Origin of the sequence: Paracoccus sp. M683 (assembly GCF_007096355.1) — a bacterium.
Lineage (GTDB): Bacteria > Pseudomonadota > Alphaproteobacteria > Rhodobacterales > Rhodobacteraceae > Paracoccus.
In genome coordinates, this window is the sequence record NZ_VKDF01000015.1 from 1 (window position 1) to 56,057 (window position 56,057).

The 56,057-nt window shown below is 65.1% G+C and carries 55 protein-coding genes and 1 pseudogene (1 of these 56 running past the window's edge); 14 read left to right on the plus strand and 42 right to left on the minus strand.

The genetic code is table 11. The annotated features are described in order from the left end of the window. Positions 1-117 (plus strand): transposase domain-containing protein (locus tag FNJ84_RS18595; RefSeq protein WP_143794778.1); only part of this gene is annotated, 117 nt, incomplete at its 5' end. A gap of 510 nt (positions 118-627) precedes the next feature. On the opposite strand, the gene FNJ84_RS18600 is transcribed toward FNJ84_RS18595, so the two are convergent. From FNJ84_RS18600 to FNJ84_RS18670, 15 genes are all read right to left on the minus strand, one after another. Continuing rightward, positions 628-2,196, minus strand: a complete 1,569-nt coding sequence (locus FNJ84_RS18600) for an ATP-dependent endonuclease (RefSeq protein WP_185968599.1) — start codon at positions 2,194-2,196, stop codon at positions 628-630. Between the two features lie 279 nt (positions 2,197-2,475). Then, positions 2,476-2,919 (minus strand): CopG family transcriptional regulator, encoded by a 444-nt coding sequence (locus FNJ84_RS18605; RefSeq protein ID WP_058096996.1) that lies wholly within the window; start codon positions 2,917-2,919, stop codon positions 2,476-2,478. 4 nt (positions 2,920-2,923) lie between these two features. Further along, on the minus strand, positions 2,924-4,909 hold the full coding sequence (locus FNJ84_RS18610) for a conjugal transfer protein TraG (protein WP_088233777.1): 1,986 nt from the start codon (positions 4,907-4,909) through the stop codon (positions 2,924-2,926). Between the two features lie 25 nt (positions 4,910-4,934). Then, on the minus strand, positions 4,935-6,689 hold the full coding sequence (locus FNJ84_RS18615) for a VirD2 family relaxase/mobilization nuclease (protein ID WP_088233776.1): 1,755 nt from the start codon (positions 6,687-6,689) through the stop codon (positions 4,935-4,937). 243 nt (positions 6,690-6,932) lie between these two features. Next, on the minus strand, positions 6,933-7,697 hold the full coding sequence (locus tag FNJ84_RS18620) for a lytic transglycosylase domain-containing protein (RefSeq protein ID WP_088233775.1): 765 nt from the start codon (positions 7,695-7,697) through the stop codon (positions 6,933-6,935). Positions 7,698-7,699: 2 nt separating this feature from the next. Then, positions 7,700-8,035 carry a DUF736 domain-containing protein gene (locus FNJ84_RS18625; RefSeq protein WP_143794780.1) on the minus strand — a complete coding sequence of 112 codons (336 nt, stop codon included), beginning with the start codon at positions 8,033-8,035 and terminating at the stop codon, positions 7,700-7,702. A 67-nt stretch (positions 8,036-8,102) separates the two neighbouring features. Continuing rightward, positions 8,103-8,648 carry a S26 family signal peptidase gene (locus FNJ84_RS18630; RefSeq protein WP_058096764.1) on the minus strand — a complete coding sequence of 182 codons (546 nt, stop codon included), beginning with the start codon at positions 8,646-8,648 and terminating at the stop codon, positions 8,103-8,105. Continuing rightward, positions 8,645-9,130 (minus strand): DUF2840 domain-containing protein, encoded by a 486-nt coding sequence (locus FNJ84_RS18635; protein ID WP_058096763.1) that lies wholly within the window; start codon positions 9,128-9,130, stop codon positions 8,645-8,647. The genes FNJ84_RS18630 and FNJ84_RS18635 overlap by 4 nt, the downstream gene beginning before the upstream one ends. Further along, on the minus strand, positions 9,127-9,381 hold the full coding sequence (locus FNJ84_RS18640) for a hypothetical protein (RefSeq protein WP_058096762.1): 255 nt from the start codon (positions 9,379-9,381) through the stop codon (positions 9,127-9,129). The genes FNJ84_RS18635 and FNJ84_RS18640 overlap by 4 nt, the downstream gene beginning before the upstream one ends. Then, positions 9,378-10,121: a site-specific DNA-methyltransferase gene (locus tag FNJ84_RS18645; RefSeq protein ID WP_058096761.1), complete on the minus strand. Its 744-nt coding sequence runs from the start codon at positions 10,119-10,121 to the stop codon at positions 9,378-9,380. Before FNJ84_RS18645 ends, FNJ84_RS18640 begins: the two co-directional genes overlap by 4 nt. Beyond that, positions 10,118-10,771: a ParA family partition ATPase gene (gene parA / locus FNJ84_RS18650; protein WP_058096760.1), complete on the minus strand. Its 654-nt coding sequence runs from the start codon at positions 10,769-10,771 to the stop codon at positions 10,118-10,120. The genes FNJ84_RS18645 and parA overlap by 4 nt, the downstream gene beginning before the upstream one ends. Then, positions 10,768-11,943 (minus strand): replication initiator protein A, encoded by a 1,176-nt coding sequence (locus tag FNJ84_RS18655; protein ID WP_143794781.1) that lies wholly within the window; start codon positions 11,941-11,943, stop codon positions 10,768-10,770. Before FNJ84_RS18655 ends, parA begins: the two co-directional genes overlap by 4 nt. Positions 11,944-11,961: 18 nt before the next feature. Further along, entirely contained in the window at positions 11,962-12,243 is a 282-nt protein-coding gene (locus FNJ84_RS18660; protein ID WP_012092626.1) for an AlpA family transcriptional regulator, read from the minus strand. Between the two features lie 538 nt (positions 12,244-12,781). Further along, positions 12,782-14,059 carry a hypothetical protein gene (locus tag FNJ84_RS18665; protein WP_058099082.1) on the minus strand — a complete coding sequence of 426 codons (1,278 nt, stop codon included), beginning with the start codon at positions 14,057-14,059 and terminating at the stop codon, positions 12,782-12,784. 206 nt (positions 14,060-14,265) lie between these two features. Continuing rightward, complete coding sequence (locus FNJ84_RS18670; protein WP_082658174.1) at positions 14,266-14,727, minus strand: cytochrome c; 462 nt, start codon at positions 14,725-14,727, stop codon at positions 14,266-14,268. Positions 14,728-14,821: 94 nt separating this feature from the next. Here FNJ84_RS18670 and FNJ84_RS18675 point away from each other — a divergent pair, with 94 nt between their 5' ends. The 7 genes and pseudogenes from FNJ84_RS18675 (at position 14,822) to FNJ84_RS18705 (ending at position 23,170) form a co-directional block, all read left to right on the plus strand. After that, positions 14,822-15,202, plus strand: a complete 381-nt coding sequence (locus FNJ84_RS18675) for a hypothetical protein (RefSeq protein WP_233141200.1) — start codon at positions 14,822-14,824, stop codon at positions 15,200-15,202. 73 nt (positions 15,203-15,275) lie between these two features. After that, positions 15,276-16,784 carry a multicopper oxidase family protein gene (locus tag FNJ84_RS18680; RefSeq protein ID WP_058099084.1) on the plus strand — a complete coding sequence of 503 codons (1,509 nt, stop codon included), beginning with the start codon at positions 15,276-15,278 and terminating at the stop codon, positions 16,782-16,784. Positions 16,785-16,841: 57 nt separating this feature from the next. Further along, the gene (locus FNJ84_RS18685; protein WP_088233772.1) at positions 16,842-17,813 is read left to right on the plus strand and encodes a cation diffusion facilitator family transporter; all 972 of its coding nucleotides are present in this window, start codon (positions 16,842-16,844) and stop codon (positions 17,811-17,813) included. A 101-nt stretch (positions 17,814-17,914) separates the two neighbouring features. Then, positions 17,915-20,310 (plus strand): annotated as a pseudogene (locus FNJ84_RS18690) (heavy metal translocating P-type ATPase). A 120-nt stretch (positions 20,311-20,430) separates the two neighbouring features. Then, complete coding sequence (locus FNJ84_RS18695; protein WP_058099086.1) at positions 20,431-20,916, plus strand: DUF411 domain-containing protein; 486 nt, start codon at positions 20,431-20,433, stop codon at positions 20,914-20,916. 164 nt (positions 20,917-21,080) lie between these two features. After that, the gene (locus tag FNJ84_RS18700; protein ID WP_058099087.1) at positions 21,081-21,491 is read left to right on the plus strand and encodes a hypothetical protein; all 411 of its coding nucleotides are present in this window, start codon (positions 21,081-21,083) and stop codon (positions 21,489-21,491) included. A 131-nt stretch (positions 21,492-21,622) separates the two neighbouring features. Then, entirely contained in the window at positions 21,623-23,170 is a 1,548-nt protein-coding gene (locus FNJ84_RS18705; RefSeq protein WP_143794782.1) for a DUF305 domain-containing protein, read from the plus strand. 126 nt (positions 23,171-23,296) lie between these two features. On the opposite strand, the gene FNJ84_RS18710 is transcribed toward FNJ84_RS18705, so the two are convergent. Next, positions 23,297-23,701 carry a DUF305 domain-containing protein gene (locus tag FNJ84_RS18710; RefSeq protein WP_058099089.1) on the minus strand — a complete coding sequence of 135 codons (405 nt, stop codon included), beginning with the start codon at positions 23,699-23,701 and terminating at the stop codon, positions 23,297-23,299. Next, positions 23,701-23,907 (minus strand): heavy-metal-associated domain-containing protein, encoded by a 207-nt coding sequence (locus FNJ84_RS18715; protein WP_058099090.1) that lies wholly within the window; start codon positions 23,905-23,907, stop codon positions 23,701-23,703. The genes FNJ84_RS18710 and FNJ84_RS18715 overlap by 1 nt, the downstream gene beginning before the upstream one ends. Positions 23,908-24,067: 160 nt before the next feature. Between FNJ84_RS18715 and FNJ84_RS18720 the strand changes: the two genes are divergently transcribed. Both FNJ84_RS18720 and cueR read left to right on the plus strand, forming a co-directional pair. After that, complete coding sequence (locus tag FNJ84_RS18720) at positions 24,068-26,629, plus strand: heavy metal translocating P-type ATPase (protein ID WP_143794783.1); 2,562 nt, start codon at positions 24,068-24,070, stop codon at positions 26,627-26,629. A gap of 155 nt (positions 26,630-26,784) precedes the next feature. Next, the gene (gene cueR, locus FNJ84_RS18725) at positions 26,785-27,234 is read left to right on the plus strand and encodes a Cu(I)-responsive transcriptional regulator (protein WP_143794784.1); all 450 of its coding nucleotides are present in this window, start codon (positions 26,785-26,787) and stop codon (positions 27,232-27,234) included. A 27-nt stretch (positions 27,235-27,261) separates the two neighbouring features. Here the strand turns inward: cueR and FNJ84_RS22245 are convergent, their stop codons facing one another. The 11 genes from FNJ84_RS22245 to FNJ84_RS18780 form a co-directional block, all read right to left on the minus strand. Then, complete coding sequence (locus FNJ84_RS22245; RefSeq protein WP_223191438.1) at positions 27,262-27,372, minus strand: DUF6127 family protein; 111 nt, start codon at positions 27,370-27,372, stop codon at positions 27,262-27,264. Positions 27,373-27,745: 373 nt separating this feature from the next. After that, positions 27,746-28,255, minus strand: coding sequence for a DUF2285 domain-containing protein (locus FNJ84_RS18735; protein ID WP_227493460.1), 510 nt, complete (start codon positions 28,253-28,255; stop codon positions 27,746-27,748). Next, positions 28,209-28,559 (minus strand): transcriptional regulator domain-containing protein, encoded by a 351-nt coding sequence (locus FNJ84_RS18740; RefSeq protein WP_238986825.1) that lies wholly within the window; start codon positions 28,557-28,559, stop codon positions 28,209-28,211. Before FNJ84_RS18740 ends, FNJ84_RS18735 begins: the two co-directional genes overlap by 47 nt. Before the next feature lie 70 nt (positions 28,560-28,629). Then, complete coding sequence (locus FNJ84_RS18745) at positions 28,630-28,908, minus strand: DNA -binding domain-containing protein (RefSeq protein WP_143794791.1); 279 nt, start codon at positions 28,906-28,908, stop codon at positions 28,630-28,632. 93 nt (positions 28,909-29,001) lie between these two features. Beyond that, on the minus strand, positions 29,002-29,253 hold the full coding sequence (locus tag FNJ84_RS18750; protein WP_143794785.1) for a helix-turn-helix transcriptional regulator: 252 nt from the start codon (positions 29,251-29,253) through the stop codon (positions 29,002-29,004). 232 nt (positions 29,254-29,485) lie between these two features. Then, positions 29,486-29,887: a single-stranded DNA-binding protein gene (locus FNJ84_RS18755; RefSeq protein WP_058099094.1), complete on the minus strand. Its 402-nt coding sequence runs from the start codon at positions 29,885-29,887 to the stop codon at positions 29,486-29,488. Between the two features lie 704 nt (positions 29,888-30,591). After that, complete coding sequence (locus FNJ84_RS18760) at positions 30,592-31,008, minus strand: hypothetical protein (RefSeq protein ID WP_058099095.1); 417 nt, start codon at positions 31,006-31,008, stop codon at positions 30,592-30,594. 160 nt (positions 31,009-31,168) lie between these two features. Beyond that, complete coding sequence (locus FNJ84_RS18765; RefSeq protein WP_058099096.1) at positions 31,169-32,104, minus strand: DUF2493 domain-containing protein; 936 nt, start codon at positions 32,102-32,104, stop codon at positions 31,169-31,171. Positions 32,105-32,476: 372 nt separating this feature from the next. Beyond that, entirely contained in the window at positions 32,477-33,520 is a 1,044-nt protein-coding gene (locus tag FNJ84_RS18770; RefSeq protein ID WP_058099097.1) for a toprim domain-containing protein, read from the minus strand. Continuing rightward, a complete protein-coding gene (locus tag FNJ84_RS18775) occupies positions 33,520-37,869 on the minus strand; it encodes a strawberry notch family protein (protein ID WP_088233767.1) in 4,350 nt (1,449 codons plus the stop codon). The genes FNJ84_RS18770 and FNJ84_RS18775 overlap by 1 nt, the downstream gene beginning before the upstream one ends. 158 nt (positions 37,870-38,027) lie before the next feature. Then, positions 38,028-38,450 carry an antirestriction protein gene (locus tag FNJ84_RS18780; protein WP_058098139.1) on the minus strand — a complete coding sequence of 141 codons (423 nt, stop codon included), beginning with the start codon at positions 38,448-38,450 and terminating at the stop codon, positions 38,028-38,030. A gap of 160 nt (positions 38,451-38,610) precedes the next feature. Here FNJ84_RS18780 and FNJ84_RS18785 point away from each other — a divergent pair, with 160 nt between their 5' ends. After that, complete coding sequence (locus FNJ84_RS18785) at positions 38,611-38,868, plus strand: type II toxin-antitoxin system Phd/YefM family antitoxin (protein WP_058098140.1); 258 nt, start codon at positions 38,611-38,613, stop codon at positions 38,866-38,868. Next, entirely contained in the window at positions 38,865-39,248 is a 384-nt protein-coding gene (locus FNJ84_RS18790; protein WP_058098141.1) for a type II toxin-antitoxin system VapC family toxin, read from the plus strand. Before FNJ84_RS18785 ends, FNJ84_RS18790 begins: the two co-directional genes overlap by 4 nt. A 17-nt stretch (positions 39,249-39,265) precedes the next feature. On the opposite strand, the gene FNJ84_RS18795 is transcribed toward FNJ84_RS18790, so the two are convergent. The 13 genes from FNJ84_RS18795 to FNJ84_RS18855 form a co-directional block, all read right to left on the minus strand. Further along, a complete protein-coding gene (locus FNJ84_RS18795) occupies positions 39,266-39,910 on the minus strand; it encodes an antitoxin of toxin-antitoxin stability system (protein WP_088233766.1) in 645 nt (214 codons plus the stop codon). Beyond that, entirely contained in the window at positions 39,903-40,319 is a 417-nt protein-coding gene (locus tag FNJ84_RS18800) for a hypothetical protein (RefSeq protein WP_012092612.1), read from the minus strand. The genes FNJ84_RS18795 and FNJ84_RS18800 overlap by 8 nt, the downstream gene beginning before the upstream one ends. A gap of 66 nt (positions 40,320-40,385) precedes the next feature. Next, complete coding sequence (locus FNJ84_RS18805; protein ID WP_143794786.1) at positions 40,386-40,943, minus strand: hypothetical protein; 558 nt, start codon at positions 40,941-40,943, stop codon at positions 40,386-40,388. A 131-nt stretch (positions 40,944-41,074) separates the two neighbouring features. Next, positions 41,075-41,443 carry a thermonuclease family protein gene (locus FNJ84_RS18810; RefSeq protein ID WP_012092610.1) on the minus strand — a complete coding sequence of 123 codons (369 nt, stop codon included), beginning with the start codon at positions 41,441-41,443 and terminating at the stop codon, positions 41,075-41,077. Positions 41,444-41,482: 39 nt separating this feature from the next. Further along, positions 41,483-41,863, minus strand: coding sequence for a hypothetical protein (locus FNJ84_RS18815; RefSeq protein WP_012092609.1), 381 nt, complete (start codon positions 41,861-41,863; stop codon positions 41,483-41,485). 10 nt (positions 41,864-41,873) lie between these two features. After that, positions 41,874-42,362 (minus strand): DUF6878 family protein, encoded by a 489-nt coding sequence (locus FNJ84_RS18820; RefSeq protein ID WP_012092608.1) that lies wholly within the window; start codon positions 42,360-42,362, stop codon positions 41,874-41,876. Positions 42,363-42,572: 210 nt separating this feature from the next. Beyond that, positions 42,573-42,737 (minus strand): hypothetical protein, encoded by a 165-nt coding sequence (locus FNJ84_RS18825; protein ID WP_166507195.1) that lies wholly within the window; start codon positions 42,735-42,737, stop codon positions 42,573-42,575. A gap of 424 nt (positions 42,738-43,161) precedes the next feature. Beyond that, positions 43,162-43,458 carry a hypothetical protein gene (locus tag FNJ84_RS18830; protein ID WP_012092597.1) on the minus strand — a complete coding sequence of 99 codons (297 nt, stop codon included), beginning with the start codon at positions 43,456-43,458 and terminating at the stop codon, positions 43,162-43,164. Next, the gene (locus FNJ84_RS18835) at positions 43,455-43,721 is read right to left on the minus strand and encodes a DUF6117 family protein (protein ID WP_012092596.1); all 267 of its coding nucleotides are present in this window, start codon (positions 43,719-43,721) and stop codon (positions 43,455-43,457) included. Before FNJ84_RS18835 ends, FNJ84_RS18830 begins: the two co-directional genes overlap by 4 nt. Positions 43,722-43,792: 71 nt before the next feature. Then, positions 43,793-44,269: a hypothetical protein gene (locus tag FNJ84_RS18840; protein ID WP_058098278.1), complete on the minus strand. Its 477-nt coding sequence runs from the start codon at positions 44,267-44,269 to the stop codon at positions 43,793-43,795. Between the two features lie 98 nt (positions 44,270-44,367). Continuing rightward, on the minus strand, positions 44,368-46,518 hold the full coding sequence (locus FNJ84_RS18845; RefSeq protein ID WP_058098279.1) for a hypothetical protein: 2,151 nt from the start codon (positions 46,516-46,518) through the stop codon (positions 44,368-44,370). Between the two features lie 123 nt (positions 46,519-46,641). After that, positions 46,642-47,037: a DUF2958 domain-containing protein gene (locus tag FNJ84_RS18850; protein ID WP_058098280.1), complete on the minus strand. Its 396-nt coding sequence runs from the start codon at positions 47,035-47,037 to the stop codon at positions 46,642-46,644. Then, complete coding sequence (locus FNJ84_RS18855; RefSeq protein ID WP_058098281.1) at positions 47,034-47,990, minus strand: ArdC family protein; 957 nt, start codon at positions 47,988-47,990, stop codon at positions 47,034-47,036. The genes FNJ84_RS18850 and FNJ84_RS18855 overlap by 4 nt, the downstream gene beginning before the upstream one ends. A 480-nt stretch (positions 47,991-48,470) precedes the next feature. On the opposite strand from FNJ84_RS18855, the gene FNJ84_RS18860 reads away from it, so the two are divergent. Together FNJ84_RS18860 and FNJ84_RS18865 are read left to right on the plus strand one after the other, a co-directional pair. Then, positions 48,471-49,385, plus strand: coding sequence for a hypothetical protein (locus FNJ84_RS18860; RefSeq protein ID WP_058098282.1), 915 nt, complete (start codon positions 48,471-48,473; stop codon positions 49,383-49,385). Continuing rightward, positions 49,370-52,672, plus strand: a complete 3,303-nt coding sequence (locus tag FNJ84_RS18865) for a DEAD/DEAH box helicase (protein WP_143794787.1) — start codon at positions 49,370-49,372, stop codon at positions 52,670-52,672. Before FNJ84_RS18860 ends, FNJ84_RS18865 begins: the two co-directional genes overlap by 16 nt. Before the next feature lie 163 nt (positions 52,673-52,835). Here FNJ84_RS18865 and FNJ84_RS18870 read toward each other — a convergent pair whose 3' ends face one another. Beyond that, positions 52,836-56,057, minus strand: the 3' portion of a protein-coding gene (locus FNJ84_RS18870) for an error-prone DNA polymerase (protein ID WP_143794788.1). 51 nt of this gene lie beyond the right edge of the window; only the last 3,222 of its 3,273 coding nucleotides appear in the window; its start codon lies beyond the right edge, outside the window — the gene reads right to left on this strand; its stop codon occupies positions 52,836-52,838.

Here is a 56,057-nt window from a genome sequence, read left to right on the forward strand (position 1 = left end):
ATCAACGGCGTCGAGCCCTTCGAATATCTAAGGGCCACCTTGACCGCGATTGCCAACGGCCACCCTCAAAGCCGCCTCGACGACCTGCTGCCGTGGAACTTCAAGCCGTCAAGCTAAGCTGACCGTGCTGTTCTGCGACCGCTTACGTCTGTCTTGGCAGAGAGGCCCAAGAATTTCGCGAAATTCCGTGTCCGCGTGCCATGCGCCCGATGGGCTGAAAGCCCCACCTCGACTGCGCAATTCAGAACATGGCGCTCATATCCACCGGATGCCTCGCAGATCACGAAAGGGTTGCTGCCTTTCGTCTTTGCTTTGAGCAAGCGTCTGATCGCGGGCGCGGTGTTTGGGATGGTGACCTGCCGGTCGTCGGGCAGGCTGTGGACGGTTAGGCTCGCTTTAGAAACCTCAAACGCAATGATATTCGTGCGATGGCCTTCGTGGAAGTTGCTGCTCATATGCTTGTCGTGATCCTTGATTATGCACGGCCGCGAAGGCCCCTCTACCGTTCGGATGGCCTGACAGATGTGACGGGTGGCAAGATATTTTGCGACCGCTCGTCGGGTCATTCCTCGGGGAGGCCCGCCCGTCACCAGTTCCTGGGATGGCCGTCCCAGAAACCGTCTGCCTCTACCTTCCCAGAGTGGAAAGCTGAGACAATGACTCACGCATAATCTCGGGGCTGCCATTGTTCTGGAAATCGATGACGGCGACGCCGTGTTCATCAAGGTCGTAGCCAAGGCCCTTGGCGATGCCATGAACCAGATGGTAATCGGACGGGCCCTCCACGAGAAGCCAGCGGCGTGCGAAGAATATTTCGCCACGGATCCGCCGAGCAAATGTCTCCAGCTGCTCCAGTTCCGCGTCCGAGACGAACTCCTGCGATGCATCGGATGCCTTACGCAGCGCGGCGTGGATGGTCTGTGTGTCAGGGCGTCCGCCGTAGGCGATGAGGAGATCGCGATACTGGTTTTGGGGCAGAGCGCCGGACAGCACGAGTTCGTTGAGACCGCGGTCATAAGTGATGAGGCCGGCGGAGGCTGCGATGATGGCGTCAATCTGGGGAACATGCGGGACGGGCGCGCGGAATTGACGGGGGAGAGCGCTTACAGTTGTGCCGTTGGCCTCGACACGGACGACGCGGATATCGCGGAACGGAACGTGCTGTAGGAAGTACGGCGAATGTGTCGTTACGATCTTCTGGCCTGGGAGCTCAGTGATATGACGCCAAAGGCTGCGGGCCGCCTGAGGATGGAGATGTGTCTCCGGCTCCTCAAGAGCCAGGACAGCTGTGCTTTCGGGCCGGTACAGATCGCTCAGGATCAGCTCAACGAAGGCTTTGAAGAGGAACATGACGGAAAGGCTCTGCACGCCTTGACCGTGCCGCGCCAACGGTAGCCACGGTTTGCCGCCCTCCGTCTGATAGATGACCTCCGCCTTCGAGAGGATATCCCATGTATTGAGGGGCAGCAGCCGCAAGTCCGCCTGGCCTGGGACGTCGGTGGCGGCGACGCGGCTGATATGGGAAAGACCGTTGGCAAGATTGGCCAGAAGCGGATCAGCGTCGAGCAAGCGTCGATTCAGAAGGTCGAAGATCCGCTTTGATTTCTGCTCGAGAGGTTCAGGGATTTGCACCGTCCGGAGCAACTTGCCCCAGAACTGGCTCCTTGAGGAAAACTCGTCCGTGACGTCGCGGAGCGCCTCAAGGTAGAAGACGGGCAGAAACTGGAAGAACTCCTGGAGATTGACGGCGCGAGCGCCGCGCCCGGCGAGTGGGTTCCTTTCGACGTTCAGGAATTCCCATCGTGGCACGAAACTCTCTTCGGCCGCTTCCCATGAGCAGCTGACGCGCATGATTATTGACGCGCGGCCGGTCACTGGATCGAGTTGGATGATGTCTTCGAGTTCGCCGTGGAGGTCCTCGGGCCACTCGTTGGCGACAGCCTCCTGGAACTCGACCTCGATAACGACGGGATCGCCGACTTTTGGATCTGGCCTACCGTCGCACAGATGCACATCATATTCAGTGAATCCGGTTCCGCGCTGTCCCCACCGTCTGGTAAGCGCGATGCGGATCGCTTCCAGTATCGCCGACTTTCCGGCGTTGTTGGTTCCTATAAGGACTGTAACCGCGCCAAACTGAATGTCTGCCTCTTTGATAGAGCGAAAGTTTGATATTTTAAGTCTACTTATTTCCACTGCTGAACATCCCTCCCGCCCTTGGCCAACGATACCGAGCGAACAGCGCTTTGCACAGCTTGAACCGCAAGTATCCGCCGAAGGCCGCCGCCGTGTCTTACTGATTGGGTGGATTTCCGTTCGGCAAGAGTGCGGTGTCCGCTTTCGGACATGTCGCCAGGCAGGATCGACAGCGCTGGAATGTCTACTTTGGGCCGGGTCTTCTTCCGCATCCGTGAGGGGCTGCGCCATACCGCAGTCTGCCTGAATGTCGCTGATGGGCTCGAAATGGTATACCAATCAGTGTGTCCCCGCACCCTGTTCTGATCCGGCCACATCCTCCGAGATTTCCTGCCGGAGCTTCGGCCCCTGCGCGAGGCGCCGGCCGAGTGCGGTGATGAACGCCTCATATCGTTCCGCCGACTTGGCCTTCGCGGCCTTCGCCGCTGGCTCAGGCAGCGCCGGCGTTGTCGTGACCCAGAACCGAATGAACACCGCCAGGCTTTCGACGGCGATGCCGACGTCCCGCTCAAGCCGCGCCATGCGGCGGTCGAGCTGGTCGAGGCGCTTGACGACAACCGCTTCGCGCCGCTCGGCATCGTCCGGCGACAGGAACGACGCGATGGCGGCTTCGGCGATCATGGATTGCGAGCGATCCCGGCGTGCCGCAAAGTCCGCCAGCGCCGAGGTGACATCGGGGTCAAGATAGATCGTGATCTTCGATTTCTTCCTGTGGCGTGTCATGGCGCTACAGCTCCATGCCGTCGTTCGGGTCCATGGCGACCTGCCGGGCAATCCCCTGCACCTGGCGGATCATGCGTCGGTTCCGGGCAACATCTTCTTCCACGTCATCGGAAAGATCGGGCTCGAACTCGTTCTCGATGGGCTTTTTCTTCTCCACCGGCTTCACGCGGCTGAGTTCGGGCTGCAAGCGGCGTTCGGATTCGGTCGGATCTTCATCATCCCTCATGTGGTCCTCGTCATCCTCGGCAGGACCGGGTCGCGCCGGGATCGGCAACGCGGTCCAGTCGTCGGCACGGGTTCCTTCCGGGCGCGTCAGATCAGGCGGGGAAAGAACGCGCTCCTGAAACCGGGCATCCTCAAAGTAGCGCGCCTTCGTCGCCCGGATCGGCGGGATGCCCGCCACCATGACGATCTCCTCATGTGGTGGGAGCTGCATGATCTCGCCCGGCGTGAGCAACTGGCGCGCGGTTTCCGAGCGCGAGACCATGAGATGCCCCAGCCAGGGCGACAGCCGGTGCCCGGCATAGTTCTTCATCGCCTTCATCTCGGTGGCGGTGCCGAGGGCGTCCGACACGCGCTTGGCGGTGCGCTCATCGTTGGTGGCGAAGCTCACGCGGACATGGCAGTTGTCGAGAATCGAGTTGTTCGGCCCATAGGCTTTCTCGATCTGGTTCAGCGACTGCGCGATCAGGAAGCTCTTGAGGCCGTAGCCCGCCATGAAGGCCAGCGCCGTCTCGAAGAAGTCCAGCCGCCCGAGCGCTGGAAACTCGTCGAGCATCAAGAGCAGCCGATGCCTTCCGGCATTCGCTTGCAGATCCTCGGTGAGGCGACGGCCAACCTGATTGAGCAGCAATCGCATCAGGGGTTTGGTGCGGTTGATGTCGGAAGGCGGCACGACGAGGTAGAGCGTGGTCGGCTGATCGCCGGCCACAATATCGCTGATCCGCCAGTCGGAGCGGCGCGTGACCTCGGCCACGACGGGATCGCGATAGAGGCCGAGAAACGACATCGCCGTCGACAACACGCCCGACCGCTCGTTCTCGGACTTGTTGCGCAGCTCGCGCGCCGCACTGGCCACGACCGGATGCGGCCCCGCCTCACCCAGATGCGCGGTTGTCATCATGGCGCGCAGGGTGGAGTCCACCGGACGCTTGGGATCGGACAGGAATCTGGCCACACCTGCCAGCGTCTTGTCAGGCTCGGCATAAAGAACATGAAGGATCGCGCCGACGAGGAGCGAATGGGAGGTCTTTTCCCAATGGTTGCGCTTGTCGAGGCTGCCTTCGGGATCGACGAGGATGTCGGCGATGTTCTGCACGTCCCTCACCTCCCACTCGCCGCGACGCACTTCGAGCAGCGGATTGTAGGCCGAGGATTTCGGGTTGGTCGGATCGAACAGCAGCACGCGACCATGGTGTGAACGAAACCCCGAAGTGAGTTGCCAGTTCTCGCCCTTGATGTCGTGGACAACTGCCGAGCCCGGCCAGGTCAGCAGCGTCGGCACCACCAGGCCGACGCCCTTGCCCGAACGGGTCGGCGCGAAGCACAGCACATGCTCGGGGCCATCATGCCGCAGATACTCGCGGTCATATCGGCCGAGGACTACGCCATCGGGATCGAGCAGGCCGGCGGCCTTCACCTCGGGCTTTGAGGCCCAACGCGCCGAGCCGTAGGTGGCGACGTTCTTCGCCTCGCGCGCCCGCCAGACCGACATGCCGATGGCGACCGCGATGGCGATGAAGCCGCCCGAGGCCGCGATGATGCCGCCCTTCGCGAAGATCGGCGGCGCATAGGCTTCATAGAAATACCACCACCAGAAGATCGCCGGGGGATAATAGATCGGCGTCCCGAGCAGTTCGAACCAGGGCGGGCCGAGTTGCGGCTGATAGCCGAGGCTCCAGGCGACATATTGCGTCGCGCCCCAGGTGGTGGCAAGGATGATGAGGAAGACGGTGGTGATCTGTCCCCAGAGAATTTTGGTGGCGGACATGGGCAGAGATCCTTTCCAGTTGAGGTCAGAGGCCGAGGCTGCGCTTGCGCCCAAAATCCCAATCGATGCCGCCATCGTCGCGGGCCACGCCGGAGACGTGACGGCCGATCTGCTTTTCCAGCGAGGGCGACCAGGGCACGAGCTGGAAGCCGAGACCCCCGTCAGGTCCGGGACCCTCGATCATGGCGAAGCGGCCGGAGGCGAGTGCGAAGCGCTGACGATAGGAACCGGCGACATATTCGCCACTGGCGGCGCGCTCGAAGGACATGCCGGTATCTGCCGCGAGCTTCTCGGCGAGGCTGTCGAGTTCGCGCCTGCGCAGTGTGCTGAGCAGTCGGCGCGCGAAGACAACGCGGCCGCCCTGCCGCTCGGCATAGCCCTCGCCGATCAGATGCTCCGCGCGCTCATCCAGAGCCTGACGGACCTCGGCACCAAAGCCGCTGTCCGATAGGGCGATGGGCTCGCGGGCGATGGCCTGCCGATCGAGCCAGGTCGCACCCGAGGCGCCGATCTGCGCGCCGAGATCGAGATCGGAGCGGACGGCAAGCGCGACACGGCGCGCGCCTTGCGCATCCTCATAAGCGCGCAGCTCGACAATCGAGCCGGGCGGGCTGTCGCCAGCGGCATCCAGATGCGGGAGCCTGATATGATGGCTGCGGCCGTCGGCACCATCGACCACGGCATAGGCGGTCCCCTTCAACTCGTCATCAAGGCCGCGTTCGACCAGACGGCCGATAACCGGAACGTCGAGGCTTTCACCGGCGAGGACATAGCTGGCGGAGCCGCGCTCGATGCCGCGTTCGGTCAGGGCGCGGTGCATGCGCTTGATGATGTCACTACGCTCGCCAAGCTCGCGTAGGACCGCTTCAGCCTCGGGCTTGATGAACCACTGCGACTGGCCGATCTGATCGGCCAGCCCGAGGATTTCAAGGGTGCGCAGCCGACCGACCTTCAGCGTGTGGAACTCGTCCTGCGGGTGATCAGCGAGCGGGGCGAGATCGACGATACCGGATTTGCCAGCGTCGCGGGCAAGCTGCCGGTCGAGTTGTGTCCAGCGTTCCGCCTCGATCTGGGCCTCAAGGCTGCGGCGGATGTCGAGATCGGTGCGCGGCCCCAGATCCAGGGTGATGAGATCGCGCGCCCGGTCCCGCATCCCCTCCTTGATGTAGTCTCGGGAAATCACGAGATCCTGCCCGTCGTCGCGGGTGCCGCGCACGATCAGATGGACATGCGGATGCGCCGTGTTCCAGTGATCGACCGCCACCCAATCGAGGCGCGTGCCGAGATCCTTTTCCATCTGGCCGACAAGATCGTCGGTGAAGGATCGGAGGTCGGACATATCCAGCGCGTCGTCAGGCGAGACGATGAACCGGAAATGATGCCGGTCATCACCGCAGCGCTCCGCGAAAGCGCGACCATCGGCATCCTCCGTTCCCGGCCCGAACAGCCTTGCCTTCTCTCCGTCTCGGGTCACGCCGTCACGGCGCAGGTAATCAAGATGCGCACCAAGCGGCGCCGACGACGCCATGTGGCGAACGACGCGTGCCTTGACGACGGCGCCGCGTGTACGGGAGGTGATGAGGCGGTTGGCCTGTACGCTGGCGCGCTGGCCGCGCCCGAAGCGGGAACGATTGCCGGATGTGACGCGACCGGATCGCGAGACGCCGCCTCCGGCCTTCTTCGCGGCGGCAAGTGCCTGCGCGATGAAGGGCCGGGTTTGCTGCGCACGAGTTGAGCGGATGCGCCCCGGACGGATGCGGAACTCGTGCTCATCGGACATGGCACATCCCCGCACGGTGCAAAACAGAGAATAAAATCAGGAAGATGGACGCGAAGCACACGGTGCGCGATAGCGCCGCACGGTGCGAAACGCGCCAGAAACATGAACAAAAACAACCGCCCGCCTGAGCCGCACCGTGCGCGCTTTTATCCTGCCATCTTTCGGTCGTGGTGCCTGCCGCCACCCTCTGCGCCCTCCATGACACGCCAGCGCCCGATGGGATGCGAATTGCGGTGCCGCTGCTCATGGCCGGTCCCCACCGGCATCGCGGGCGACGAACAGCCCCTCCGACTGCAAGGCGGTGAGTGCGTCCGGTGCCGCCGGGACGAGCGAAGGGGCATCGTCCGGCGTGCGGTCGGGGGACGCGGGATCGGCAGCGGAAGCGCCTATTTCACGCGCGACGAAGAGCGCCGCCTCGCGCCAGTCGGGCGGCGGAGCGACCGTCGAGCCGCTGCCGGAAGGCCGCTCGCCGAGCAGGATCGGCGTCAAAGCAGCGACATAGGCGCGCGTCTCGGCAGGCAGCGGACGAGCCGTCGCGCGGTATTCATCGTAGCGACCGGGACCGGCATTGTAGGCCGCGAGCATCGCGGCGACATTGCCGTAGCGATCCCACATCTCGCGTAGGTAGGCGGTGCCCGCGAGGATGTTGTCGCGCGGCTCGAAGGGGTCGCGGCCGAGAGCATGGCGGATGCGCAGCTCCGCCCAAGTCGAGGGCATGACCTGCATCAGCCCCATCGCCCCGGCGGTGGATATGGCGCGCATATCGCCCGCGCTTTCGACCTGCATCACGGCGATGATCCATGACGGCGGGATGCCGAAACGCTGCGAAGCCTCCTCGATATGCGCGCCGTGCGGATGCGCAGCGACCGTGCGATCCGGCACGGTGGTTTGCGCCAGACCGGACAGCGGGGCGATGGTGGAGACGAACAGGCCGGAAAAAAGAAGGAGGATGATGCGGCGGCGGACACCGCATCTCCCCGAAGCGGGACGAGTGCAGGACGTGACCATGATCACCCCTGTTCGTCGCGCTTCTTCGGACGGGTCCAGTGCAGACCCCACTCGCGGCCATCTTCGTCCGACTGGAACAGCCGGGCGCGGATCGGCTGCTGAAAGACGGGATCGTCGAGAAGGACGGAGACGAACGGTCCTGCGCGATCGCCAGAATGTTTCCAGCCTGCGCCGACTTCCGGCCCGTCTTCATCCCCAAGCCGAATTCGATAGGCGGGCGCGTTCTCTGACTCGACATCATCGATCGGAACAAAGGTCAGCTCAAGGTCGAGCGAGAGGGTGCGAAGCTGCCCGAAATAGCCGGACGGGGTGCGGGTAAACTGGCCGATCTGTGCCATGGAAGGCTCCTTTCCTATGCGGTAGAGAAGACGCGGGCCGCTCGCACGCCCCGCACTGGACGCGCCGTCACCGCATCGGCGCGCGCCAGACAAAGCGGCCATCGCCGTCTTCGTCGGTGAAAAGCGGGATCGCGTGGCCGATCACCGCGGAGGCGGGGAGCGGGCCGAAATAGCGGCCGTCGAGGCTGTCGCCGACGTCCGGGTTCATCAGGAAAACCTCGCCCTCGGCGATGACGCGGCAGCCCAGCCAGACCGGCAGGTCTCGGCCGAGGCTGTCGTGGTCGCGCGCCTCGCCGAGCGGAACGCCGTTGACGGAGATGGCGCGGCCAGCGCGACATACGCGCTGTCCGGGCAAGCCGAGGACATGCTTCAGAAGCGGCACGTCGCGGGCGACATAGCCGCGCTTGACCATGAACGAAGCGATGGGTTCGGGTGGGATGACGGCGACCAGATCGGGCACCTCGATCCGCTGAGTGGGCGTGACGGTGTAGAAGCCGATGGGCACGCTGGCCGATGCGTTCCAGACCAGCCTTGGCGCGGTCGGAACGAATCCGGTAATGGCGATCCCGAGCGTGGCAGCCGTTGTCGCCATGACATAGCGAAAGCGCGTCATGGGGCGATCTCCCGGCGCCGGAGCCATGCCTGATGGCGCTCGGCGGTGTAGGGTCGCGGCGCTTCGCCCGCGTTCATCCAATGGGCAACGTGCCGCCAGTGATCGGGATCGACCTGGGCGGGATCGACGCCAATGGCCTCGATCCCGTCGACATGGCGGAGGACGGCCTCGACCTTCGGCCAGCCTTCGATCTTCAGCAGGATTTCGCCGCCCGGACGGGCGAAGGGCAGCGTCTGATAGGACTCGCCCGGCGCAACCGCGCGCAGGATGTCGAGGCGCGAAATGATCGTGCCGTGGTCGTTCGCCGCCCAGCGGACGAACGCGAACACCGCGCCAGGACCGAAAGAGACGATACGGCGGTTGCGGTCGAGGAGCTGCGTTCCCGCCTCATGGCCGAACCTGATCCAGTATTCGGTCCTGCCTTCCACCCAGGTCAGTTCCACGCGGGTCAGATCGTCGTCATGGGCGTCGATGCCGTTCATGGGCGGTCTCCCGATATGTCGGGAAACTCGCGCGCCAGCAGGTCGCGCAGCATGTCGGCGACGGTGATGCCGCGTCTGATCGCGGCGATCTTGATCCGCCCGCGAAGCTCGGGCGTGATGTCAATCGTCAGCCGGGCGGAATGGGCGGTTACGGCGCCATCTCGCGCTGGTCGCGCATCGCCGGCCCTGATCCAGCCTTCGGGATCGGCCGGGCGGGCGGCGAAGCCGCGCTTGTCGGTGCGCGCCGTCATGACGGGCCTCCGTCATGAAACGGCAGCACGGTGGCGATGCGCGCCCGCGCGCGCTCGGCCATGTCGGGGTCGATCTCGCAGCCGATATAGCGCCGGCCGGAAAGCCGGCAGGCTTCCCCGGCCGCGCCGGAACCGGCGAACCAGTCGCCGACCAGGCCACCTTCCGGGCAGCTCGTGCGGATCAGAATTTCCAGGAGCGCCGCAGGTTTCTCGGTCGGATGGATGGCGCGGCCATGACAGTTGCGCAGGTAGATGACCGAGCGCATGAGGCGCGGCCCGCCGTCATGGCTGACGTAATGGCCGGCGTCGATCTTGCCGGTATGGGGTGGGCGCCGCTTGCGCCGGACGGTGCGGGCTGTTGCGTCGGGCGTGGTCTGGACGTCGTTGTAGATGTCGCGCCATGTCGTCTCGGCGGGATAGAACTGCACCGCCAGTTCATGCACGCGCTTGAAGCGGTCGGCATGAAAGCCGGTGCCGTTCTGCTTCTCCCAAACCACCTCCTGCGCGATCCGCAGGCCCGCATCAGTGAAGCGGTCCGCTGTCGCCATGAAGCTGCGCAGCGAACCGAAGACCCAGAGCGAGCCGGTCGGCGTAAGCGCGGCGCGCGCCAGCCCGACCCAGCCCTCGACACGCCGATCCCAGGCGAGCGAGGTGCCGCCATAGGGCGGATCAGCGAGGATCATGTCGTAGGGTGCGTGCCAGGGCATCTGTTCGCGGCAATCGCCGGTGAGAATCGTCATGCCGACGCCCTCCCGATGCCCAGCCGTTCGACCTCGGTAGCCAGTGCTGCGATCTCGCGCGCCGCAGGTGATCGGGCGTCGATCTCACTGGCGAGCCGCCCGGTCTGCGCGGCGTCGGCGAAGACGACGCGCTGGCCGATGGCGCTGGCGAGTAGCGGGGGGTCGTGGTCCGCCAGCGTCTCGGCCGTTTCGCGGGCAATGACGGTGCGCGAGCCGCAGCGGTTGAGCACGAAGCGCGCGACGAGCTGCGGGCGATAGATGCTCGCTTCCGTCAGGAGGGCGAGCATCTCGGCCGAGGCCCAGCCGTCGAACGGCGATGGCTGCACCGGGATCAGCACGAGATCGGCGGCGAGCAGCGCCGAGCGCATGAGGCCGGCGACGCGCGGCGGCCCGTCTATGACGATATGATCGACATCGCGGGCAAGCTCTGGCGCCTCACGGTGCAGCGTATCGCGCGCCAGGCCGAGTGTGCCGAAGGCACGGGGCAGGCCCTCACGCGCGCGTTGTTGCGACCAGTCGAGGGCGGAACCTTGCGGATCGGCGTCGATCAGGGTGACGCGCTTGCCACCCTGCGCCAATTCTCCGGCAAGATGCAGCGCCAGCGTCGTCTTCCCGACGCCGCCCTTCTGGTTGAGGAGCGCGATGATCATTCGCACCCCCCCGGCAGATCGAGAGGCAGGCGGGGTGTATCGGCAGATTCAGGAGCCTCGGTTGCGCCTCGATCAGATGCCGGTCGAGGCGGTGTCAGGGCACATGAGGCCCTCTCCTTCGCGGCTCTACCGAGGTTTCTGGCGGTGTCGCGGATGAGGTTTTCCACATCGCGCGTGCGCTCTTCAAAGTTAGACTCTTTGTTAGACTCTAAGTTAAGGGCGCGATTTCCTGAATGGGTTCCGGGTGTTAAGCCCGGTTTCGGTTCCTGATAGCACGAGCCTCCGGTTCCCGATAGCACGATAGTCCGGGTTCCTGATAGCACGAGGCCATCCACAGGTTTTCCACAGGGCGCGACCGGCTCGAAGGCCAGCAGCATCCGCCCGCCAACCTCAGCTTCGAGAAACAGCGAATAGCCCGGCAGAGGCTGGCGCCGGATGATGTCGCGCAGCTCGAAGGCGAAGCGCTTGAACGGCGACAGGCTGCCGGATTTCTGGTGAAGGTGACGGAAATCGAACCGCCAGCCATCGCGCTGGCGGCCGCCGTGCTTGCGCACCAGGCGATAGAGCCAGCGGTCAAGGCCGCCGGTTAGGTCGAAATAGGTCCGGTCGATGGTCAGCACGAGCGCATCGTCGAGGACGGCCTGGTAGAACCAGTCCGGCACGATCATCTCGATGCCATCGGGTCTGCCGCTATGGTCGGTGCGTTCCTGCCATTCGTTGATCCAGGAGAAGCGATGCCGGCGCCCTTCGACCGGCTGGCGGATCGAGGTGGAAATCGTGGTCGATTGCAGCCGGTCGAGCGCCGCCTTCAGGCGCTGATAGTCGCGCAAGCCGGTGCCGCGCCCGACATAGGTGAGAATCTCGTAGGGCGTGGCGGCCATCAGCCGGGAGGTGCGAAGGCCGCTGTCGCGGGCTTCGACGATCTGGCTCGCCGCCCAGATCAGAATATCGGCGTCCCAGATCGTGGCCATGCCGTGATCGGGAACAGCCTCGACCCGGATGGAGACATTGCCGGCGGCGAAGTCGATGGGCGCGATGCGCTTCGACTTGGCGAGGGAGAAGAAGGGATAGGCCATGAGATCCTGCGCGTCTCGTGGCGCGAAATCGCCGGGGAGCGCCCTGAACAGGTCGAGTTGCCCGCGCTCGGAAAGGGATCGACGTCGCACCGTCATGAAGAAAACCGCGAGCGGTCAGCGGGCGTAACGACCAGCCTGCGGGCCGGACGGAAACGCATGACGCTTGGCGGGCAGCACGGAGCCGCGCGGATCGGAGGTGGAGGTCACCGCGCCGCGCTCGGTCCAGGCCTCAAGATCGTCGATGGCATAGACCACACGGCCGCCAAGCTTGCGATAGGCTGGCCCGGTTCCGTAGGTGCGGTGTTTTTCGAGCGTCCGGGCCGAGAGGCTGAGAAAGGTCGCGGCCTCTTTGGTCCGTAGAAAACGCGGCGGCAGGACGACGGGTTCATGTGGCATGATCGGGCCTCCGTGGTGTTGCAAACGGCCACTGCGGATCAGCGGCGGGCAATGACCACGGTGGCGAAGGAAGACCGGCGAGGTGCAGGGCGAAGTTGGGGGGTATCGAAATCGCCCACCATCAGGGGCGAAAGATACCCCCTCCGTATCCGCGACGAGAGCAGCACGGAACTATTCTGAGGGCGATAGCTCGATTTATTCTCCCCCTCACGAACGCCACCGGCATCGAAGTATTCGGGCCGGCGATCCCGAAAAGCCGAAAAGCACACAATTTCAGCTTGCTGTAAGAAATTCACCAACCGGCACAGTCATCAGGTCAGGAGAGTATCGGTCCGGAGAAACCGCTTCCGGACCTCATGGCAGCGGGGTCAGTGTTCAGCCGCCCGAATAGCCCTCGAAAACAACGAAAAAATCCGGCCGCAACCGGATCGGGAGAACGCTTTCGCGAGGGCAAGTGCCGGAGGGGATGCGCCTGATGTTGAATGCTCCCCAAATTAATGCATTGATATATTAAAGCCAAACCCCGCCAGCTCACGCTTCAGATCACGAACACGGGCGCGAAGCCGCCCCCTGGCGTCCTGAAGTTCGTGGTCTGACCTTGATAGAGGCGCGCGGCCACCAGAAGCACCTGGCCATCATATGTATACAGACGCACGTCCATTTTGCGCGTCTGGGGTATCTCGTCGATCCTGATCATGCGCTCGCTGGGGCGGACCAGCGTCTGAGCAACGTATCCGCCCTCCGCGATCTCCGCCCAGACCCCTTTCGTCAGCTTGTCGCCACGATATACCGCCTTGCCGCCATGTCCGCCGGTCGGCTTGAAGAACAGGTCCCTGCGGGATTTCCAAAGTGCGTCAGCGTTGTCAGGACTGACCAGCACGGTGCGTGGAACGGCATCAAGCAGGGCGCGAAGTCTCGGTTCCACGCCCCAGGCCTCCAGCGTCGCGGAATTCGAAAGAAGCGAAAGGTTGCGCTTGTCTGCAAGGAGCGCGTGATTGTGCGGATTCGGCGTCACGACCACCGCGCCATCCCGGTAGGCTTCCTGCAATGCCTTGTGCTCGGGCTGATCGAAGGCGAAATCGGTGACCCGGTTGTAAACGAGGTCGATTGTCTTTCCATCGGCGCTGAGCCGACCATCGTCGTAGCGAAGGTGACTGGCGTCGGCGATGATCGCGTCTACCCCTCGTGCCGCGAAAACTTGCCCCGCGAGCACGAACTCGGGGTAGAGATACTGTTCCGGCGGACTGTCATCGACGATGGCGATGCGTTGTGGCGCGCCCGTTCCCCGCTGCCGAATCCATTCGTTCTGGAACATGCGAAACGCCGCGTCCTCGAACGATGGCAGCGTCGGGGGGATATCCATTTCGGTGCAACACGCGCGCTGCGCCCTCGCAAGAAAGGCATTGAGAAACGCCCCGCCGGCGTTGGTATTGATTTCGATCAAGCGGGGGCCGTCTTCGCCAAGATGGAAGTCGTAGCCCATCAATGCCCCGAGCGGGCCATGATCCGCCCGCGCGATTTCCGGCACCCAAGAGAGGACTGCGGCCTTGTATGCCGCGAGTTGGGCGGTGGTCTCCACAGCCACTGCGATCGCGCGCATCTCATTGACGGCGGTGGCCGAAAGGAACACCGGCACGTGCGAGAACAGATGGGCCTTGGGGCGGATGAACGTCTCGAAGAACGCCGGATCACCGGCCTCGCGCTCCATCGCTTCGCGCAGCGATGGAAGGTCCAGTGTAACGCAGAAGCAGCTCTTGTTGAGCCGCTCCGTGCGGTCATGAACCCGCTTCGATGAACTGGAGCCGGGATTGTTCATCGAGGGAAAACCCGAGGCGGCGCCAAGATCGAGCGCGCTTCAAATGCCAAGTAAGCCATGAATAATCCCACGAACATCCCTCCCAAAGGTTTCGCCATCAGGTCGATCCAAATATGCCGCTTCTGTTCGGCGGCCTCAACTGTGACCGGTGGGCCTCGGGAAATTGCACTGCCGGTCGCACGGGCAGCTCCATCCCGAAGGTGCCATCAGTGTGGTTGCGACACATTCTCCTGGTAGGTCCGCTCGCGCTCTGGCCAGGTGCTCTTGATATAGGCGAGGACAGCCCGGATCTCGGCGTCGCTGAGAAGATCGGCAAACCCCGGCATGTCGCTCTCATAGCCGCCCCCGACGATGGCGGCCGTGCCTTCCCTGACGATGCGGAACAGGATGTCATCGGGATGGTGCCACGTGTGGCCGCCGGCATCGTGCGGTGGCGCCGGGAGACGTCCGGATGGAAGGGGCGTCTTCCAGTCCGGCTGCCCCTCGAGCTGCGCACCGTGGCAGGACGCACATTGGTCCGCATAGACCTGCCGGCCCTGTTCGATGACTTCTGCGGATGCCGCGGCGGGGGATACCGTGCGGACCTGATGCCACCCAACGAGGATCGCCAGGATCAGGCCGCCGAGGAGCAACCCGAGCCACAAGATATTACGGAGTTCATTGCGCATGAGTTGCATGACTGCTGGTGAAGAATTTCAATCGGCTACATGCCGAAATTGAATTACTGCCAGAGGCGCGACGCCGGGGGCAATGGACATTCCCGTGACCAGCGCCTATCTTTCCGGCATGTTCGCGCGCCTCGTCACCATGCTTGCCGTCCTCGCGATCGCCGTCATGACGACGGCGACGTCCGCGCACGCGGCGCGCTTGAGCGCAGAACCGGATCACTCGGTGCATGTCGGCGAGATGATGCAGGTTGCGGCCGGCAGCGAAAATCCCTGTGATGGCGACCAGCACTGTGGCTCAGGCGATGCCGAAGCCTGTGAGTTGCTTTGCGTAGGTTTTTCGGTCTTCCTGACCTCGCCGAGCGAAGGCTCTGGCAGCGATTACGCGCCTGCCAGCCATGACCTGCCGACCGGTGCAGTGCTTGCCAGTCGGGCACCTGGGCTGAACGAACGACCTCCCAAGCTCCGTCTCCTCTGATTGCGTCCGGGCTGGAGCCCGCGGCGTTCTGTCGGTTTTGATGAACGGGACAGGCTGTCCCGAGGAGACGACCATGAATACCCTTTCACGACGCGGCTTTCTTGCCGCTGGCGCAGCCGTGCTGGCCTATGCGCATCTGCCCCGGATCGCGGCCGCGCAGGGCGCCGCCCCGCTATCATTGCACGCCGCTAGCCGGACGCTGGACATCGACGGTCGCGCCGCCACCGTCTGGGGTCTTTCCGGACCCACCGGACAGGGCCTGACACTCAACCCCGGCGCGCGCTTCCGGGTGGATCTGCGCAACGATCTCGATGTTGACACGCTGATCCACTGGCACGGCCAGATCCCGCCCAACGCGCAGGATGGCGTGCCCGACATGCCTTTGCCGATGCTCGCCCCCGGCGAGACACGCGCCTATGACTTCGCGCCGCTGCCCGGCACCTACTGGATGCACGCGCATGTGCCGCTGCACGAAATGCGCCTTCTGGCAGCACCGCTGATCGTGCGCAGCGCCGAGGATATCAGCGCCGACCGTCAGGAAGTAGTGCTTTTCCTGCATGACTTCTCGTTCAAGGCGCCCGAGGAAGTGATGGCCGAGATCCTCGACGGCCATGGGACGGCAGACGGCCATGGAGGCGGCCACGGCGCGGGCATGGGCGGCATGGCGGGTATGGATCATGGCGCCATGGGGAACATGCCGATGGAAGGCATGGATCACGGCGCCATGGGCGGCATGATGGGGATGGGTGCCATGGACGCCATGGCGATGGACCTCAATGACTACGACTGGGACGCCTATCTTGCCAATGACCGCACGCTGTCGGACCCCGAGGTGGTGCAGATCGAGCGCGGCGGGCGCGTCCGCCTGCGTGTGATCAACGCCGCCGCGGCGACAGTGTTCTGGATCGAGACCGGCGAGGCGCAGGCGCGGCTTGTTGCGGTGGACGGACATGCGGTTCAGCCGGTTTCTGGCACGCGCTTCGGCCTGGCCATGGGCCAGCGGCTCGATCTGGAGATCGACCTGCCGAACGAGGGCGGCGCTTGGCCGATCCTCGCGCTGCGGGAAGGCGCGCGTGAGCGCACCGGCCTGATCCTTGCCACGCAGGGTGCCGAAATCCGGCGCATCGATGCCGTGGCTGAATCGGAAGCCCCCGCCTTCGACACCGATCTGGCGCAGGAGTCGCGTCTGCTCGCGGCGGAGGCGCTGCCGGATCGGCCGGTGGACCGCAGCCATATGGTGATGCTGGGCGGCTCGATGCAGCCCTATGTCTGGACGATCGACGGAGCCGTCTGGGGACAGCATCGCCCGATAGCCGCGCGCAGTGGTGAGCGGGTAGTGCTGTCCTTTCACAACATGTCGATGATGGGTCACCCGATGCATCTGCACGGGCATGTCTTCCAGGTCGTCAGGCTGAACGGACGTGCGGTCGCGGGCGCGTTGCGCGACACGGTCTATGTGCCGCCGATGTCGATGGTCGATGTGGCGCTCGACGCCGGTGAGGCGGCGCGCTGGATGTTGCATTGCCACCACATGCCGCATCTCGAAACCGGCATGATGACCGAATTCGCGGTCAGCGCATAGGCCAAACCTAGAACGCCGGATCCCGGCGTTCTCCCTCAGCAACAAGGAGGCGGACTCATGTCGATGTCTCACGGCGGCCATGCCGGTCACATGCCCGTGGGCGGCGATCGCAAGGCGCTTGTCATCTCGGGCTGGCTCACCGGCCTTTACTTTGTCATCGAGCTGGGAATCGGCATCTGGACGGGCTCGGTCGCCGTCATCTCCGATGCCTTTCACACCTTCTCGGCCGTGGGCGGCGTGCTCATCGCGCTGGTCGCGCTACGCTTGACCGAGCGGAAATCCAGCCCCGCGCGCACCTTCGGTTATGTCCGGGCCGAGATCCTCGGCGCCCTTTTCAACGGCCTGTTTCTCGTCGCGATGGCGCTTTTGGTGCTGTGGATGGGCGCGATGCGCCTCATGGAGCCGATCGAGCTGGCCACGACGCCGATGCTGTTTGCCGCTGCGGGCGGGATCGCCACCGAGCTTGTCGCGCTCTGGCTGCTGTACGAGCGCCAGAAGGGCAACCTGAACATGCGCGGCGCCTACTGGCACATCCTGCAGACCTTCGTCGGCAGCTTCCTGATCATCATCTCTGCGCTGGTGATCCGGTTCACGGGCTTTATGGCCATCGATCCTCTGCTTGGCATGGCCTTCGGACTGGTGCTGCTCTGGGCCTCCTGGGGCATTCTGCGCGAGGCATTGCACATCCTGCTGCAAGGCACGCCGGAAGACCTCGACCTGGAAGCCGCCATCGAGGCCATCCGGCAATTGGAGGGGGTGACGGACGTGCATCACGTCCATGCCTGGAGCCTGACATCCGGGCGCAATGTCTTCTCGAGCCATATCTGCGTTCGGAACTGGCAGGACGGCGAGCGGGTGCTGCGGCAGGCGAACAATCTTCTGCGCCAGCAGTTCAACATCTACTTCTCGACGTTGCAGATCGAGGAATACTGTCTCGATGGTGAGGAGACCGCGGCCGACATCGACATCACGCGGTCACATGCCGGGTCAGGACGGGCCAGCGTCGGAAAGGTCCACGGTAGTCACTGACGGCAGGAACTCCGGAATCCAATCACCTCTTGACCTTCCAGCGATTGGAAGGCGCAGAACAGACGAAACGCAAGCTCAGGAAACGCCGAGGAGGCGTGAACATGACCAGCAAGACGGAACACGATCACCAGAACCAGACTCACGCCCATTCGGCCCACGGACATGTGCATGATCACGCGCATGACCACGCAGCCGCCGCGCAGGACGACACGCACAAGGTCAAGGACCCGGTCTGCGGAATGATGGTCGATCCCCACACGACCCAGCACAAGGCCGAGCATGCCGGTCGGCCATATTACTTCTGCTCGGCCGGGTGCCGGGCGAAGTTCTTGGCCGAGCCGGAACGCTATCTCGATCCGGCCGCCGCGGCGGCCAAGGCAGAGCCGGTTCCCGAAGGGACGATCTACACCTGCCCGATGCACCCGGAGATCCGGCAGGTCGGGCCCGGATCATGCCCGATCTGCGGCATGGGGCTGGAGCCGGTTCTGGTCAGCCTAGAGGCAGAGCCGAATGTAGAACTGATCGACATGACGCGCCGGTTCTGGATCGGCCTTGCTCTGACGATCCCGGTGTTCGTCCTCGAGATGGGCGGGCATCTTTTCGGGCTGACCCACGCCATCGGTCAGCAGGCCTCGAACTGGCTGCAACTGCTCCTCGCCACGCCAGTCGTTCTCTGGGCGGGCTGGCCATTCTTCCAGCGCGGCTGGCAGTCGCTGGTCAACCGCAGCCTCAACATGTTCACCCTGATCGCCATGGGCACCGGCACGGCCTGGATCTACAGCGTCGTGGCGACGCTGGCGCCGGGCATTTTTCCTGACCAGTTCCGCCAGCCCGACGGCTCGGTCGCGGTCTATTTCGAGGCGGCGGCGGTCATTACCGTGCTCGTGCTGCTCGGGCAGGTGCTGGAGTTGCGCGCGAGAGAGAGCACCAGCGGCGCGATCCGCGCGCTGCTCGACCTTGCCCCCAAGACCGCCCGGATCATCCGCGACGACGGCACCGAGGAGGAGGTTCAGCTCGACACCGTTCATGTCGGCGACCGCCTGCGGGTGCGGCCCGGCGAGAAGGTTCCGGTCGATGGCGAGGTGCTCGAGGGTCGCAGCGCCGTCGATGAATCGATGGTGACCGGCGAGTCGATGCCGGTGACCAAGGAGGTCGGCGCCACCGCCATCGGCGGCACCATGAACCAGTCCGGCGCGCTGGTGATCGAGGCGAAGAAGGTCGGCCGCGACACCATGCTGTCGCAGATCGTCCAGCTTGTCGCCGAGGCGCAGCGGAGCCGCGCGCCGATCCAGCGGCTGGCCGATCAGGTCTCCGGCTGGTTCGTCCCGGCGGTGATCGTGGTCGCGGTGCTCGCCTTCATCGCCTGGTCGATCTGGGGTCCCGAGCCGCGCTTCTCGTTCGGTCTCATCGCGGCGGTCTCGGTTCTGATCATCGCCTGCCCCTGTGCGCTGGGGCTGGCGACGCCGATGTCGATCATGGTCGGCGTCGGGCGCGGCGCGCAGGCGGGCGTGCTGATCAAGAACGCCGAGGCGCTGGAGCATATGGAGAAGGTCGACACCATCATCGTCGACAAGACCGGCACCCTGACCGAGGGCCGGCCCGCCGTCACCGCCATCGTTCCGGCTGCTGGCTTTACCGAGGAAGAAGCCTTGCGCCTTGCCGCCAGTGTCGAACGCGCCAGCGAGCATCCGTTGGCGCTGGCCATCGTGCGGGCGGCCGAGGAGCGCGGCCTTGAACTCGCACCGGTCGCGGATTTCGACTCACCCACCGGCAAGGGCGCGCTCGGAGTGGTCGAGGGCAAGCGCATTCCCCTTGGCAATGCCAAGTTCCTCGCCGAGCAGGGCGTCGATGTCGCGCCGCTGGCCGATGAGGCCGACCGGCTGCGCGAGGACGGCGCAACCGCGATCTTCATGGGGGTGGACGGGCAGGTTGCGGCCATCTTTGCCATCGCCGATCCGGTCAAGCCATCGACGCCCGAGGCGCTCGCCGCGCTCAAGGAGCAGGGCATCCGCGTGGTGATGCTCACCGGCGACAACTGGACCACGGCGAAGGCCGTCGCGCGCCAGCTCGGCATCGACGAGGTCGAGGCGGAGGTGCTGCCCGACCAGAAGAGCGCGGTCGTGCAGCGGCACAAGGCGGCGGGCGAGGTGGTGGCGACGGCGTCAACGACGCCCCGGCGCTGGCCGCTGCGGACGTTGGCATCGCCATGGGCACCGGCACCGATGTGGCGATGGAAAGCGCGGGCGTCACATTGCTCAAGGGCGATCTGACCGGCATCGTCCGCGCCCGCAAGCTGTCGGAAGCGGTCATGGGCAATATCCGCCAGAACCTGTTCTTCGCCTTCATCTACAACGCTCTGGGCGTGCCGGTCGCGGCCGGGGTGCTGTATCCGTTCTTCGGCATCCTGCTGTCGCCGATCATCGCGGCGGCCGCCATGGCGCTGTCCTCGGTCAGCGTGATCACCAATGCCGCTCGGCTGCGGAGGGTGAAGCTGTGATGCCCGCTGGCGCGCCTCTGCCGGCACCATGCCGCAGCATGCAAGCACCTGCTCACCCCTTCGTGCGTCGCGCCCGGACCGTGACGGCGAGATAATGAATCCATGAAACGAGGTTTGACGATGAGAAACGATCACCCCATCAGCCGGCGCACCGTTCTGGCCGCTGCCGGCGCGCTGCCCCTGCTGATGTCCATGCCAAGGCGGGGACATGCCGAAGCGCTGCCGCTGGTGAGCGTCAGCAAGGATCCATCCTGCGGCTGCTGCGATGGCTGGGTCGCGCATATCGAGGCCGCAGGCTTCCCGGTGAAGGTGGTAGAATCCTCCGATATGGACAGCCTCAAGCAGCGGCTCGGCGTCCCGGCCGAACTGGCCTCCTGCCACACCGCCGAGGTGGGCGGCTACGTGGTCGAGGGCCATGTGCCTGCCGCAGCCATCCGCCGCCTTCTGGCCGAGCGGCCTGACGCGACGGGGCTGGCCGTTCCCGGCATGCCGGCCGGCTCGCCCGGCATGGATTTTCCGGGCGTCGATCCCGAGCCCTATGAAGCGTTCCTGTTCGGCCCGACCGTCCGGAGCTTCGGGCGCTTTCTCGGTCCACGGGAAATCTGACACGGGGCTGCCGACATGATCGCCCGACTTGCGAATGATCCGAAACAGCACCTGGCCGAGGCGGCTTGCCTCCGTCAGCGGGGCGGTCTCGCGGCGTCGGGTGGCGGGAGACGTGAACGCGACATCGCACTGGCCCGGCGTGCCGCCGGGAAGGAAAGTGGCGCATGACCGGGCGGGTGCGAGCTGCCTTCCGGGTGAGATGCGGTCGATTGCGCCAGTTTGCGGTTTGCATCCTGCTGCTTGCCATCGGCGCCCTGGTTCTGCAGGTCCCGGTACATGCCGGCCCCGCCGGACACGCCATCCACCAGCAGCAGGTCGCCGCCACGGCAAGCCACTGCGCCCAGCCTCACCTGCCGGACGAGCATGGCGCAGATCAATCGGCAGGCTGCCTGAACGAGGACAGTGGCCAGGGTCCGGCGGACTGCTGCCAGATCTGTCTGGCCGCCGCGGTTCTCGTCGCGCCGCCGACGTTCGGCCCGTCCGTGAACGGTGAGGTTTTCACGGTTGTGCGCACTGATCCGCACGACCGATCACCCGAAGGCATCCTGAAGCCGCCACGTCTCATCGCTGCGTGATGCGCAGGGATCGCCGCGAGGACGAGAGACGTCTCCGGCCGCTCCGCGCAAACCCGAAAGACAAACGAACAGGATGGAGAGCCGCGCCCGCAAATCCGGGCCGGTGCTCCGGAACCAGAGGATGAAATCCAATGAACCGAACAGCAATCGTAATCGCCCTTACTGTCAGCCTGCTGGCAGGCCTGCCAGGCGCTGCTCTCGCGCAGGCCGGACATGACACCCATCACCCGGGAACCCCGCCCGCACAGGCGGAGCAGGCGCCCGCGCCAACGCCGCCTTCAGGCCAGATGCCCGGCATGCAAGGGATGATGCCCGAGCAGTGCCAGGCCATGACCCCGGAATGCATGGGCGCGATGCGCCAGATGATGCAGGGTGGGATGATGCAGGGGATGATGGGCGCGCCGAACGCCGGGGCGGCCCCGGTTAACGAAAGCCTTCCGGATTTCACCCGGGCCTACGTCGAATCGATGAATGAAATGCACGGACCGATGATGGACGGCGTCATGGCCGACGATCCGGATGTCGCCTTCGTCCGGGGCATGATCCCGCATCATCAGGGCGCGATCGATATGGCCCGGATCGTCCTGCAGTATGGCGACGACCCGAAGACAAGGGAGGGGGCGGAGCAGATCATCGCGGTGCAGGAAGGCGAGATCGCCGAAATGCAGGCATGGCTGGAGGCGAAGGCCGGCGAGGCACCTGCGCCCTTTGGTCAGACCGGCGGGACTGTCTGGTCCGCCAATGAAGGCGGCAATTCCATCAGCGCCATCAATCTCGCCACCGGAGCGGTCGACACGGTTTTGATCCCGATCGCGCCCCACAACGTCGACCTGACGCCTGACGGCAAGCTGCTGTTGGCCGTTGGCGATCCTGCCGTCGAAGGGGATCACGGGTCGGACGGGCATGGGCACGGCGGGGACGGTGCGGCCGAGGGTCTGTTGGTCATTCTCGATCCGCAGAACCTCTCGGCGCCCAAGGCGACCGTCGCGGTAGGCTCGCACCCGGCCCATGTGGTCGCTGACCGGCAGGGGCGCGCCTATGTCTCCTTGGCCGGCGGAGACGAGATCGCGGTCGTCGATCTCGCACGGGCCGAAGTCATCGGGCGTATCGCGACGGGGGACTATCCGCACGGCCTACGGCTCAGCCCGGATGAGACCCAGCTTTACGTGGCCAATGTCGAGGACGGGTCCGTGTCCGTCATCGACACCCAGGCGCTGTCCGAGGTCGCGCGCATTCCGATCGGGACCGCGCCGGTTCAGGTCGGGTTCACGCCCTCGGGCGATCAGGTCTATGTCTCGCTGCGCGACGAGAACCGCGTCGCCGTGATCGACACTTCAACCCGCGAGGTGACGAACAGGATCGACGTCGGGCCGAACCCGATCCAGCTCATCGCGACGCAGGATGGGAAATTCGTCTATGTCGCCAATCAGGGCACCGAGGCCGAGCCGAACGACACCGTATCCGTGATCGACACCGCAATCGGTCAGGTGGTGAAGACCATCACCACCGGCCGCGGCGCCCATGGAGTATCGGCATCGGCGGACGGGGTCTATGTGTTCGTGACCAACATCGCCGACGATACCGTGTCGATCATCGACGTGGGGAGCCAGGAAGTGGTCAAGACAGTGCCGGTTGGCGATCGCCCGAACGGCATCGTCTACGGCGGCCCGGCGCGCTGAGCGATCGGCGCCGGAGTTCGCTCCGGCGCCAGCTACCGGCCAGGCACCGAGCCGCGGTCGGTCAGAACAATAGGGCCCGCCGTCTCATTGGCGGGCCCTCGCTATCCCTTGGGGGGCGCGAGCCTGTTACTGACCGCGGGCGGCCAGCCACTCGCGCATCATGGCGATCTCGCCCTCCTGCGCCGCGATCACGTCTTCGGCGAGGGCACGGATCTGCGGGTCCTCGCCGTGTCCCAACACGACGCGCGCCATGTCGATGGCGCCCTGATGGTGCGGGATCATGCTGCGCATGAAATCCACGTCGGCGTCGCCACTGAACTCGACGGCCATCCCGGCATGCATGCGGTCGTTTGCGGCCATGTAGGCCTGAACTGCCGGGCTGTCGGAGGCAGCCGCACCATGCGCGCCATGACCCATGTCCGAACGATCCGTGATCGTAACGCCTTCATCCACGATCTGCGATTGCGCAACGGCCAGTCCGCCCGCGGCGGCAAGCGCGGTCGCCATGAACAGAACGGACAGCTTGTTCATCAGGCGACCGTCCCCACCGGCGCGACGGGAAAGCCCGCCTCGGCCAGCGCGGCCTCGAAGGCGGCGCGGGGCTGCCCGGAGGTGACGACGACCTTGCGCTTCGGGGGATCGGCCTCGACGTTCGCTGCGGGATCAACCGTGTGAATCGCCCTGGTCACGCCGCACGCGCAGCCGCCGCAGGTCATATTTTCAATGTGGAACTGCATGAGTGCCTCCTGTGGTTCGTCTCATGCAAGGTGAGATAGGGTTTCCCATCGTTGGAAGGTCAAGAGGAAAGAATCGATCCTGACAGGTCTTGACCTTCCAGCGATGGGAACCCTTATTTCCCTTGGCGGATGATGGAATAGCTTCAAGGAGACCCCCTTCATGACCGCCCCAGCGCGAGATCGCGAGCCCGGAGCCGGCAGCATCAATCTGCCCCCGATCAGCCTGTCCATCGAGGGCATGACCTGTGCCTCATGCGTGGGCCGGGTCGAGAAGGCGCTGCGGGCCGTGCCCGGCGTCGCCTCGGCAAATGTCAACCTGGCCACCGAGCGCGCCGACATCCGTCTCAGCGCGCCGGTCGAGCGTGCCGCGCTGGTGGGTGCGGTGGAAAGCGCGGGCTATGACGTGCCCAAGCCCCAGGGTGCGGTCGAGATCGCCATCGAGGGGATGACCTGCGCCTCTTGCGTGGGCCGGGTCGAAAGGGCGCTGCAGGCGGTGCCCGGCGTTGCTTCGGCGACCGTCAACCTCGCCACCGAGCGCGCGACCGTCACGGGCCCGGCCGATGCCGGCGCGTTGCTGCGGGCCATCACCGAAACCGGCTACGAGGCGCGGCTGATCGACGGCGGCGGGGCCGATGAGGCGCAGGCCAACGCCCGCAAGGAGGCCGAGCGCGAGACGCTGCGGCGCGACCTGATCCTGGCGGCGGCGCTGACCCTGCCGGTCTTCGTCCTCGAGATGGGCAGCCACCTCATTCCCGCCGTCCATGACCTCGTCGCGGGCACCATCGGCATGCAGGCCAGTTGGTATATCCAGTTCGCGCTGACGCTGCTGGTCCTCGCCATCCCCGGCATCCGCTTCTACCAGAAGGGCCTTCCCGCCCTGTTCCGTGGCGCGCCTGACATGAACAGCCTTGTCGCGGTCGGCACGCTGGCGGCTTTCGGTTATTCACTTGTCGCCACCTTCGCCCCCGGCCTGCTGCCGGCGGGCACCGTCAACGTCTATTACGAGGCGGCAGCCGTTATCGTGACGCTGATCCTGCTCGGCCGCTATCTCGAGGCGCGCGCCAAGGGCCGCACCTCCGAGGCGATCACCCGCCTTGTTGGCCTGCAGCCCAAGACCGCGCGCGTGCGCCGGGGCGGCCGCGTCGAGGACATCGCGGTGGCCAACGTGGCTCCCGGCGATCTCGTCGAGGTCCGTCCGGGCGAGCGCGTCCCCGTGGACGGCGAGGTGGTCGAGGGCGAGAGCTGGGTGGATGAATCGATGATCACCGGCGAGCCCATCCCCGTCCAGAAGCAGGCGGGCGCTGCCGTGACCGGCGGCACCGTGAACCAGAAAGGCGCCTTCGCCTTTCGCGCCACTGCGGGCGGCGGGGACACGGTGCTGGCGCAGATCATCCGCCTGGTCGAGGAGGCGCAGGGCTCGAAACTGCCAATCCAGGCGCTGGTGGACCGCGTCACCATGTGGTTCGTCCCGGCCGTCATGGCGGTGGCGGCGCTGACCTTCGGCATCTGGTTCTTCTTCGGTCCCGACCCGGCGCTGACCTTCGCGCTGGTGAACGCCGTCGCGGTCCTGATCATCGCCTGCCCCTGTGCGATGGGCCTCGCCACGCCGACCTCGATCATGGTGGGCACCGGGCGCGGCGCCGAGATGGGCGTGCTGTTCCGCAAGGGCGAAGCGCTCCAGCTGCTGAAGGATGCCAGGGTCGTGGCGGTGGACAAGACCGGCACGCTGACGGAAGGCGCCCCCGCGCTGACCGATCTGGAACTGGCCGCCGGGTTCGAGCGGGCCGAGGTCCTGAGCCTCGTCGCCGCGGTCGAGGAGAAGTCGGAGCACCCGATCGCCCGTGCGATCGTGGACGCGGCCGCCGGGGAAGGCCTTACGCTGCCCGCCGTCTCGAACTTCGAGTCGGTGACAGGGTTCGGCGTCAGGGCCGTGGCCGGCGGCAAGCCCGTCGAGATCGGCGCAGACCGCTACATGGCCGAGCTTGGCCATGACGTGGCCGGTTTCGCCAAGATCGCCGAGCGTCTCGGCAACGAGGGCAAGTCGCCCCTCTACGCCGCGATCGACGGCAAGCTGGCGGCGATCATCGCCGTGGCCGACCCGATCAAGGAGACGACGCCGGCCGCGATCGCGGCGTTGCACGACCTCGGCCTGAAGGTTGCGATGATCACCGGCGACAACCGCCGCACGGCCGAAGCCATCGCCCGGCGGCTAGGCATCGACGAGGTCGTGGCCGAGGTGCTGCCCGAAGGCAAGGTCGAGGCCGTGCGCCGTCTCAAGACCAGTCATGGGACGCTGGCCTATGTCGGTGACGGCATCAACGACGCCCCGGCGCTGGCCGAGGCGGATGTGGGCCTTGCCATCGGCACCGGAACGGATGTGGCGATCGAGGCCGCCGACGTGGTGCTGATGTCGGGCAGCCTCAAGGGCGTGCCCAACGCCATCGCGTTGTCGCGCGCGACGATCGGCAATATCCGGCAGAACCTGTTCTGGGCCTTCGCCTACAACACCGCGCTGATCCCGGTCGCGGCGGGCGTGCTCTACCCGGCCTACGGGGTTCTGCTGTCGCCGGTCTTCGCCGCCGGGGCGATGGCGCTGTCCTCGGTCTTCGTGCTCGGCAACGCGCTCCGCCTGCGCCGCTTCACGCCGCCGATGGGGACCGATCCGACGGCCCCAGCGACCGCCAGCCCCGCCATGTCCGGCCGGCTTGCACCTGCCGAGTGATCGCCACCCGCGCCGACCGGGGCGCCAGAGTGCGTCCCGGTCATTCCCCTAGCCTGGAAGACCGTCATGACCAATATCACGCACGTCACGCACGACGTCATCTTTCCGCCAGCGGCCGTTCCGCTCATCTTCACCACCAACCAAAGGAGCCACCCATGAACATCGGACAAGCAGCCCACGCCTCGGGAGTCTCCGCCAAGATGATCCGCTACTACGAACAGACCGGCCTCATCCCTCCCGCCAACCGGACCCAATCGGGCTATCGCGACTATTCGGACACCGACGTCCACATGCTGCGCTTCATCCGTCGCGCGCGCGATCTGGGCTTCTCGGTGCCCGAGATCCAGAAGCTCCTGAACCTCTGGCGTGACGGCAGCCGGCAGAGCGGCGATGTCAAGCGCGTCGCTCTTCAGCACATCGAGGAGCTGCGGCATCGGATCGCCGAGATGGAGGACATGGTCACCACGCTCACGACGCTGGCGGACGCCTGCGCGGTCGACCACCGGCCCGACTGCCCGATCCTCTGCGACTTCGAGCAAGCGGCCCCGGAGCATCGGCCGGCACCCGCGAGGGCACCCCTGCCAGGCAGCCGCCCCTCCGTCTGACTGCGGGGCATTGTCGGCCATCGCCGCTTAATCCGGCGGCGCGGCCTCTTCGCCGTCGAGGCCGATATCCGCCAGTGCGCGTTTTGCGCCTTCTTCCGCCGTGCGCGTCAGGATCGCCTCGAACTCGGCGTCCGGCATGCGGACAAAGCCCTGATCGGAACGGGTGGTGTCATCACTTCTCCCTTCCGCCGCTCAACCGACCTTGCAGCCCCAGAACGACGTGTGATCGGCCGCGAAATACCCATCCGCCGCGCGAAAGGTGCCCTGCAACTCGACGGTGTCGCCCTGCGCGAGCGGCGCCATGGTCTGCAGCCAGAGCGCCGTCGCCTCGGAGGCGTGCGCCCCTGAAATCTCGCCCTTTGATCTCGGATTTCGGTCGATCCGTTCAGCACCAGCCGCCCGCGCATACGCGCATTGGTGCTGGAGTTGATCTTGTATAGCAGCGTGGCACCGAAGAGCCACGCGCCCGCGACGGGCGCAACGAAGTGGCTGTTGCCGGCGCAAACCCGCGCTATCGTGGGCGGCGATGACGAAGGAGTTTCCGATAACCGCCGGCGACCATTGCACGGGCATCGCGCAGGAGTGCCTTGATGGCATGACGGGCCGAGGATGCTTGCCATTCGTCCCGGTCAAGCCGGCCGGTGTTCAGAAGAACCCGCGCGATCTCCTGCTGCGTGGCACCAGCCCGATGGCCATCGAAGGCCCGCAGCATCCGTCGGAGGCGCGCGCGTTGCTGGCGTGTCATGCGTGTATCCGGCGGGATCGCGCGACCATGCAGGGCGGAAAGGAAGCGTTGAATGGCCTCGATCCGGTCGAAACCGGCGAGGCTGAGAGGGACGACGGCGACCGCGATCGCGTCCCCCTTAATGGCGCCGTCGAAGATCTGGAGCTTCTGCCCATTGCCAAGCGGGACGTGGAACTCTGCGCCAGCGTTCTCGACCGAGAAGTCGAGGCGCCAGTTCAGCGGAGCGCCGTCAGTGCTGTCGCCAAGTTCCAAAGGGACTTCGGTCAGCACCACCACACTTGTGTCCTCCGCTGGGAGCCAGAAGACCGGCGCATCGGGCGGCGGGACCAGCGGATCGACCGGGAAATCGCAACCCCCAGCGCTGCCGGATCCGTTCGGTCAGCGGTTGGGGGTCTCCTTGGTCGGCAATCGAGGCTTCAAAATCTGCGTCATAATCGTCATTGCGGCGCAGCCATTCCCAGGCCAGATCGGATGCCGTCAGTTCATCCAGATGGTCGTATTGCGCCGAAGAACGCCAGGTCGATGCGTCAGGGGTCATCGCGGCCTCCCGAATCCACTCAAACGAATAGGGAAGGCTCAAGATTCCCGCATGAGTTGCGTTTCGGAAGTCAGGCGCTGGTCAACAGGTGATGCGCGGCACGCATCACGGGTCAGGTCTTGCGCTGACTTTCGCGGACCAGTTCGCGGTAGCCGTGTTCGGTCATCCAATGCGCGCGAGCGAGATGAGTATCATGGATGGAGCGGCAGCGGTCGGGATCGCACTCTGGATCGAGGCCAAAGAGAACCTGCACAGCTTCGCGCCAATCGGCGCCATCACGCTCGGCATCGAGAAGGCGCATGTAGCGCTTCATGTGCTCGCGATCATAAGACGTCAGCGTCTGGCTGGACGGTGGTGTGTCGAGATATGTCTGTGTCGCGCGGCCCATCATTCGCTCACGTTCGGGTAACGTATTTGTTAACCATCTTCGGCGGAAGATAGCCATTCCTTTTGACGAGAACCTGACATCACGCTGGCCGCTATTTCACCGTTTGTCGGTGTTGGCTCCATTGTGTTGCAGCAACACGCCCTCGCCCTTATCTGTCGACAGGAAAACGATCCCGGCCGCTTCGAGAGCGCGGCGCACCTGGTCGCGGGTGGACTCGAACACCTCGAGCCCGCTTTGGGATTCGAGGCGTTTGAGTGCGGTCAATGCGACCTGGGCCTTGTCGGCGAGCGTCTCCTGTGTCCATCCCAGTAACGCGCGCGCAGCCCGTGATTGGCGAGAGGTGATCATACATGATCACCTCCCACCGGGATATGCACGCACTCCAGAACTACGACTATAATAGTCGTTCTTGCTATGAGCGCCAGCCGAAATTCAGGTGCAATTATCATGGATAGAGAGGCGACGCCCTCGTCCATGCCCGTCTGATTCGGTCGCTGGACCTTGCCAGAGGCGGCGGGCGCGATCCGTTGAGACAGGGGAGAAACCCGGCGGCTTGCGCCGCCGGGCCTCGGGTTCCCGATCAGAACGGAATGTCATCGTCGTCGATGAACTTGCCGTCGTCGTTCTCGGTCTGCTTCGCCCGGCTCAGGAAATCGACCGTCTCGGCGATGATCTCGCAGCCGTAGCGATCGACCCCGGCGGCATCGGTCCATTTCGTGTAGTGGATGCGGCCGCGAACCAGAACCTTCATGCCCTTGTCGCAATGCTGCTGGACCGTCTTGCCGAGGCCGTTGAAGCAGGTGATGCGGTGCCATTCGGTGTCCTGGACCCGATAGCCGTTCTCGTCGCGCAGGACGCGGCCTTCCGAATAGCGGGGGCGCGAGGTGGCCAGGGTGAAGTGGGTGATGCCGGTGCCGCCCTGGGTGGTGCGGGTTTCGGGGGCCTGGCCGATGTTGCCGGCGAGGATGACGATGTTCTGCATTGTAGGTCTCCGTTGCTCCTCGGAGGGACCGTCCCTCCGACGAGACCCGGCCAAGGCCGTCGGAAGACTCCTGCAACTGCCGCCCTTGCTGCAGCTTGCCCCCAAGGCCCCAGGTGGGGCGGGCAGCCGCGCTTGCGCGGCAACACGGCTGGGAGCCGCGGGGGTTGCTGGTGGAAGCCGAACGGACTTAGGGGATCAGTCAGGCGGAGGGATGGTGCTTTCGAAAGCAGATCGGGGACGCACAGCAGAACCATCGTCCTTGCTGGCGACAGCGGCCAGGCAGGCCCCCTGCGAACCGAGACCACCGGCATGGCACTCGTTCAACCGTCTTTGCCGGTCAACGTCGTGTCCGCCGCCGGAAGGCCCTGTCATCCGCGATGTGATCGAACAGGCTATCGGGTTCTCATGCCCGCTATGACACCGTCCTGCTTCATCGGCCAAAGGCTCGGTCCCACAGCATCGTGAAGGGGCAAGGAAGGTGTTCGCGGAGGCCCCACGAAACGACGTGGACCGATGCAGCGGGGCATCGACCGCACGGGACTGCGGGTACGCACCGATGTCCCATTTCCAGAGCCGGGCGAAGCAGACCGGGTGCGATGGTGACATGCTGCGTCGGACCGACTTTCCGTCTTTGATGGAACGACCGTCGCCCGATGGCGCAAGCTGCCAGTCTTCCTCAGAAGTGGCTGATCGCGTCCGCCGTTTCAGCGCGAGAACACCGACTCGCCGAGGGCGTTCAGATTGACGATGGCCGAGATGCCGATGACAAGGCCGCCCATGCCGCCGAGCAGGTTGAGAACCAGCCCCGAGTCGATGGCGTTCTTGGTGATGCCATAGACAAGGGCATAGCCGGCGATGACGGCGGGCACGGCGAAGAGAGCGAGCGCAATGAGCCGCAGGGCCGGGTTCCTCGCGAAGCCAAGAACCAGGATCACAAGGGCGATCGAGAGCAAAGCGGCACCGATGGCCATGAGGCCAGACATCACGACACCGGCCCCCGCGCCCCAGGCATATTGCGCGGTCGTGATCGCCGCCATGACGGGCAAGGCATAGATCGCCAGATTGTAGGCGATCACACAGGCCGCGATGCTGAGCGAGATGGCGAGCAGGATCAGCGTCATGGAAACCTCCAGAGAACGGTTGGGGATCACGACAGGCTGCCGGGAGATACGCTCCGCCTGCGACTATGCTGCTTCGCCGGTTCTGCAAGGATGTTCCATCAAAGGCGCGGCGGCGTTTTCTGTCAAGGTTCGGCGGCTTAAAGCCGCCAGGCGGCGGGACTTACGCCCCGCCGTCGAACTTCATGACCGGGATGCCGAGCTTGCGGGCCTTGTCGGCGAGATTCTCCTGAATCCCGGTACCGGGGAAGACGAGGACGCCGACCGGCAGCACGTCCAGCATGGCATCGTTTCGCTTGAACGGCGCGGCCTTGGCGTGCTTGGTCCAGTCGGGCCGGAAGGCGACCTGAAGCACCTTGCGGTGATCGGCCCAGCGGGAGGCGATCAGTTCGGCTCCCTTCGGCGACCCGCCGTGCAGCAACACCATGTCGGGGTGCTTGGCATGGACCTGATCGAGCTTCGCCCAGATCAGGCGGTGATCGTTGAAGTCGGCGCCGCCGGTCACGGCCACCTTAGGGCCGGCGGGCAGCATCACCTCGGTCTCGGCCCGGCGCTTGGCGGCAAGGAAGTCTCTGGAGTCGATCATCGCGGCAGTCAGGTTGCGATGGTTGACCATCGAGCCGGTGCGCGGCCGCCAGGCGCTGCCGGTGTGGTGCTCGAAAGCCTCGGCGGCGAGGTCGCGGAAGAGTTCCATGCTGGCGCGCCGTTCAATCAGGGTCTGCCCCTCGGCCGTAAGGCGTTCGAGTTCGACCGACTTCACCTCGCTGCCGTCCTGTTCCCGCTGCATCCGGCGCTGCGCCTGCTCGTTGGCGTCTAGATCGCGTTCGACCCGGCTGGTGGCGCGGTGGAAGAGATTGGCGGCCCCCCAGAGCAGCTCTTCGAGATCGGGTTCGAGACGGGTGTCACTGAGCGTCGCCACAAGGGCGTCGAAGATGTCTGTGACGGCTACAGCGACGGTATTGCCCTCGGGGAGCGGCCGGGGATCAGGTTCGTCCTGGAACGGGCGCCAGCCGTAGAGCTGGAGTTCGGTGAGGGCGTGATCGGTCTGGGAGGAGGTGTGGACCGGCTCGGCCCCTGCATATTCGGGATCAAACGTCATCGGTTGCGTCCTTCGTCTGGAGACCGCGCCCATCGCGGCCTTCGCAGGCGTCGAAGCGCACGGGCGGGACGGGTTGACAGCCCTCGCCCGCTCGGCGAGGGCCTTGATGGCCGGGTGCGGCTAATTTGCCTTTCGCGATGCAAAGGCGGGGCCAGAGACGGGGTCCCCACGCGACCTGTCGCGTGGGGTGGCTCCCCGCCGGCGGAAATTAGTCGCTCCCGGCCATTGCCTGCCCGTCCCGTTTGTGCGCCGATCGCCCTCTCCGAAGGCCGTGGGTGCGGGACTCTCCGGCGGTGGATGCACCTGCCGATGCCAAGCGAACGAAACCGGCAGAGGCCGAGCCGGACCGAGCCTCCGGGGCCGATCACACCCTCACCCTTCCATGAAACGGCGGACGTCTTCGGGATGAAGCTGATCCTTCAAGGCCGCCCCGAGGGCATCGGCGCCATGGCGTCGCAGATCATCGTTGAAATCGCCCTCGCGCGGCATGAGCGAGACCGCCTCGATCCCGAGATCGGCTGCTCTGGCGGCCAGTCGGTCTCTTGCACCGTCCCCGGCCGGGTCGCGATCGCGCAGGACATAGAGCCTGCGCAGCGACGGCGGGAACAGGATGGCGGCGAGGTGAGCGGCCGAAAGCGCCGCCAGCATCGGCATGCGGGGCAGGACCTGGCGCGGCGACAGCACGGTCTCGATGCCCTCGCCGGCGGCGAGCACCTCATCGGCGATGCCGAAGCGGACCGCGTGGCCGAGAAGGTCGCCCATCGCCCGCCGCGGTGTCTCGACAGGCGCCTTGCCGGAACCGTCCGGGGCGAGCCATGTGCGATGCGCGCCGGTCTGGTGGCCGGTGAGATCGGTGACGGCGGCGACCACCGCCGGCCTGATCTCGGTGGGCGCATGCTCGTTGGGCCTGTAATAGCACCGGGGATGGTAGCGCAGCGCGGTGGTGCCTTCGAGCGTGGTGATCGCTCGCCGGTTGAGGTAGATCGCAGCAAGGGTGCCGTGGATCGGCTGCGCCATGGCGAAGAGCCGCCGCGACGCTTCAGGCGAACCGGGTGCCGCGCCGGATGTGCTGTCGGTCGGCGCTCTCGTCTTTGCCGGTTCGGGATGCGGGAGGGCGAGGAAGCGGCGCGCTTCCTCAGCCACGTCCTTGAAATCGGCGAGGCCGAGCGCCTCGCGGATGACGTCGAGAAGGTCGCCATGCTCTCCCGTCGCCATGTCACTCCACTTGCCCGCCGCACCCTTGCCGGATTCCGGGCCGGTCAGTCGCACGAACATGGAGCGTCCTGGGGTGTTCTGCACGTCACCGACCAGCCAGTATCGCCCGGCGCGGTGGCCGGACGACAGGTAGTGGCGGCAGACCGCCTCGGCCTCTCGGCCAAGGCGGATCGCCAGTTCGGATGCGTCGTGCCTGGGCATCAGGCTGCCTCCCGCTCGCCGATGCGCTCGACCGGCCAGCGGTCGAAGAGCTTCCCGAGGATCGCCGGACCGCTGGCATCGACCGGCACGAACATGCGCAGCTTCCAGGAGATGATCTCGTGGAACAGCCCATAGGCCGTGAGGCGCTGGCGCATGGTGTCGGTGAAACCCGACAGCTCGATCCGGTTTGCCCCCATGACCCGGACCCGGCGAAGCTGGAGGCCCTCAGCGAGATCGAGGATGGTCCGACTTTCCAGCAGCGCCGCGAAGGCATCGTCCGGCGAGACCGAGGTGATGCCGGTCTCGGTCGCATTGGCCGCCCAAGCCGGGGAGACCTTGCGGCCGATGATGCGCTCGCCGGCGTCAGACTGAAGCCGATAGACGCGAGTGGAGTCGTTCGGCAGCCGCTTCCAGATCGGTAGCAGCAGGCCCGTCACCATGTGCAAGGTGGACTCGGCGAACTCCGGCACCTCCGCGACTTCGGCTTCCCAGGCCGATGCGAAGGCATCCCTGTCGGCTTCGACCCAATGGGTCTCGCGCATCATCCTGACCTGGACGTTCTGCGCTTCCATCGGCCGGATCAGCCGGACGCGGCGCTCGATCTCGCCATCGTCCAACATCACGCTGGTGGTGGGGATCTGCACCGCTGCCCGGCCTGAGCGCTCGTTGATCAGCAGCCTGGCGCGGGGATCGTCGAGTTCCGCCAGCGCGGCGTCGAGCGTCACCGGGCGGTTGCGCCTGCGTTCGGTGATGGTCAGCAGGCTGGTCTCGGCCCCGGTGCGCGGGTGCGTGTAGATCACCTGCCGATCCGTCACTACGAAGCTCTCGGCGCGCAGGGTCTCCAGCCCGGCGTCATAGGTGCCGGAGGCGATGGCGCCCTCGATGCGGGCGGTCAGAAGTTGTTCGAAGGCGGTGAAGAGGATGCCCTGAAGCTCGATGGTCAGCGCCAGCAGCCGGTTGAGGAAGGTGGTGATGGCCGGCAAATTGTCCTTGATGCCGTTCGCATCCATCAGCTTCAACCCGGTGGCAGCCTCGAACCGCTCCAGTGAGCAGCCGTCGACCTTGCCGCGCACCAGCAGGAGATAAAGCTGGCGCAGCGCGTCACGGGCGTAATGCGATTCCAGGTTATCTTCCGGGCGGAACAGGCCCTGACCACCGGTCTGGCGCTGGCCGCGCGTAATCGCGCCCAGCGTGTCAAGACGGCGGGCGATGGTCGAGAGGAAGCGCTTCTCGGCCTTCACATTGGTCGAGATCGGTCGGAACAGTGGCGGCTGTGCCTGGTTGGTGCGATGCGTGCGGCCGAGGCCCTGGATGGCGGCGTCCGCCTTCCACCCGGCTTCGAGGAGATAGTGGACACGCAGCCGGGTATTCTTCGCCGACAGTTCGGCGTGATACGACCGGCCCGTGCCGCCCGCATCGGAAAAGACCAGCACGCGCTTCTGATCGTCCATGAAGGCTTGCGTCTCGGCCAGGTTGGCCGAACCGGCGCGGCTTTCCACGACGAGCCAGTCGATGGTGACGCTGCGTTTGCGGACGATACGGCGCGAACGACCCGTGACCTCGGCCACCGTGTCGGTCCCGAAATACTGGATGATCTGGTCGAGCGCGCCGGGAACCGGCGGCAGGCTGGCGAGGCTTGCGATCATCTCGTCGCGCCGGGCCGCGGCCTCGCGGCTCTCGACCGGCTGGCCATCACGATAGACCGGGCGCGAGGACAGATTGCCCTCGCTGTCGGTGAACGGCTCGTAGAGTTGGACCGGGAAGGAATGGGCAAGGTAATCTAGGACATATTCGCGCGGCGACAGGTCCATTTTCAGATCGCCCCATTCCTCGGTGGGGATCTCTGCCAGCCGCCGTTCCATCAGCGCCTCGCCGGTCGAGACGATCTGGATGACGGAAGAATGTCCCGCTTCCAGATCGGCCGTGATGGACCGGATCAGCGTCGGGGTTTTCATCGACGTCAACAGGTGCCCGAAGAACCTCTGCTTGGCGCTCTCAAAGGCCGAGCGGGCGGCGGACTTGGCCTGCCGGTTCAGCGTGCCGGACCCGCCCTCGCCGCCGGTGATGTTGGCGGCCTGCATCGCCGCATCGAGATTGTTATGGATGATGGCGAAGGCATCGGCATAGCTGTCGTAGATGCGGACCTGTTCAGGGGTCAGTTCGTGGTCGAGCAACTCGTATTCCACGCCTTTGAAGGACAGCGAGCGGGCGGTGTAGAGGCCAAGCGCCCGCAGGTCGCGGGCCAGCACCTCCATCGCCGCGACGCCGCCGGCCTCGATCGCCTCGACGAACTCCGCCCTGGTCGAGAAGGGGAAATCCTCGCCGCCCCAGAGACCGAGCCGCTGCGCATAGGCGAGATTGTGGACGGTGGTGGCGCCGGTGGCCGAGACATAGACGACTCGGGCATCGGGAAGCGCATGCTGGATGCGCAGCCCGGCACGGCCCTGCTGCGAGGCGGCGACATCGCCGCGTTCTCCCCTGCCTCCTGCGGCATTGGCCATGGCATGCGCCTCGTCGAAAATCACCACCCCATCGAAGTCTGTGCCCAACCATTCGACGATCTGTTTGACCCTGGAAACCCTTGTCCCCCGGTCGTCGGAGCGCAGCGTGGCATAGGTTAGAAACAGGATGCCTTCGTTCAGCGTGATGGGCTTGCCTTGCGGGAATCGCGACAGCGGCGTGACCAGCAGCCGCTCCATGCCGAGCGCCGACCAGTCACGTTGCGCGTCCTCCAACAGCTTGTCGGATTTCGAGATCCAGATCGCCTTACGCCGCCCCTGCATCCAGTTGTCGAGGATGATGGCGGCGGATTCCCGACCCTTGCCGACGCCGGTGCCGTCGCCGATCATGAAGCCCTGACGGAAACGGATTGCTCCCTCGGCATCCTCCGGCGCGGCGGCGAGATTGTCGAGCGTGTCATCGATCGTCCAGCCCCCGGCGAGGAAGCCCCCATGGGCCTCGCCCGCATAAATCACGGTCTCCAGCTGCGCCTCGGACAGCTTGCCGAGAATGTCGTTGGGAAGCGTCGGCCGATAGCTGGGCTTCGGCGGCGCGATGCTCGCCATCGAGGCCGACTGCACGAGCTGGGTAGGATGCGCCTGCGCCCCGTCGATGCGGATGGTCTGAAGCCCGTATTCCTCGTAGATCGCGTCGGAGAGGCCGCCGCCCTCGGCCGGTTCCCAATCCACGGTCTCGTAGGCGACCGGCACGGCCTCCGGTTCCGCAAGGGGCGCGGCGGGCGCGGATCGCGCGGCGCGGTTGACGTAGCCGCGCACGGTGCGGGGCGCGGTGGGTCGTGCGACCGGCACCGTCAGGCCGGGATCGACCGGCAGCCGCGTGGGAAGCAGGTCGGCTAGCCAGGCGATCAGCGTGGCCACGTCCGGCGCGACACCAGGCGCTGCCGGAAACACCGCCGCATCTTCGGCCGGCAGCTTGTCGATGACCGTGAGCCGGGTCGGGACAGTGGTGCCTTGCTTGGCATAGACCGAGCCGTCGATGGCGGCGGAAAAGGTGACGCGACCGCGTTCCTGCAGCCGGGTCCAGGAGGCGGTCCACGCCGGATTATCGGGGGCGAAGCTCGCGCCGGTGATGGTCACGAGCCGTCCGCCGGGCGCAAGACGCGCCAGCGCCGAAGCGACATGGCGAAAGGCGGCGTCACGCATGCGCCCCTCGACATTGGCCATGACCGAGAACGGTGGATTCATCAGCACGACGGTCGGGACAAGGCAGGGATCGAGATGGTCATCGATCTGGGCCGCGTCGAAGCGGGTAACGGAAAGGGCCGGAAAGAGAGAGGAAAGCAGGCCGGCGCGCATCTCGGCCAGTTCATTTACGAGAAGCGTGCCGCCGGCGATCTCGGCCAGGATGGCGAGGAGCCCGGTGCCGGCCGAGGGCTCCAGCACACGGTCGGCAGGCGTGATCGCCGCCGCCGTGACCGCCGCGAAACCGAGCAGGATCGGGGTGGAGAACTGCTGGAAGGTCTGCGCTTCTTCCGAGCGGCGCGTATGCGTCGGCAGAAGCCCGGAGATCTTGCCGAGCTGCGGCAGGATCGCCGACTTCGAGGCGGCTTTACGGAAAAGCACATTGCCGTATTTGCGCAGGAAGAGGACGGTCGCAGCCTCGCAGGCATCATAGGCCAGCTTCCAGGTCCAGGCGCCGGTGGCATCGGAAGCGCCGAAACCCGCTTCCATCGCGCCGCGCAGCGTGGCGGCATCGACGCGCTGACCGCGCTCCAGATGCGGCAGCAGTAGGCCGGCAGCGGTGAATATGCGGGCTGCGGTCTCGGCGTCGTGGTCGCGCGGAAGCGGCGCGGTGGCGGATGCCGCCGCGGATGCGGAAATCATGTTCATCGGGGATTCCTCGGGAGAGCAAGTCAGGATCAAGCCGGGCAGCGCTCTCTCTCGACCGCACCGGCTCAAACCCCTTCCGGCCCATCTCTCGCTCTGAAGCCGTGGCGAAAGCAGGCATGAAACAAGCGCCCGACCGTCAGGCTGGGCGCTTGTGGGTTTCAGTCGATGGCCTGGAAGATCGCCGCCGCCTCCGGGTGATTGGCGGCATGTTCGTAGAGACGGCCATAGCCCTCGGCGAGTTCGTCGTCATCGTAGCGGAAGGAAAGATGCGAGAAGGCGAAGAGCGTGGCGATGATCCCAGCCGCATCGCATGAGACCTCGCCCTCGAAACCGTTGCCTTCGCAGAACAGGAGGTAACGGGGCTTTGATGTCGGCGCGAGATAGAGCGGCTGGCCGGCGCGTTCGTAGAAATCCCAGAGCCCGCCGCCGTAATCGGCGGGGCTGAGGATCTCCATGAATCGGAAGACGGCATGCTCGCCGATGATGAGCAGGCGCCGGCCGAAAAGGCGCGGCAGGAACTTCATGCGGCGCGCGTCGGGGACACGGGTTGCGGATTGAGAAGCAAGTTCGGGCAAAGCCATGATCGGTCTCCTGGAGGGAAAGGGACGGCAGCCGGACGACCCTCTCTCAACCCGTCCGGAGGCACCCTCTCCCGGCCCTCCTCTCGCTCTGGGGGCTTGAAATGGACCATTCTATGGACCATCTTGGCAGGATAGCGGAGAACATCTGGAGCGATGTGCGATGAGGGTTTCTGTCACCGAGGCGAAAGGGCAGCTCACCGAACTGGTGAAACGCGCCGAGGCCGGCGACGAGGTGATCCTGACCCGGCGGGGCCATGAGGTCGCCCGCCTCGTGCGGGTTGCTGTCGCAGCGACCCCGAAAGGCCGGCGTGCGCTGATGGAGCGGGTCCGGGCCACGGCGCGGGGCAAGGCACTGCCCGGCGCCGATGCCGCGCGCAGTCAGGACTTCCTCTATGGTGATGACGGGATGCCGGCGTGATCGTCGTCGACACCTCGGCGCTGATGGCGATCGTGCTGGACGAGCCGCAGGCCGAGACCTGCATGGCGGCGATCGAGGCGGCGGACGGATTGCTGATCTCGGCCGGAACCGTGGCCGAGACGCTGATCGTGGCCGGGCGCCGCAATGTTGGGGAAGAGATTGCCGCCCTGATCGAGGGCCTTGGGTTCGAGGTCGTCTCCGTCACGGAGGCTTCGGCACGCAGGATCTCCGAAGCCTATGCCCGCTGGGGCAAGGGCGTTCATCCCGCCGGTCTCAACTACGGCGATTGCTTCGCCTATGAGGTCGCGAGCGAGCGCGGCTGTCCGTTGCTCTTTGTCGGCGATGATTTCTCACGGACGGACCTGCGGTCGGTACTGTAACCCCGGAAAGCCGGGCTTTAGCCGAAGCGATTCCCATCAACTGTGAAGCTGTATTCGTTGGCACCGATGGCCTCATCGACCGCCTCATCCGAAGTCAGGTCATCGTAGTCGCGCTCAAGCTGGCGATAGAGCCAACGCGCGAGATCGCGCAATGCCTCGATGACGGTCTCCTCGGCATCGGCGGTCATGCCCTGCCCTGTCGGGCTGTCGCGGGTGACCGAGATCGCCATGCAGTATTCGTGATAGTATCGCCCCCGATGGGTCGTCTCGGCCGTCAACTGGTAGAAGTTGCGGCGTTGCGCCTGATGTAGGGCATCCGCGATGCGGTGCAGCTCCGCATCCTTCGGCGCATAGGCACGGATTTCCGCCGCCGTGCCTTTGCGATAGGAATAGTGGCCTTCGAACGCGGCGCCATCGCCCTGCGACCAGAAGCCCGTAAACCAGATGCAAGGCTCTTGTCGCACGCCGCCGCCCATGAGGCGGACGGTGCGGGTCTTGATGCGGATGCCGAGGATGTCCGCGATCCGCCGGAAATCCTCATAGACGGCATCGTACCAATCGTAGTCGAAGCCGCCCTCGCGATACCAGGCGCGGGCATTGTCTTTCGCGGCTTCGGAAAGCTCGTCGAGCCGATAGACCGTGGTTTCGATGACGTCAGGCATTGGGGTCGCCCCCGTCCAGAACGGTGGAAAGCCAACCGTCGGTGTAGATCCAGTCCACCGTCTCGCCGGTGGCGAGGTCGAGGACATGCGCGCCGCCCCCGAACCCGTCGATTCTCGGACGTGAGCAGGTATTGGCGTATTGCATCCCCCATAGCCCGGTCAGGCCGAACGCGGCGGCACAGCGTTTGACGAACTGGATGACATGCTCGGGATCGCCGGTGCCGTCATCGCGCATCCAGAGCTGGGTGCCGCCATGTTCGGGCTGGATCGAAAGCATGAAGCCGTCCGAGGGCGGATCTTCGGCGGCGTTTTCACGCGCCAGCGCGTTGTAGAGATCAAGCGCGCGGGCGGCGTTCTCGGGGCTGCCCACGTCGAGCAGGCAGGAGAAATGGGTGAAGTAGTCGGCCATGACAGGCTCCTGAAACGAGAAAGCCCGGCGCGGGGCCGGGCCGAATGGGTGGGAATGGGCAATAGGTCAGGCGGCTTGTGGCAGCCGAACCAGATCGGCAGTCGTCTCGCGCCAGAAGGGATCGACCAGCCGCGCCTCGAGCAGGTTGGCGCGGTGGCGGAGATCACGAGCGGATACTGCATCGCCGCGCCCGGATGCCGTGAAGGCCATGCCCCGCAGACGGCTGGCCTCCGTGACGATGCGGCGGGCCTCGGCGTCGGACGCGACCGGGTGCTGCCAGAGCACGCTCCCGGCCCGGACCTGACCGGCAAGGACAAGGCCCAGTTCTTTGTCCTGAATGACCATGACGCGGGGGCGAAAGCGCAGCGCATCGCCCTGTCCAGCGCGGAAATCACCGCGCCCAACGCGCTGGCTGGCGATGGTCATCGCCTCTTCGGGGGATTGGCACTGCCCGATGACGAGCGTGCGGTCTAAGCGGCCGACGTCATCGTTTTCGTCATCGCTGGCGATACCGATGCAGGAGATGCACAGAGGCAGCTTCTGGGCGTGACGCAGCCGGGGCAGGATCTGTCGCGCGACAATTTCGCCGATCGAGGCGAAAGTGGTGTGGTGGGAAAGGCTCATGGGGAATGCTCCGCGACGGACGGCGGAAGCCCCTCTCCCGCCTCACAATCCGTCACGGCCAACCGGCCCGCACTCTTACTCTCCCGTCCCGACGGTGGATCGTCCCGCACCTCGGCGGGACGATCCGGCGATCAGCACCAGGGCTCACGCCGCCCGGCCCAGGTTCTCGCCAGCCCTTCATCGACGAGAATATCGCCGACATCGCGGCCTTCGACGCGTATCGCCGCCAGGGTCCGGCCATAGCGGTCGGTCCCCTGACGCAGGATTTCGACCCGCCGACCTTGCAGGATTTCCGCCAGCCTGATCTTCGCTTGCCGGGCAAGGTCGGTTTCATGGATGCAGCGGCCCTCCATTTCGGGAGCGTCGATGTTGAATATCCGAACAGCTTCGGACTGCTGTCCCATACCCAGCCGGATCGAGTCACCGTCCCAGACGCGGATTTCCGCCGGCTCGCAGGAAGCCGTGCAGAGCAGGACGGAGATGACGATATGGCTGAGCATGGCAAGAGGCTTTCATAAGGGGGAGGCTGACGCGACTGCTCAGACTTCTTCCTGAAGTCGGCCATTGACGCAATGCGGATCGACCTCCGCCTCGATCCGCTGCGTCCGCCCCATCCAAGGCGCCGGGTGGATTGCCCGCGCCCAATCGGCGAAGGACGGGATACGGCCCAGATCCTCGCGGACATGCTGCTCCCCGACCCATCGGGCCGGGATCACCCTGCCGGTGGACAGGGTGATCGTCGCCCCGAAAATGGTCTCGGCCATGAAGATGCCCTCGGCATGGTGGCGAAGCGCGCGATGACGAAAATCGGCCAGGATCTCCTTGCTGGCATCGAACCAGCTATGGATGGGCAAGTAATCCTCGACCGTGCCGCCCCATTTCTTCACCGACGAGAGCGCATGATGATAGGGATGTGCCATTTCCGCCCCCTCAGAACTCGTGACTGTAGAATTCGGTGGCGGTGTAGCGCTCGTTGTAGTCGAGCGTGATGGTGCGCGCCGCCACATCGAAGCTGAACTCGCCATAGGCGCCATCATTGTTCTCCCAGCCGCCATGGGTTTCCGAGAGGAAGTCATAGGCGAGCTGTTCGATGGCCGCCTCAACGCCCATTGAGATTGCGGTCACCTTGTCGGTTCCCCATGCCACCGTGGCAATGGTGATCTCGCCCTGCGGCAGGTCCACGGTCCGGTCGTCCGATTGCGCGGTGATGTCCTCGATCTGGCCGCTGTCGCCAGAACCGTCGAAGGTGACGGTCACGAGAGTGATGCCTGCGGCGGCCAGCGCATCGAACAGCGCCGTCTTGTTGTCGGGACGGACCGCTTCAGCGCGACGGTTGCGCTCATCGCGCTCGGCGAAGAAGCGCGCGACGCTGGCGGCCATGTCGAATTCCGGCGTGGCTGGTTTGTCGGTATCGGTCATTGGATGATCCTCCAGGAGAGCGGGATGATATGGCCCGGCGGCGCTCTCCTCTCCTTCCGCCAGGCTCGCCCCGATCCCGGCCCAACTCTCCCTTTCCAGAGCCGAGGCGAGGCCTCGGCACCGCCGCTGGCGATGCGCAGCCTGCGCATGGCACAAGGCCCGGCTGCGCCTGACGCGGGCCGGGCCGTCGGGCGGAGGCGCTTTCGCGCCTCAGCCGAAGGGATCGAGTTCGAGCTTCACCATCTCTTCGTCGCCGTCGAACTCGTCGGCGGGCATGGCGCCGTGGGTGCCGTCCCCGGCCTGGAACACGACGATCACGACCATCAGCGTGGTGGCGAGGCTGGCGGCGAAAGCGGTGGCATCTGCGTAGGACATGGGTTCCGGCTCCTGTCTTTGGAGGCGGGGGACCATCCCCCGCGCGACAGGCGCCCGAAGTGTCTGACCGGATCTGCAATCACCCTCGGGCGTTCGGATTCTTTCCGAATCCCCGAGGGCGGCACGCGCGCGTAAGCCGACCCCACCGGGGTTGAATGCAAAGAGACGGTCGGACCAAGGTTAGCGAATGGAAGCGGGGGATGGTGCTTTGCGTCGAGCCGGTGCCGGAAACCCGTCGCAGATGCTTTGCTGCGCCAGCCTCGTTGCCGGCGGATATTCAGGGTGTGTTTCAGGCCGGGGACGGAACCCGTTGCCCCCACAACACCAAGGAGTTGGCGCAATGGTGAAGCTCGAACTCGATCCATCGCTGCTTGTGCAGCGATACCCGATAGCCCCGTGTGCAAGGTTCGGCTTTCAGGGCCGGTCAGTCCCAGAACCCATCGGCGATTTCGCGGGCGATCATGGCGCGGGCCTTCATCATCACATCGTCGCCGGAGGTGTCGATATGACCGAAAAAGCGCGTCCGGGCGCCATGGGCCGTCCAGTCGGCATAGCGGCAGTATTCGCGGGCATCGAGCCGGAAGGCGCGCATGTCCTCGGCCCAATGCGGTTTCGGTTCCACGATGACGGTGACGCCGTTGCGGGTTTCCTCCCAGGGAAGCGAGCGCTCCGATGGCGGATTGCGGCGGTCATCGGCGAAGATTTCATCGACCGTCATCATGATGCGCCCCCATCTTCGGCCTTCTCGACAAAGCCGGCAGGATCGTCGGGATCCGGCGGCAGATAGGCGTCATAGGGGTTGCCGCTTGCGAGATGGCCGAACGGCGTGAAGACGTAATCACCCCCGTCGCGGCCGACCGCGCACAGGACATAGCGTGTCTCACGGGTCGCGGCGTCGAGGCATTCCATAAGGGCGAGATTGCCGTCATCGGCAGCACGAAGCAGAGTGTCGAAGTTCGTTCGAACGGGATCGGGAATGGCCATTGTGTTCTCCTGAAACGAAGAAGGCCCGCCGTCACGGGACAAGCGGGCCGGATGAACGGGATCGGCGAACGTCACGCGGCAGCTCGACCCTCGACGGCGTCGGCGCCTGCCTCGTCGGCGGTGATCTCCTCGAGGCGCGCGCGGGTGTAGCCGTTCCTGGCTAGCCAGAGTTCGGCCGCCTCGTGGTTCTCCGCGAGGTGCAGCAATTCGACGTTCTCTCCGACATCCTGCACAACGCGGACTTGACCGATCTTCGGGCGTTCGATCACCCGGAAGCTCAGATCGCTGTCGATGCCGTAGCTGCGCATGACGGTGATAAGAATGATGCCGCCTTCGCCGAAATCGCCTTCATGCAGGGTGAAGGACGGCGTGGTCGTGTAGGTCGGGCGCTCGCGGCCCGGTTCCTTGCGCACGAGACGACCGGCCCCGTTGCGGGATTTCCACGCGGCGAGCTTCTTGGTGAAACGTGCGGGCGGCTTCGGCTGGCCGTCGCTGTAGGCCACGAGCGAGCCGAGCGGCACGATGTCGAAGATGAGGGAAGCGGACATGATCTTGCTCCTGAAACGAAAGCGGCCCGGCGAGATGCCGGGCCTTGAGATGGAAGGGATGGAATGCGGGGCGACGGAGGCCGCCCCGCTGATTCGCGTCACTCGGCGGCGACGAGGGCCTCCGGATCGTCGGCGGCCTCGGCCGTGTCCTCATGGCCACCGGCGAGGAAGTCGGGCAGCGCCACGCTGTCCTCGTCCTGATCGGTCGCGCCATCCACGGCCTGCGCCTCGATGGCGGGGCGCAGCGGCTCCGGCAGCCAGCCGGTATCGGCCAGGAGCCGTTCGGCCTCCTTCGCCATGTCGCCCTTCTTGAGATGCGCGATGAGATCGGCCGCGCGATCGCCGGCACCCTCGCGCACCGCCTCGATGATGCGGGTCTTGGTCACGCGGCCCAGATAGTTCTCGACCGTTGGCCTCCAGCCCGCTTCGACGAGGTCGAGGCCGGTGGCCTGCGCCAGCCGTTCGGCCTCGGCCATGCGGCGGTCGAGACCGTGCTGCGAGATGCCATTCCCCGAATAGGGGTTGGGCCGCTCGTAGAGCGCGTTGACGCCGAAACTGACGCAATGCGCAAGCAGCGCCAGGCGGCTGGCATCGTCGAGACCGTCGATCCAGTCCCAGAGCCGGTCGTCATCACCGGAGGGAATGTCCCCCCGCCAGGCGTCCGCGCGCTCGTCGATCATCTTCGCGGCGGCGCTGTCAGCGAGCCCGGTCGCATCCGTGGGAAGATAGATGTGACGCACGGCGGCATAGAGGCTGGTTCCCGAGGTGGCGGTGCGCTCGAAAGTATCGAGAACCAGCTTGTGCAGCAGCGCCGTCATGGCGACGCGCGGATTCTTGGCAAGCGCATTGCGCAGCGCCAGCGTCCGCCAGGCGGTCAGGTCGGTCACGAGTCGCTCGGGCAACGGCTTGACGGCATCGTCATCCTCTTCATCGGCGTCCGGGACGGGCTCGCCGCCGACGGTGATGACCGCGCGCTGCACCGCATCGGGATCGGACGGGTCCGCACCCTCGGTGGCATCCTCGCCATCGACGGTCTCGGGTTGTTCGTCCTCGGAGCGGACGTAGCCGTTGCTGACGATCAACTCGCCATCGCGGCCGATGCTGACGAAGACACCGGCACGAGCGATGTCTTCCGGCGCGAAGGTGACAGGCCGATTCTCGAAGGCTTCCAGCTCGGCTTCGATTTCCCCGAGCCGCTGATCGACCTCATCGGGCAGCTCGTCGGCTTCGGCATACTGCGCTTCGAGTTCGTCATACTCGTCGCGCAGCGCCTCTCGGGTGGCGCGTTCCTCGTCGGTCAGTTCCTGGGTCACGCCGACCAGCCTGCGCAACCCGTTGGTGTGGCCGTAGGGCAGCTCGACTGCCGCGTCGATCCACTTCCAGCCCTGACCGGCGATCTCGTCGGCGACGGTGCGCAGCTTCTCGTCGACCAGCCGGTCGAGAAGCGTGACGTCCTGCAACCAGCCGCCGTTCTCCTCGGAGAAGAGGTCGCGCAGCACCGGGCCACCCGCCGCATCGTAAGCGTCAACGCCAATGAAGCGGGCGCGCTTGTCGGCGGCCGGAACCGTGGTCTCGGTCAGCATGTTGCGGATCTGCCAGGGTTCCTTCTGCCACGACGTGCTGATGCGCTCCCAGACCTGCTGCTGGCGCTCGTGGTCGGGGTTGACGGTGAAGGCTTCCAGCATCGCCAGCGTCATCTCGTTGCGCGCATAGGCGTCGTGCAGCGTCGGCGCAACGGTGGCGAGGCGAAGACGCTGCATGATGTAGCGCGGGGTGGTCCGCCATGCGTCGGCGATCTCCTCCTTCGACATGCCCATGTCGAACATCCGCTTGAACGCCTTGAACTGGTCGAGCGGATGCAGGGCGAGGCGCAGCAGGTTCTCGGCCAGCGAGTCGTCCACGGCCGAGGTCTTGGCGTCGGCCTTCTTGACGATGCAGGGCACGAGCCCTTCGGCCGGGAAGCGACCGGCCTCGACAAGGCGCGCGATGGACCTGTAGCGGCGGCCGCCGGCCGGGGTTTCGAACTCGCCGGTCTCATTGCCGTCCTCGTCGAGGATGGCGCGGACATTGAGACCCTGCACGAGATCCTCGCGCCGGTCGATGTCATGGGTAAGTTCGTCCAGACCCGCCTCGACATCGGTCTCGCGGACATTGCTGTCCGACAGCCTGATGCGGTTGAACGGAATGTCGCGCGCCCGCGAAAAGACGATCATCGGGGCGACGGGCTTCTTCCTGGCAGCTTTGGCCATGGTGGTTTCTCCGCGACGGGCGGCCGGGAGCCTCTCTCTCGACCTCCAACCCGTCACGAAGCGAAGCGCCGCCCTCTTCCTCTGAAGAGCGCGACGCCAGGCCACAAAGCCGACAGCCGGAAATCAGGAATCCTGGCTTTCCGTATCTGCGGATGTGCAGGTGAATGCCGCACCGGCGCGGTAGAGGGCTCGCTCCGCCGCACGGATGCTGCCGGCTTCCCGCGCAGCCTCCGCCCAGACCGAGATCGGGAAATCCCCGGTGAAGAGCAGATCCCGCTCGATCCCCATGCCGAAGGGCAATCGGACCCTGCGCAGCTCTTCCAGGCTCCACGAGCCAAGTTCGGGGTAGCCGATATCGGCCAGGCCGAACATGATGTCGCCGCCCTGATCCAGCTCAGTGGCGAGCCAGACGCCCGCGCCGAAGGGGTTGAAGAATTTCACGACGGGGATGTGATCCACATCACGTTGGCGACCATTGGCCAGAAGCCGGTCGCGCTGTGTTCCGGTCAAAAGGATCATGCCGCGACCCTCCCTTCGATTGCAGCCGGAACCGGCTCCCCGGCATCTTCGTCGGGCAGATGCGACAGCAGCCAGTCGGCCGCCTTGCTGGCCTGAGAAGCTGCGCGGACGATGGCGCGGTTGTCCTCGCGCAGCACCTCCAGCCAGGAGCCGATATAGTCGGCATGGCGCACGGTCGGCACGATACCAAGCGAGGCGCAGCAGAATGCCGCGTTCATCTCGGCGACCAGCTCCTCGAAGGCGTATTTCTTCGTGCCGAAACTGCCCGAGAAATCCCGCCCCAGGCGCGAGGCATGGCCGGTGGCGTGCCCCATCTCGTGCAGCGCCGTCCGGTGCCAGTTAATCGGCTCGAAATAGGCGGCCGGCGGCGGCACCTGCACATAATCGAGTGCCGGCACATAGAAGGCGCGATCTCCGCCGATGCGGAAATCGATCCCGGTCGCGCGGATCAGTGCCTCGACCTTCGGCTCGATCATACCGGGCGGCGGTGGTGGCGCCTCCACGGCAATATCTTCTGGCAGGCCCTCGCATTGCGCGGTGTTGAAAACGGTGAAGCGCTTCAGGAACGGGACGCGTCCCGGTTCTTCACCGGTCTCGCGGGCTCGGCGCTTCTCGTCTTCCGGGGTGAAGCGGTCGGCATAGACGACCGTCGTGCCGTGCTCGCCCTTACGGACATTGCCGCCGAGGGCTGCCGCCTGGCGATAGGTGAGCCAATGCTGGGTCGGATAGCCGTTCTGGACCACGGCACCCCAGAGGATCAGCACATTGATCCCGGAATACTGCCGCGAGGTCGCGGCGTTTCGCGGCATGGCAAGCGGCGCTTTCGCCGCAGTCCCCCAAGGCTGGACCCAGGGAAGCCGTCCTTCCTCCAGCTCGGCGATGATCTTGCCGGTGATGTCGTCGTAAAGATTGCTGCGGGCGCCGCCTTCACGGGCGCGGTCCTGTCTGGCCATCGGGATGATCTCCGCGACGGGCGCCGGAGGCCACTCCTCCAGTCCTTAACCCGTCACGGAAAACCCGCCCGCACTCGAACTCTCAGGGGGCGTTGCGGGGTCTCCCCGCTGATGGGGGTGCGTCGGCAACGCAGTGCCGACCAGGGGGAAGGCTTTTCCCTGCCACCTGAGAATCTCAGCCATGATGAACCTTGTAGTCGTTCACTGCGCCTGCATAGTGTGACAGTCCGAACAGAGGCTTGAGCGATTGAAGGGGCGGAGAACGGACGTTCGTTGCCGTGAGCGCGAATGACCACAAACTTCCCGATGTTCCCGATCGCGAGCTACCCCTCGAGCCACTTCACAGAACAGATTGCTCGACTTGAAGTACGTTTCTCACGTAAAACCAAATAAAGTCATGTAGTTGTTGTCGCACATCCGCAGCACTGTCATTGAAAAGAACGCGCATGCAGCCGCCGCTGCTAAGAGAGTCTTAACCAGATGAACAAGGCCCATGAGATAGACAGCCCCGACAAGATAACCGTTTCGGCCGGGCCGGAGGCCGGAGTTGCGTCCCCAACGGCGATTTCGACGGCAGCGTGCAAGGTCAACGAGCACTGTGTCGGCGATCACTGGACGGTCGGTGATGTCAAGTTACTAGCGCGGCTCATAGCGATCATCGCGATGGGACAGGCGAAGCACGCGGCGCGAATTATCGCGGACCTGCAGCCAGCGGTTCCGGCCTTGACAATCGACGTGCTCCGTTCCGACGCGAAACAGCGTCTGACCGTGACCGGAGACACGCCGGAAAAGCAGGACGCTCACCGATGGCATCGCGACGGTCTGATCTTCGAGGCGATCTCCTGGATCGCCGCCCGACAGGGTGCTGCCGCCAACGTGCTCATGAGAGACCCGCACATCAGCGCGACGACACAGGGTCTTGACGGGCTCATGATCGAACTGGACGAAAAAGGTGAAACGGTCGTCCGCGCGACAATTCTCGAAGACAAATGTTCGAACGACCCCCGGCGAAAATTCAGAGACGAAGTTCTGCCTGCCTTCCGAAACTACCATGCGGGCAAAAGGGCTTCGGAGCTGGTGGCGGCAACATCTTCGCTGCTTGACGGCAGGATTCCCGACGAAGCGGTCATGGAGGCTGCAGGGCGCGTACTGGATATGGCATTCAGGGCCTACCGCGCCGGATTGACGATCAACCCTGACCACGACTCGGAGGCGGGACGCACAGCTTTGTTCAAAGGATATGAGGGGCTTGAAAAGATCACCGGGGCGCAGCGCATCGGGGCGACATTCCTGCCGCCTTCGGAACTGCGCACCTGGTTTGACGAGATTGCCGGTCGGGCGATCGCCTTCATTGACGTGCTCGGGGAGGACGATCACCAATGTTCGATCCGGTGACAGCGGAAATCATGCGTACTGCGCCAGCCTTGCCAGGCCTGAATCCTGCCGAGCTGCCGCAATTGCTTACAGCGCAGTATGCAGAACTGGCTGCCCGCAGAATGAGGCGCGTCGATGGCGCTGAAGAGGCGGCGGGTGACGGCGCTGCTGACGGCGAATGGCCTCTCGCCCGTATTGCCGACGCCTATGAGATCGTTGTGTCCGTCCGGCGTGATGCCGACCACCGCAGAGCGGCGGCATTCGTTGCCGGCACGGCGCATCAAATTCTGGCGCAGGACCTCGCGCAGACCGATGCTGCCGGGTCTGTTGCCATCATGGATCGGGATCGCATCCATCCGGCGATCGCGGCGGCGGTGCTTTTTCTGGTGGCCGAGCAGTATGCGGACGCCCACGAAGCCGCGCGCTTTATCAGGCCGGAAGATGGAGGGCAGGACTATGTCTGCACCATTCTGGCCGAAGATATCCGTGACCTGGCGCGCGGCAATTTCCAGAGCATTCTTGACCGCGCGCAGCGCCGTCCGGAGGGGTTCTTCTCCGGCGGACTGCTTGAACAGCGGGGGACAACGGCGCTCTTCGAGAGCCTTGTCGTCGGTGTCGAGTTGTTTGCTGCGGAAGTTCTGGCAGAAGATATGCCCGAGAAGGCGGCAGGGCGGTTCGACGGCGCAAGGGCGACGTTCGCCCGCGTGTTGGCCCTCTCTTCGCTGGAGCACGGGCGCCTCGGCGATTTGTCCCAGAATTTTCAGACCACCTATCCGGGACCACGTCACCTCGCATCACTGCTGCTGGCAGCCTACGACTCCATTGCGGGCGCGGCGGTTACACGCCTGCAGCCGCCCAATGGTTCAGATCGGGATTATTGGCGAAGCTGGCTGAGGCATCGTGCGAATGCCGCACCTTTCGCTTGGCCCAATCATAGGGAGGCCATAGCGAAAGGATTCCACGAGAGCGGCAAGTCCGCCGTGCTCGTTCTGCCGACCGGCGCGGGAAAAACGACGGTCTCTTGCCTGAAGATTGCTGCTGTACTGGCAAGCGGCAAGTCGGTTGTGTTCTTGGCTCCAACTCACGCGCTTGTGGATCAACTCACCGACGATCTGCAGAAGGTCTTCCCGGAATCGCTGGAAGGTTCGGTTGTTTCGAGCGATTTCGATCGCTTGTTCGCTCCCGGTACCAACTTCGAAAGCATCGAGGTCATGACGCCGGAGCGCTGTCTTGCACTTCTGTCATATTCGCCCGAGGCTTTTGAAAACGTAGGGCTGCTGGTCTTTGACGAATGTCATCTCCTCAGCCCCGTATCGAATCTCCGCCGGGCGTTGGACGGAATGTTCTGCGTCCTTGCCTTCAACAGCATCGCGCCGGAAGCCGATTTCCTTTTTCTTTCAGCGATGCTTGATAATGGCGCGGCATTCGCAGAGTGGATTGAAGAGCTCACCGGTCGGACCTGTGTTTTTGCCGATCCGCTTTGGAAGCCGAGCCGACAGGCGCGCGGCGTCCTGCTGTATGAGAGTGCCGCCATCGTGCAGATGAGACGCAACGCGATCGCCGTTCAGCGCGCGGAGGATGCCCGAAAGAAAAAGCGCGCAAAGCATCTGCGCAAACCAGCTGCCGAAGCGCTGCAATGCCCGCCGCATGCTCTCTTCGGGCTTCAGCACAACTGGCTGGCCGGTGCAGCGCCAAGCTGCACCCTGGCGGCCATTTCCGATGCGCCGGTCCCGTTAACCGGTAAGCTCAACCGGGATGGTTCGATCTATCTGACGCCGAATGTAAACAAGGTCGCCGCGCAAGTTGCGGCTGCTGCGGCGCGCAACGGCCTGAAAGGTATCGTCTTCGTCAACCGCAAGGATACTGCCGCGTCCACTGCGCGTGAAATCTCGGCGCTGCTGGGCGACCCGCCAGAGCAAACGCAAGATGAAGAAGAGCGATGGAAGGCGCTGGAGATCGAGCTTGGCGGGCTGGAACATGCGATCTTGGCCGGTCCCGCTGCCGCCGTGCCCCACAATGCGCTGATGCTCAGGCTGGAGCGCGATCTGGCAGAACGCTTGTTCCGCCGTGCCGACGGGGCAAAAGTCATCGTTGCTACACCGACGCTGGCGCAGGGTCTGAACCTTCCAGCTCATATTGCCATTCTTGCCGGGGACAAGCGCAGCGACCCGGACGAAGGAGGGCGTGAAGACCTGGACGCGCACGAGATACTGAATGCTGCGGCCCGTGCAGGGCGCGCCGGTCACCTCGCCAACGGCATCGTGCTCCTGATCCCTGAAGTCGTGCTTCAATTCAGGCAAGGTAGGGCCTTCCCAAAAGGGGTGCTCGACAAGCTGAAGTCGGTACTGCCAGAGGACGACCGCTGCCTGTCCCTGAGCGATCCCCTGCAGACAATTCTTGATCGCATTAATGTGGCGGCTGCTGCCGATCCCGACGTCGAGTATGCCCTGAACCGCCTAGCCACTGCGGTCGCGCCTGAAGGCGCAGAAACCGAAGCAACGACGCGCTTTTCGATAGGACGATCACTGGCTGCCTTCACGGCCATAAGGATCAATCAGAAAGCGGGGTTCGATGCGAAAGTCGCGCGACTGAACGAGCTTATCGGCGAGAGAGCGAAGGAGGCCGATGATCAGGTCCTGGCGGAGCTTGCCACCCAGAGCGGCGCGCCGCTCGGCATCCTCAAATCGCTGCGGCAAAGGATCGAGGATCAGATTGAACGGCTACCCCAGACAATACCGGACTGGACGTCCTGGATCATCAACTGGCTTGCAGAGGATCAGGATGCGCGCGATGCTATTCTGATCCGTGATGGTAGAGCAATTCTCGGCGCTACCGGAAACAAGAAGGACGGACCGCTGACGGCCGACGCCGTAAGAAACCTCGAACCCGGCATTCTGGCCTGGCTATGCGGCGAACCCTTGCGCGAAATCGAAAGACAACTCGGCGGCGACCCCGCTGAAAAAGCGATTTGCCCGCGTGCCCGTGAGCTCGTCTCTCAGCTAGTGCCTCTCAGCCTTTCCTTCGCTGCCGGTCTAGCCGCGCGCACGGCAAGCGAGATACCTGCCGTCGCCGACGGAACGGCTACGCCGGTCTCTGTCATTGACTGCCTTGCAGCCGGGATCAGACGCGGCTTCGACACCCCGAACAAGCTCGCTTTTAGCGACATCAAGCGCGGCTTTCTGAGCCGCGTTCAGACGCATCAGGCCTATTCCGCCACTATCGAGCGTGAGCCAGAGATCTCAAACATGGAAGAGTACCCTGCGGTGGTGGATCGCATGCGGATGTATCTGCTGCTGGTCGACGACTGAGTGTAGCAGGCAAGTTTTCAAGCATCCCTGTTGCCGTACGATCAATCTGGCTAAGGAAAGCAGAAGTTAGCCTCTGTGCGGTCGTGCGGCCGCAAAGAGCCGATTTCGTTTTCTGCAACTGCGGTCAATGCGAGGTTGCTGGGTGTCGTAAAGGTTCCGACCATTACCGAAAATCCCGCGTCTTTACCCTGATCGCGTCGACGTGCGGGTCGGGCACAGCCATACTGCACGCCCGCAGCCCCTTCGGTGGCTGACCGCGCAGATCAGGCGTCGGAGATTCTTGGTGGAGTTCGCTTCCTCTGCCATCCGGCAGGAGGGCCGCCACGTCGCGTTGCCCAACGCTGGCCAAATCCCGCGACAGATCGACGATCCGATGGACAACGAGATGCACGACCTCGCCCTCGCGCTGAACGCGCCCCCTGACGGCAATCATGCTCGATGAGAGGATCACACGCCAATACTGCGCGAAGACCTTCTGCCAGACCACGAGATTGGTGATGCCGGTCTCGTCCTCGATCGTGATGAACATGACGCCCTTGGCCGAACCAGGCCGCTGGCGGACGAGGACGATCCCCGCCGTCTCCAGCCAGCGGCAGTCGCGCGCGCCCATCGCCTCGGCGCAGGAGACCATGCGGCGCTTGCGCAGAGCCTCGCGCAGGAAGGCAACCGGATGGCGGCGCAGCGACAGGCCGGTATGGCTGTAATCCGCGACCACCTCGCCGCCAGCCGCCATCGGCCGCAGGGCGATGGACGGCTCCGATATCTCTGAAACCGTCAGGCCCTCGCGTGCCGAGGCTGCCGCAAACAGCGGCAGTTCCTCGTCGCGCAACCCCTTGATCGCCCAAAGCGCTTCGCAGCGCGCGAGGCCGAAGGGCGGGCGGAAACCGTCGGCCTCGGCAATGTGGACCAATGCGGCGACCGGAACCCCGGCCCGCCGCCAGAGATCCTCGACCGAGGCAAATGGCTGATCGGCACGGGCGGCGACAATCGCCGCCGCATGGGCATTGGCAAGCCCCTTGACCATGCGCAGGCCAAGCCGAACCGCAAAGCGCGCCTCGTTGCCGGTCGGCTCCAGCGTGCAATCCCAGCGGGAGGCATTGGCGCAGATCGGGCGCAACTCGACGCCATGGTCGCGCGCATCGCGCACGATCTGGGCCGGGGCATAGAATCCCATCGGCTGGCTGTTCAGTAGCGCGGCGCAGAAGGCATCGGGATGCCAGCATTTCAGCCAGGCCGAGGCATAGGCGATCAGCGCGAAACTTGCCGCATGGCTTTCGGGAAAGCCGTAGGAGCCGAAGCCCTCCAACTGCCGGAAGGTGCGTTCGGCAAAGTCCTGTTCATAGCCCTTGGCAACCATGCCCGAGATCAGCTTGTCGCGGAATTTCGAGACGCCGCCGGTGTGCTTGAATGTGGCCATGCTCTTCCTTAGCATATCGGCCTCACCGGGGGTGAAGCCCGCGCATTCAATGGCGACGCGCATCGCCTGTTCCTGAAACAGCGGCACGCCGAGGGTCTTGCCCAGCACCTTCTCCAGTTCGGGTGTCGGATAATCGACCTCTTCCAACCCCTCGCGGCGGCGCAGATAGGGATGGACCATATCGCCCTGGATCGGGCCAGGCCGGACGATGGCGACCTGCACCACCAGATCGTAATAGGTGCGCGGCTTCAGGCGCGGCAGCATGGACATCTGCGCCCGGCTTTCGATCTGGAAGGTTCCCAGCGTGTCCGCCTTGCGGATCATCGCATAGGTGCGCGGATCTTCGGCCGGGATCGTCGCCAGATCAAGGGCGATGCCCTTGTGTTCCACGATCAGATCCAGCCCCTTGCGCATGCAGGTCAGCATCCCCAGCGCCAGCACATCCACCTTCATGAAGCGCAAGGCGTCGATGTCGTCCTTGTCCCATTCGATGATCTGGCGATCCGCCATGGCGGCGGGTTCGATCGGCACCAACTCGTCCAGCCGGTCATGGGTCAGGACAAAGCCGCCGGGATGTTGCGACAAATGCCGCGGCGCCCCGCGAAGCTGGGCGGCCAGATCAAGGGTCAGGCGCAAACGCCGATCCTCCGGGTTGAGGTTCAACTCACGAAGCTGCTGATCGTTGACACCGGTCTCGGACCAGCCCCAGAGCTGGCCGGAGAGTGTCTGGATCAGATCCTCGGGCAGCCCCATGGCCTTGCCGACATCGCGCAGCGCGCCCTTGGAGCGATAGCGGGTCACGGTGGCGGTCAGCGCGGCCCGGTCACGGCCATAGTTCTCATAGACCCATTGGATGACTTCCTCACGGCGTTCGTGCTCGAAATCGACGTCGATATCCGGCGGTTCGCGGCGTTCCTCGGAGACGAAGCGCTCGAACAGCAGATCGTTGCGGCCGGGGTCGATGGCGGTGATGCCGAGAACATAGCAGACGGCGCTGTTCGCCGCCGATCCCCGCCCCTGACAGAGAATGCCGCGCGACCGGGCAAAGCGGACGATACTGTTCACGGTCAGGAAATAGGGCGCGTAATCGAGCTTGCCGATCAGGGTCAGCTCATGGCGCAACGCCGCCGTCACCTCATCCGGCACGCCCTCGGGGTAGCGGTTGGCCGCGCCCTGCCAGGTCATCCGCACCAGTGTTTCCTGCGGGGTCAGTGCGGGATCGTCGCGTTCCTCCGGATATTGATAACGCAGCTCATCCAGGCTGAAGCGGCAACGGTCGGCGATCTCGATGGTGCGGGCCAGCGCCTCGGGCCAGCGGGCGAAGAGCCGGCGCATCTCGGCGGGCGGCTTGAGATAGCGGTCGGCATGACGCTCACGGCGAAAGCCCAGCTGGTCGATGGTGGTGTTGTGGCGGATCGCAGTGACCACATCCTGCAGCATCCTCCGGCCAGGCTCGTGGAACAGCACGTCATTGGTCACGACGGTCGGCACGCCGATCCGCTGCGCCAGTTGCGAAAGCTCCCAGAGCCGCATCTGGTCGTTGGGCCTGCGGCGCAGGGTCAGCGCCAGATAGGCCCGGTCGCCGAAGGCATCGCGCAAACGGCGCAATCGGAACCCGCAGTATTCATCGGCATCATCCGGCACCAGCACCGCGATCAGCCCTTCGCCATAGGCGGTGAGATCGGCCCATTCCAGGTGGCACTTGCCCTTGCCGGCCCGGCCCTTGCCAAGCGTCAGCAGCCGGCAGAGCCGGGCATAGGCCGCTCGGTCGGTCGGATAGACCAGCACCGACATGCCGCAGGCGAGATCGAGGCGGCAGCCAACGATCAGCCGGATGCCGGTTGCCTTCGCCGCCTCATGGGCGCGAACGATGCCCGCCAGCGAATTGCGATCCACCACCGCCAGCGCCTCGATCCCCATCGCCGCCGCCGTCGCGAACAATTCCTCGGCCGAAGAGGCCCCGCGCAG

Bases quoted from the DNA above. Each gene is read 5' to 3' on its own strand.
- FNJ84_RS18630 (WP_058096764.1), bottom strand. From the start codon at position 8,648: ATGACGCGCTTTCGCTATGTCATGGCGACAACGGCTGCCACGCTCGGG.
- FNJ84_RS18750 (WP_143794785.1), bottom strand. From the start codon at position 29,253: ATGATCACCTCTCGCCAATCACGGGCTGCGCGCGCGTTACTGGGATGG.
- FNJ84_RS18855 (WP_058098281.1), bottom strand. From the start codon at position 47,990: ATGGCCAGACAGGACCGCGCCCGTGAAGGCGGCGCCCGCAGCAATCTT.
- FNJ84_RS18845 (WP_058098279.1), bottom strand. From the start codon at position 46,518: ATGGCCAAAGCTGCCAGGAAGAAGCCCGTCGCCCCGATGATCGTCTTT.
- FNJ84_RS18635 (WP_058096763.1), bottom strand. From the start codon at position 9,130: ATGAACGGCATCGACGCCCATGACGACGATCTGACCCGCGTGGAACTG.
- FNJ84_RS18860 (WP_058098282.1), top strand. From the start codon at position 48,471: ATGAACAAGGCCCATGAGATAGACAGCCCCGACAAGATAACCGTTTCG.
- FNJ84_RS18755 (WP_058099094.1), bottom strand. From the start codon at position 29,887: ATGCAGAACATCGTCATCCTCGCCGGCAACATCGGCCAGGCCCCCGAA.
- FNJ84_RS18770 (WP_058099097.1), bottom strand. From the start codon at position 33,520: ATGCCCAGGCACGACGCATCCGAACTGGCGATCCGCCTTGGCCGAGAG.
- FNJ84_RS18795 (WP_088233766.1), bottom strand. From the start codon at position 39,910: ATGCCTGACGTCATCGAAACCACGGTCTATCGGCTCGACGAGCTTTCC.
- cueR (WP_143794784.1), top strand. From the start codon at position 26,785: ATGAACATCGGACAAGCAGCCCACGCCTCGGGAGTCTCCGCCAAGATG.
- FNJ84_RS18670 (WP_082658174.1), bottom strand. From the start codon at position 14,727: ATGCGCAATGAACTCCGTAATATCTTGTGGCTCGGGTTGCTCCTCGGC.
- FNJ84_RS18640 (WP_058096762.1), bottom strand. From the start codon at position 9,381: ATGACGGCGCGCACCGACAAGCGCGGCTTCGCCGCCCGCCCGGCCGAT.
- FNJ84_RS18605 (WP_058096996.1), bottom strand. From the start codon at position 2,919: ATGACACGCCACAGGAAGAAATCGAAGATCACGATCTATCTTGACCCC.
- FNJ84_RS18710 (WP_058099089.1), bottom strand. From the start codon at position 23,701: ATGAACAAGCTGTCCGTTCTGTTCATGGCGACCGCGCTTGCCGCCGCG.
- FNJ84_RS18660 (WP_012092626.1), bottom strand. From the start codon at position 12,243: ATGCCACATGAACCCGTCGTCCTGCCGCCGCGTTTTCTACGGACCAAA.
- FNJ84_RS18850 (WP_058098280.1), bottom strand. From the start codon at position 47,037: ATGATCCTTTTGACCGGAACACAGCGCGACCGGCTTCTGGCCAATGGT.
- FNJ84_RS18820 (WP_012092608.1), bottom strand. From the start codon at position 42,362: ATGACCGATACCGACAAACCAGCCACGCCGGAATTCGACATGGCCGCC.
- FNJ84_RS18830 (WP_012092597.1), bottom strand. From the start codon at position 43,458: ATGATGACGGTCGATGAAATCTTCGCCGATGACCGCCGCAATCCGCCA.
- FNJ84_RS18835 (WP_012092596.1), bottom strand. From the start codon at position 43,721: ATGGCCATTCCCGATCCCGTTCGAACGAACTTCGACACTCTGCTTCGT.
- FNJ84_RS18720 (WP_143794783.1), top strand. From the start codon at position 24,068: ATGACCGCCCCAGCGCGAGATCGCGAGCCCGGAGCCGGCAGCATCAAT.
- FNJ84_RS18610 (WP_088233777.1), bottom strand. From the start codon at position 4,909: ATGTCCGCCACCAAAATTCTCTGGGGACAGATCACCACCGTCTTCCTC.
- FNJ84_RS18815 (WP_012092609.1), bottom strand. From the start codon at position 41,863: ATGGCACATCCCTATCATCATGCGCTCTCGTCGGTGAAGAAATGGGGC.
- FNJ84_RS18685 (WP_088233772.1), top strand. From the start codon at position 16,842: ATGTCGATGTCTCACGGCGGCCATGCCGGTCACATGCCCGTGGGCGGC.
- FNJ84_RS18705 (WP_143794782.1), top strand. From the start codon at position 21,623: ATGAACCGAACAGCAATCGTAATCGCCCTTACTGTCAGCCTGCTGGCA.
- FNJ84_RS18785 (WP_058098140.1), top strand. From the start codon at position 38,611: ATGAGGGTTTCTGTCACCGAGGCGAAAGGGCAGCTCACCGAACTGGTG.
- FNJ84_RS18765 (WP_058099096.1), bottom strand. From the start codon at position 32,104: ATGACGTTTGATCCCGAATATGCAGGGGCCGAGCCGGTCCACACCTCC.
- FNJ84_RS18800 (WP_012092612.1), bottom strand. From the start codon at position 40,319: ATGGCCGACTACTTCACCCATTTCTCCTGCCTGCTCGACGTGGGCAGC.
- FNJ84_RS18680 (WP_058099084.1), top strand. From the start codon at position 15,276: ATGAATACCCTTTCACGACGCGGCTTTCTTGCCGCTGGCGCAGCCGTG.
- FNJ84_RS18760 (WP_058099095.1), bottom strand. From the start codon at position 31,008: ATGACGCTGATCCTGCTCGCCATCTCGCTCAGCATCGCGGCCTGTGTG.
- parA (WP_058096760.1), bottom strand. From the start codon at position 10,771: ATGATCATCGCGCTCCTCAACCAGAAGGGCGGCGTCGGGAAGACGACG.
- FNJ84_RS18775 (WP_088233767.1), bottom strand. From the start codon at position 37,869: ATGAACATGATTTCCGCATCCGCGGCGGCATCCGCCACCGCGCCGCTT.
- FNJ84_RS18840 (WP_058098278.1), bottom strand. From the start codon at position 44,269: ATGTCCGCTTCCCTCATCTTCGACATCGTGCCGCTCGGCTCGCTCGTG.
- FNJ84_RS18745 (WP_143794791.1), bottom strand. From the start codon at position 28,908: ATGATGGGCCGCGCGACACAGACATATCTCGACACACCACCGTCCAGC.
- FNJ84_RS18700 (WP_058099087.1), top strand. From the start codon at position 21,081: ATGACCGGGCGGGTGCGAGCTGCCTTCCGGGTGAGATGCGGTCGATTG.
- FNJ84_RS18810 (WP_012092610.1), bottom strand. From the start codon at position 41,443: ATGCTCAGCCATATCGTCATCTCCGTCCTGCTCTGCACGGCTTCCTGC.
- FNJ84_RS18695 (WP_058099086.1), top strand. From the start codon at position 20,431: ATGAGAAACGATCACCCCATCAGCCGGCGCACCGTTCTGGCCGCTGCC.
- FNJ84_RS18655 (WP_143794781.1), bottom strand. From the start codon at position 11,943: ATGACGGTGCGACGTCGATCCCTTTCCGAGCGCGGGCAACTCGACCTG.
- FNJ84_RS18865 (WP_143794787.1), top strand. From the start codon at position 49,370: ATGTTCGATCCGGTGACAGCGGAAATCATGCGTACTGCGCCAGCCTTG.
- FNJ84_RS18645 (WP_058096761.1), bottom strand. From the start codon at position 10,121: ATGACGATTCTCACCGGCGATTGCCGCGAACAGATGCCCTGGCACGCA.
- FNJ84_RS18615 (WP_088233776.1), bottom strand. From the start codon at position 6,689: ATGTCCGATGAGCACGAGTTCCGCATCCGTCCGGGGCGCATCCGCTCA.
- FNJ84_RS22245 (WP_223191438.1), bottom strand. From the start codon at position 27,372: ATGCCGGACGCCGAGTTCGAGGCGATCCTGACGCGCACGGCGGAAGAA.
- FNJ84_RS18715 (WP_058099090.1), bottom strand. From the start codon at position 23,907: ATGCAGTTCCACATTGAAAATATGACCTGCGGCGGCTGCGCGTGCGGC.
- FNJ84_RS18825 (WP_166507195.1), bottom strand. From the start codon at position 42,737: ATGTCCTACGCAGATGCCACCGCTTTCGCCGCCAGCCTCGCCACCACG.
- FNJ84_RS18780 (WP_058098139.1), bottom strand. From the start codon at position 38,450: ATGGCTTTGCCCGAACTTGCTTCTCAATCCGCAACCCGTGTCCCCGAC.
- FNJ84_RS18620 (WP_088233775.1), bottom strand. From the start codon at position 7,697: ATGGTCACGTCCTGCACTCGTCCCGCTTCGGGGAGATGCGGTGTCCGC.
- FNJ84_RS18805 (WP_143794786.1), bottom strand. From the start codon at position 40,943: ATGAGCCTTTCCCACCACACCACTTTCGCCTCGATCGGCGAAATTGTC.
- FNJ84_RS18665 (WP_058099082.1), bottom strand. From the start codon at position 14,059: ATGAACAATCCCGGCTCCAGTTCATCGAAGCGGGTTCATGACCGCACG.
- FNJ84_RS18625 (WP_143794780.1), bottom strand. From the start codon at position 8,035: ATGGCACAGATCGGCCAGTTTACCCGCACCCCGTCCGGCTATTTCGGG.